We start from the raw sequence: 56,546 nt of genomic DNA on the forward strand, positions 1-56,546 counted from the left end.
TACCTTCGTGGCCCGTCCCAAGTACGAATCCACACTGGTGGCGATCCGCAGCATCTCCGACGAAATCGTCGCGCGCGGTCATCGTTATCAGGCGAACGTGCTGCACATCGGCGCGAGCATCGCCGACGAAGCGCTCGCCGAGGAAATGCAGGTGAGCGCGGGCAGTCCGGTGTTTCATTCGCGTGTGCTGCATTTCGAAAACGACGAGCCGGTGCAACTCGAAGAGCGCTGGGTCAATCCGGCAGTCGCGCCCGAGTACGCGCTGCAGGACTTCACGAACACCACGCCGAATCAGTATCTCGTGCGTGTCGCGCCGTTGCAGCGGGTCGAGTACCGCATCGAGGCGCTGGCCGCCGATGGCGATACCCGCGAGTTGCTGACCATGGACGAACTCGAACCCTGCCTCGTGCTCCATCGGCGCACGTGGTCGCAAAGCCAGGTCGCTTCGATCGCCAATCTGTGGCATCCCGGCAGCCGTTATCGCTTCACCGGACATTTCTGACAACGCCGTTTTTGCCGTACCCGAATCTTTTTCGACCATCTTCAAGCATTCCGAGGGCCATCATGAACAACCCGAAACACATCGACCCGCGTCTCGATCCCACCCGCACGATCCGCGCACCGCGCGGCGCGGAAAAGACCTGCAAGACATGGATCGCGGAAGCCGCGTACCGGATGATCCAGAACAATCTGGATCCGGAAGTCGCCGAGCATCCGCACGCGCTGGTCGTGTACGGCGGCATCGGCCGTGCCGCGCGCAACTGGGATTGCTTCGATCAGATTCTCAAGTCGCTGAAGGATCTTGAAGAAAACGAAACGCTGCTGATTCAATCGGGCAAGCCGGTCGGCGTGTTCCGCACGCATGCCGACGCGCCGCGCGTGCTGCTGGCGAATTCGAATCTGGTGCCGCATTGGGCGACGTGGGAACACTTCCACGAGCTCGATCGCAAGGGCCTGATGATGTACGGCCAGATGACGGCGGGCAGCTGGATCTACATCGGCAGCCAGGGCATCGTGCAGGGCACCTACGAGACGTTCTTCTCGGTGGCGAACCAGCATTTCAACGGCGATCCTTCGGGCCGCTGGATTCTGACGGGCGGCCTGGGCGGCATGGGCGGCGCCCAGCCGCTGGCGGCGACGATGGCCGGCTTCTCGATGATCGCGGTGGAATGCGACGAGACGCGTATCGATTTCCGTCTGAAGACGCGTTACGTCGACAAGAAAGCCGCGACGCTCGACGAGGCGCTCGCCATGCTCGAGGAAGCGAAGAAAGCAGGCAAGCCGGTGTCGATCGGCCTGCTCGGCAACGCAGCGGATGTGTTCGCCGAATGTGTGACGCGTGGCATCACGCCGGATTGCGTGACCGACCAGACCAGCGCGCACGATCCGATTCACGGCTACCTGCCGCAAGGCTGGAATGTCGAAGACTGGCGCGAGCGTCAGAAAACCGTGCCGGACAGCATCGTGCTGCCGGCCAAGCAGTCGATGGCCAAGCAGGTGCAAGCCATGCTGACGCTGCAGGAACGCGGCGCGGCCACGCTCGACTACGGCAACAACATCCGTCAGATGGCGCTGGAAATGGGCGTGGAAAACGCCTTCGATTTCCCTGGTTTCGTGCCGGCGTATATCCGTCCGCTCTTCTGCGAAGGCAAGGGCCCGTTCCGCTGGGTCGCGCTGTCGGGCGATCCGGAAGACATCTACAAGACCGATGCGAAGGTCAAGGAACTGATCCCCGACGATCCGCATCTGCACAACTGGCTCGACATGGCGCGCGAACGTATCGCGTTCCAGGGCTTGCCGGCGCGGATCTGCTGGGTCGGCGTGAAGGATCGCTATCGTCTGGGCCAGGCGTTCAACGAGATGGTCAGGAACGGCGAGCTGAAGGCGCCGATCGTGATTGGCCGCGATCACCTCGACACCGGTTCGGTGGCGAGCCCGAATCGCGAAACCGAATCGATGAAGGACGGCTCGGACGCGGTCAGCGACTGGCCGCTGCTCAACGCGCTGCTGAATACGGCGGGCGGTGCCTCGTGGGTCTCGCTGCATCACGGCGGTGGGGTCGGCATGGGCTTCAGCCAGCACTCGGGCGTCGTGATCGTCGCGGACGGCACGGACGCGGCGAAAGAACGCCTCGGCCGCGTGCTGTTCAACGATCCGGCTACCGGCGTGATGCGTCACGCGGATGCGGGTTATGAACTCGCGCAGGAAACGGCGCGCGAGGCAGGTCTCAATCTGCCGATGCTGGGCCGTTGAGCGTGACGCTTCACAGCACGCCTGTCGGCAGCGGGGCAAGCCTCACGCTGATTCGCGGCGCCGACCTCGTGGCGGCGCCGTGGAAGAACGGCGGCGGCGTCACGCGCGAAGTGGCGGCGTTTCCCGAAGGCGCGGGGCTCGATGCTTTCGTGTGGCGGGTGAGCGTTGCCGATGTTGCGCAAGCCGGGCCGTTCTCGCGCTTTGCGGGTATCGATCGCACGCTCGTGTTGTTGTCCGGCGCGGGCATGTTGCTCGATGAGGTGGACGGTGCGCGCGGTTTAACGACGCACGCGTTGACGCAAGCGCTCGACATGGCCCGTTTTACCGGTGAGGCGCAGATCGACGCGCGTCTGGTCGATGGCGCGACACGCGACTTCAACCTGATGGTGCGTCGTAACGCGGCGCAGGGTGAAGTGGAAGTATGGCGCGGCGTAACGCAACGCACGCTTTCGGCCGACGCGGTCCTGCTGTATTGCGCGGAAGGTTCGATGTCGGTTACAGCGGGCGATGCGCGAGCGCTGTCGCTCGCAACCGGCGACACGCTGCGCATCGACACGCCAAACGCGCTGTCATGCACGGTCGAAGGCGCGGGCGCCTTGCTCGCAATCAGCATCCGCTACACGCAACGATGACGACGATTCGCTTGCGTGCTCGCCGCTTATGTCACAGCAGTCACGGCACGCGCACGCGAACCACCACAGACACGCAACAAGCTGCAAAGAGCACGCGATGAAGCAAACCGTCTGGCATCACCTGAAACTTTGCCCGCAGGGCGATCCCCAACATACGCTGCCCGATGCCGCGATCGCCGTTGATAACGGCACGATCGTGTGGCTCGGCGCGGCTTCCGCATTACCTGCCGAATACGCCGCATGGCCGCGCGAAGATCTGCACGGCGCGTGGGTGACGCCGGGTCTCGTCGATTGCCATACGCATCTCGTGTACGGCGGTCAGCGCGCGGACGAATTCGCGCAGCGCCTCGCGGGCGTCAGCTACGAAGAAATCGCGCGGCAGGGCGGCGGTATCGTCTCCACGGTGCGCGCCACGCGTGCCGCGGACGAAGCCTCGCTGTTCCGTCAGTCGGCCGCGCGGCTCGAACCCTTGCTCGCCGAAGGCGTGACCACCGTCGAGATCAAATCCGGCTACGGCCTCGACCTCGCCAGCGAGCGCAAGATGTTGCGCGTGGCGCGTCAATTGGGCGAGCGCTATCCCGTCACCGTGTACACGACGTTTCTCGGCGCGCATGCGTTGCCGCCCGAGTTCGCCGGCCGCGCCGACGCGTACATCGACGAAGTCTGCAACACCATGCTGCCCGCGCTCGCCGGCGAAGGTCTCGTCGACGCGGTCGACGTGTTCTGCGAGCGCATCGGTTTTTCGCTGGAACAAAGCGAGCGCGTCTTCGAAGCGGCAGAGCGCTACAAGCTGCCGGTGAAAATGCACGCCGAGCAGTTGTCGAACGGCGGCGGCACGGCACTCGCGGCGCGCCATCATGCGCTGTCCGCCGACCACCTCGAATTTCTCGACGAAGCCGGCGTTGCCGCGATGAAGCAAGCCGGCACGGTGGCCGTGCTGTTGCCGGGCGCGTACTACTTCATCCGCGAGACGCAGTTGCCGCCTTTGGAATTGCTGCGGCGCTATCAGGTGCCGATCGCGATTTCGACCGACAGCAACCCCGGCACGTCGCCCGCCACCTCGCTGCTGCTGATGATGAACATGGCCACCACGCTGTTCCGCATGACCGTGCCCGAAGTGCTGCAAGGCGTGACGTCGCACGCGGCGCGCGCGCTCGGCAAGGCGGATCGGCACGGCTCGCTGGAAGCGGGACGCGCGGCCGATTTCGCGGTGTGGTCGGTCGACTCGCTGGCCGAGCTGGCTTACTGGATTGGACGTCCGCTGTGCGCGCGAGTCGTGCGCGCGGGCGAGACCGTTTATACGCGGCGTGACTTGAGCTAGGGCCTGAGATGACTGAACCGCACAAGCAATCGAATCAATCGCTGTTCGCCGAGCACGCATACCTGCCGGATGGCTGGCGCCGCAACGTGCTGCTGGAGTGGGACGCAAACGGCACGCTCACCGCCGTCACACCCGATACGTCGACGCCGCCCGCCGGCGTGCAGAAGGCTGCTGGTCCGGTACTGCCCGGCATGCCGAACCTGCATTCGCACGCGTTTCAGCGCGCGATGGCTGGGCTCACTGAATATCGCGCATCTGGCGCCGGCGCGACGGATAACTTCTGGAGCTGGCGCGATCTGATGTATCGCTTTGCCGCACGCATCACGCCGGAAGGCCTGGCGAGCGTCGCGCAATGGCTGTACATCGAAATGCTGAAGGCGGGCTATACGTCGGTGTGCGAGTTCCACTACGTGCATCACACGCCCACCGGCAGCCGGTACGCGAACCAGGCCGAACTCGCGCAACGCGTGGTGGATGCTGCGTCGGCGAGCGGCATCGGCATGACGATGCTACCGGTGCTGTATCAGTACAGCGGCTTCGGTGCGCGCGCGCCGCGTGAGGATCAGCAGCGTTTCATCAACACGCCGGACAGTCTGCTCGATCTGCTCGGCACGTTGCGCGCGGCGCGCCCCGAAACTGCCGCGTTGCGTTATGGCGTGGCGCCGCATTCGCTGCGCGCCGTATCCGCGGATTCGTTGCGTGCGTTACTCGGTGGAATCGAGGACACGGCGCCCGTTCATATCCATATCGCCGAGCAAACCGCTGAAGTCGACGCCTGCCTCGAAACCGAAGGCGCGCGTCCGGTGCAATGGCTGCTGGATCGTTTCGATGTCGACAGCCGCTGGTGCCTCGTGCACGCCACGCACGTCGATGCGAACGAAACGCTGGCGCTCGCGAAAAGCGGCGCGGTCGCCGGTTTGTGCCTGACTACTGAAGCCAATCTCGGCGACGGCATTTTTCCGGCGCAGGAGTATCTCGACGCGAACGGACGCATCGGCGTGGGCTCGGATAGCCATATCGGCGTCGACTGGCGTGCGGAGCTGCGTTTGCTCGAATACGGCCAGCGTCTCACGCGCCGGCAGCGCAACGTACTGGCGTCGGCGCAAGCCACGCACGTCGCCGATCGTCTCTTCGACGCCTCGCTCGAAGGCGGCGCGCGCGCGACGGGCAGAGCGGTCGGCGCGCTGCAAGCCGGCCGCCGCGCCGATTGGCTGGTGCTCGACGCGGATCATTCGAGCATCGCCGAGCATGCGCCGAACGCGTGGCTCTCGGGCGTTGTATTCTGCGAGCATGGCGAAACGCCGATTCGCGACGTTTACGCGGGCGGCGACAAGGTCGTCGACAACCGCAGGCATCGCGATGAAGAGGGCGCGTACGCGCGCTATCGCGTGGCGCTGGCGGACCTGCTCAAATGAATGACGCGCCAACTTGCCGGCGCGCCTCGCATGAGTTGCTGAACCGATCCTTCGATCCTATCGATTCCGGACTGACATGACTGCTTCGAACACTCCGCCGGTTTTCTCGCTGCATCGGGGAAGCCTGCCGTTCCTCATTTCGATTCCGCATCTGGGTACGCAAATCCCGGCCGATATCGCGGCGACGATGACACCCGTCGCGCAGCGCACCGACGATTGCGACTGGCATCTGGACCGTCTCTATGCGTTCGCGAAACGCATGGGCGCGTCGATTCTCGCGCCCACCTACGCGCGCTATGTGATCGACCTGAACCGTCCGCCCGACGGCGCGAATCTCTATCCGGGCCAGGACACGACCGGCCTGCTGCCAGTCGACACGTTCGACAAGGAGCCGTTGTACCTGGACGGCCATCTGCCGGACGAGGCGGAAGTCGCGCGCCGTCGCGAGGCTTACTGGAAGCCTTACCACGAGGCGCTGCAAGGCGAACTCGCGGCGCTGAAAGCGAAACACGGCAAGGTGCTGCTGTGGGAAGCGCATTCGATCCGCTCGCATGTGCCGCGTTTTTTCGAGGGACGTCTGCCCGATTTCAACTTCGGCACCTCGAATGGCGCGAGCGCGGTGGCCGGATTGGCCGAGGATATGGCTGCTATTGTCGAGCAACACGACGGCGGCTATACGGCGGTTGCCAACGGCCGCTTCAAGGGCGGCTATATCACGCGCGAGTATGGTCAGCCGTCGCAAGGCGTGCATGCCTTGCAACTCGAACTCTCGCAGATCACGTATATGGAAGAGCATATGCCATATGCGTATGACGAAACGCTGGCCGCGAAGGTCGAGCCTCTGCTGGAAGCGCTGGCCGTGAAGGCCTTGGAGCGCGTCAAGACGGCGTGACGCCGCGCGTCATCTTCTCTTCTTTGCCACGCGATTCACGGCGCCGCGCAAGTTGCTCGGCGCCGTGCGCGCCTCGGCCGACACCGCAAAGGTGTAACAGCATGTGTCCGTGATTGCATGCTGCCGTTTTCGCGCAGAACGTATATAGCGCGTTGAAGAAATCTGCCTGCTCCGCGCCGACTCGATGGCGAAAAAAAGCCCCGCCTGCAGCGGGGCTTTACGATGTGCCGTGCCGGTCAGAGCGTGGCACCGCCATTAATGGCAGCGTTTTTCCCAGTGATGATGAACGCGCACCTTGTGGCACTCGGGATGATGATGCTCATAAGCTTGTGCGGGAGCGATGGCGCTCAGGGCTGCAACGGCTGCGGCGATGGCGAGGACGATCTTCTTCATTACAAAATCCTTAAATCAGTGTTGGGGTACTAACGGTGCAGCACGGGGCGTGCCGCAACCGCCTGCAAGCATGCCACATCGCGAGGGCAGAGCGGAGGAACGCTGAACAAATGCAGATGTCAATTCACAACGTCGATCGTCGCGAGCCGCCACCGGCAATGGATAGCGGGCAATGGTGCGCAATGGCGCAGTGGCGTGTAATTACGACAGATCGACGCTCACGCAGTGGCATATCGGGATTGCGCGCCATGCGGTGATGCGTCTACCCTTTCAATACGATAACGCGCGAGTGGCGCGTGATCTCTACATCGGGCAAAAAGATGGAAGACCCAGCAATGGAAGATTCCGACGAATTGCTGCTCCCGGTCTGGCGAGCAAACCTGGTGCTGTTGACCCGCGAGGTCGGCGCGGCGACGCGACTCGCGCGCATGATGACCTTCTCCGCGAGCTATCTGAAACTGATGTTGTCCGGCCAGCGCGAATTCAGCGAGGAATTCGTGCGGGGCATCGAAGCGGTCACCGGCTTGCCGGGCGGCTGGATGAACGTGCCGCACACCGAGCACGACATTCCGCCCAACGCGCGTGAAGCGATCGACAACGAACAGCCGCTCGCGCGGTTTCGCGGTACGGCGCATCCGGTGCGAAAGAAGACGGTGCTGCGGCCACCCGAGCCGATTTTCGGCCAGCCGGGGCCGGCCAAGCGTGTCGAGGAAGAAATCCTCGACGCGGAGGCGCATCGGCGTCAGGCGCACTTCCGCAAAGTCCGCGACGTGGCGATTCAGGACGTGCGGCGTTTCGAGCGGCATCTGACTCACGCGCCGGTGGAGCTGGCGACGATGCGCGCCAAGGTGGAAGACGTGATCGCCGCCGCCGATCTCGACGACCCGATCCAGGCGGACCTCGCGGGACGGCTCGAACAGATCGAAAAGCACCGGCATCTGCTGCTCAGGCACGTGGAGCGATTGCAGGCTTTGCTCGGGCAACTCGGCGAAACGGAGTGATGCAGCGAGGCGCGAGCTGGCGCTCGCTTACGTGGGCTGAGAGGAGCTCCTGCGGCGAGCGTGAAACTCGGCCTCGAGCGTCCACGTCACGCCGTCCTGTGCGAGCGCCACGCCGGTCCAACGGAACGAATCCGGCGTGATGTCGGTGAAGTTCCATCGAATCGGCGTGCCGTCGGCGTGTGTGCCGATCTGCACGAGATGCTCGCCGATGCGGCGGCCCACCAACTCGTCACGCTGACCGGTCCGCGGATTGAGGTACGTGACCCGCCATGCCCGCAGCGCCGGGTCCCAGACACGCAAGGTCGTGCCGTACATCGCGTCGCCGGGCGTCGGCGCGTCGCGTTGTGCGGCGAGCGGCGGCATGATCCAGACGTCCTGCACGGCGCGGCCTTCCAGCACCCAGCCGAAATGAATTTCGCCGCGACGGCGCGCGCTGCCCAGGTCGACGCGGTAATGCACCACGTCCATGTCCCAACTGCCGATCAGCCAGCCGTAGAGGTCGTCGGCGGCGTCGATGTCCGCGGCGCGCGCGGGCGCGCTCAGGGCGGCGTGAAAGCCGCTATCCAGGTTGTACTCCAGCCGGTTCATCGTGTGCTCCTTCGGTGCATAGCGGGATCGGCATCGGCGGAGCCAACGGAAACGCGCCGGCCGCCGATGTGCTAAAACCACGATACGGACTCAGCCGAGGTGCATCTTGGGGAAAATTGCCGTCACGCTGCAACAGGCGCTGGCCCGCCGCGAACAGGAAGGCGCGCGCGGCGGCACGTCGGCGCGCGCGCTCGCCGGGGGCACAGGGTGGCGCGTCGAGGATGTGTTGTGCACCTTCGGCCCGCGCGACCAGCCGTTCGAAGAGCGGCACGACGGTGTGTGCATCGCGATGGTGGTGGCGGGCTCGTTCGCTTACCGCGCGGCGACCGGCCGCGAGTTGCTCACGCCCGGCGCGCTACTGCTCGGCAACACGGGTGATTGCTTCGAGTGCGGGCATCGGCATGGCGCCGGCGACCGTTGCATCGCGTTTCACTATGCGCCGGCGTACTTCGAACGGCTTGCCGCGGATGCGGGGCTGGCGCGCGGCAATCTGCAATTCAAACGCGCGCGTTTGCCGTCGCTGCGTGCGTTGTCGCCGTTGATCGCGCGTGCATGTGTCGGTGCTGGTGCTGCAACTGGGGGTGAAGTTGGAGCCGATCCAGGTGCAGGTTCTGCTGTCGGCGCTGGAGCGAATGCCGGTGCTAGTGCTGGTGCCGGCGTAAGCGGCTCTGCCGCAACAGCATGGGACGAACTCGCCGTCGAACTGGCCGCCACGACGCTGCAAGCGGCCAGCGCCTTGACGCGTCCCGCTGCGCCCGCTAGCGCCACGGCCTGTTCGCGCGTCGCGCAGACCGTGCGGCTGATCGACGACACGCCCGGCGCGCCGCATTCGCTCGCGAGCCTCGCGGCCGCCGCGGGCTTGAGCGAGTTCTACTTTCTGCGCACGTTCCAGCGCGTGACCGGCGTGACGCCGCATCAATACCTGTTGCGGGCGCGCTTGCGCGCCGCGGCGCTGCGTCTTCAGGACGGCGGCGCGAAGGTCGTCGATATCGCGTTCGATTGCGGCTTCAACGATCTGTCGAATTTCAATCACGCGTTTCGCGCAGAGTTCGCTTCGAGTCCGCGAGCCTGGCGCGCGCGGGGCAGGGCGCGGCGCACATGACGCGCTGCGTGGCGTTTTTTCTCAGGCTGGCCTGCGGGTCGGCACTGGGCGTATGCCTCGCCGCCAGCGCGTTCGCCGACGACAGCGCGTCCGCCACATCCGGCGACGATCGCGCGCCTTCCACGATCGAGCGCGACGTCCATCTCTTCACGATCCAGAAAGACGGCTCCGTCGAGGAACACGACGACACCGTCCTGCGCGCCAACACCACGAGCGGCGTCGACGATATCGCGCAACGCTACGTGTGGTTCAACAAGGACATCGAGCAGGTGCAGTTGCTGGCCGCCGAGACGATCGACCTGGACGGCGTCGCGCATCCGGTCGGTCCCGAGGCGATCCGCGACGTGCAGGAGCCGCGCTCGGCAGGCGCGCCGAGTTTCGAAGACGGCGTGTTGCGCACGGTCATTTTCCCTGGCGTGGAGCCGGGCTCGCGCGTGCATCTGGCGTTTCGCAAGACGCGCACGAAGCCCTTGCAGGCGGGCACCTTCGCGTATCTCGTCGAACCGACGCGCGACCCCGTCGAACTGCAGCGCCTGATTTTCGATCTGCCCGCCGACGTGCCGCTCTACGCCGACGCGCGCGGCTACGTCGCCGTGCCGCCGGTCACGGCAAACGGCCGTACCCGCTACGAGTTCGACTATCAGCACGGGCCGTATGCGCCGCTCGAAGCGGGCGCGGTCGGCTACGCGAACTGGGGCGACCGTCTGATGGTGTCGACGGTGCCGGACTTTGCGAGTTTTGCGGCGCGCTATCGCGGGCCCGCAGCCGACGCAACGGCCAGCGATCCGGCGATTGTCCGCTTCGCGCAAGCGCTGACCGCCGGCACCGACGACCCGCGCGTGAAAGCGCAACGGCTATACGACTGGATGCGTTTGAATATCCGCTACGTCGCCTTGTTTCTCGGCGAAACGGCGGCGATTCCACACAAGGCGACCGACATCCTGCGCAATCGTTACGGCGACTGCAAGGACCACGTCGCGCTCTACGGCGCGATGCTGGCCGCCGTCGGCATCCGTAGCGAGGCGGTGCTCCTCAATCTCGGCCCGTACTACAGTTTGCCGGACGTGCCCGGCTACGGCACAAGCGCGATCAATCACGCGATTATCTGGATTCCTGAGTTGTCGTTGTATGCGGATACGACGGCGGGCGGCACGGCTTTCGGTTATCTGCCGCCGAGCGTAATGGACAGGCCGGTGTTGCTGGTCGGCGAGGGCGTGCTGTCGCGCACGCCGGCCACGCAGTTGCGCGAACGCAGCGCGCGCGTGCAGATCGACATCGGCGAAAGCGGGGCGGCGAATTACGCTTACCGCGCCGAGGACGCGGGTTTTACCGCCGAGATCGAGCGCAACACGTTCCGGCGCGCGACGCGGCAACGTACGCAGCAGATCGCCGCGAACCGTCTTTTGCAGACGGGTTTGCACGGCACAACGCAATTGCGCACGGCGGAGCTCAGCGCCACGAATGGACCGTTCTCCACGTCGATGCAGGGAAAGGTGGAACACTTCGTGTGGACCGACGGCACCACGGCGATACCAGCCTTGACGAGTTTTTCCGGCGGCATGGGCTCGCAGGTGCAGGCGTGGCTCGCGGAGCCCGCAAGGACTCAGCCCTGGACGTGCATCGGCGGAGAGTTCGACGAGACCTTGGAAATGACGCTGCCGCGCTTCGTACGGGTGACGGATTTGCCGTCCGACACCGCGGTGCAAAACCGCTTTCTGACCTTTTCATCCAGCTACGTCTACGATCCGGCCGCGCGGGTCTTGCAGGTCAGGCGGCACCTGCGCGCCGCCTTTGGTCATCAGATGTGTTCAGCAAGTGAATTCGCCGAGCTGCACGACGATCTCGTGCGGATCGAGCGCGATCTCGAGGCCGAACTGGTGGTCAAGGTCGCCAATTCGAAGAACCCGTAGCGATTCCGCCGGCACGGGCGCAAGCATTAACACCCGTGCCGGGACCAGAAGTCGCCTAACTCCCGCTCTTGGTCACGATGGGCACCCACGCTCCATTCTTGACCTGATAGAGCGTCGACGCGCCGCTCTTCAACGCGCCGGTGTTGTCGAAGGAAATCTTGCCGGTCACGCCTTCGAAATCGATGGCCTTCAGCGTGGGCCGGTAGTCGTTCGGCGAGATGGACTTGGCCTTCTGCATCGCCTTGATCGCGGCCCATGCGCCGTCATAGCCGAACGGCGCATAGGACAGGATATCCACCCCGAAGCGCTTCTTGAACTTCGAGGAGAAATCCTTGCCGCCAGGCAGCTGCGCGAGTGGCCGTCCGTATTCCCAGGCCATCACGCCTTCAGCGGAATCGCCGGCGAGCTTGATGAAATCCTGATCCATCACGCCGCCGCCGCCCACCAGTTGCGCGTTCATGCTCAACTGCTTCATGCGCTTGGCAAAGCCCGCGGCCTGCGTGTCCAAGCCGCCGAAGAAGATCAGATCCGCATTGGTCGATTTGATCTTGGTGATCTGCGTGCTGAAGTCGACCGCCTTGTTGTCGGTGTACTCACGCGTCACGATGTTGCCGCCGTGCGCTTTCACCGCTTTCTCGAACTCGTCGGCCTCGCCCTGGCCGAACGCGGTCCGGTCGTCGATGATCGCGATGCGTTTGGCCTTGGTCACTTCCACGGCATACACGCCCGCGTTGCCGGCGTTCTGCGCGTCGGTGGAAATCACCATGAAGGTGTTCGCGAAGCCGCGTCCGGTGATGATCGGATTGGTGGCGGCCGGGTCGATCACCGGAATGCCGGCCTGCTCGTAGACCTGCGAAGCCGGAATCGTCGTGCCCGAATTGAAGTGGCCCACCACGGCCGACACACCCGCGTCGACCAGTTTCTGCGCGGCCTGCACGCCGATGCGCGGGTCGGCCTGGTCGTCTTCGGAGACGATCTGGAATTGGGCCACCTTGTCGCCGATCTTGATCTTTTGCGCGTTGGCCTCTTCGAGTGCGAGCCGGACGCCGTTCTCCAGGTCCTTGCCGTAGCCGGCGTTGGCGCCGGTCAGCGGCGCGGCGAAGCCGACCTTCACCGGCAGATCGTCGGCGTAGCTGGCCGGCGGCACGATGGCGAAGATAGCGCCAACGAACAGGGCAAGCGGTTTCAGCGTGTAGCGAAGACTCATGGTCTCTCCTTCCATCGACAGTTTCAGGTTGTGAAAGCGGCAAGGCAGTAACGCTGGATCGACGCGCAAGCATGGACTTCCCATGGCGCGCATCGAGAGACTACGGATGATCGGTCGCTTTGAACAATGCGGGAATGCGCGCACTTGTGCGCATTTGCGTTTAAGCGTCGGTCAATCTGGCGCGAATATAGAAAGCCAATTTGCCGTCGTCTTGGCAGTTCAAGGCACTTTGAATGAGCATTTCGGCATAGCCGGCGCAGCGCGTTCGCTGGCGGCGTGTCCGCGCCGGCGCGCGGGTGCGGATTGCGGCATATGCTTAAGAGACCGGCGCGAGCGCGCCGGCCATGTGACTGTGGCAAAGCGGCGGGAGTGAATCCGCGCGCGGTGCGCCGAGGTCAAGCCTCGTTGTGAGCTTAAAACCAGGCGCTCAATGCTCGCCTTGCTGGCGCAACAACTCTTCGCGCAGACGCAGCAGTGGCGCCTTGGTGTCGTCGTCGGCCCAGGTGTCGAGATCGTCGAGGGCGCGCTGGCAGCCGTCGAGCACCAGGTCGAGGTCAACCGGCACGCCGTTGTTGAGCGCGAACTCGATGGTCTCGGCGAACTGCTGGCACTCGTCCTCGCCGTACGAGATGTCGAGATTGTCGGCGATGACTTCGGCGATATTGCTGCGCGCCTTGTCGTCCGGCGTCACCATGTCGACGATGCCGCGCGCCACGGCCGGCGAGTAGTACAGCGCGATGTCGAGCCACTGCGCGGGATCGAAGTCGGCCTGATCGAACTGGCTCTCGAAGAACTCGATCGCTTCCTGTTCGTGCGCCTCGTCGGCATCGACGCTGATGCACAACTGCTCAAAAAATTCTTCCCGCTCGCTGCGGATATAACCGTCCATCGATGCCTCGTCTGCTGAATGCCGGATGCCTGAAAAATGCGGTGTGGGCTGGCAGGTGCCTCGTCCACGCGGCACGCATTATAGGACGGGCGGCTGACAGCAAGCATCTTGCATGGGACCGGAGTCGGCGCGCAAGCGCCGGACTCTGGTCGACAGCCGAGCGACGCGGCGCGAATCGGCTGGTCACGGGGCGCGCATTACGGATTGCTTGCGCTGCGCGAAACACGCCACCTACGCCGTATCCGCGACCCACGCATCGAACCACTCGCGCGGCTGCGCGATTTCATTCTGCGCGGCCACCAGTTCGAGCTCATAGCGGCCGGCCTGCCAGGTCGTCTTCACCACGGCATTCACGGCGGCCAGCGTGTGCTCGAAGGCCGCGCGAATCGAATCGCCTAGCAACGTGCGCGCGACGAACACCGCGCTCGTCAGATCGCCGACCCCCACCGGTTGCCGCGCGAACGGATAGAGCGGGCGCTGCCCCATCCACGATTCGCGTTCGGTGACGACCAGCATGTTGAAGCGGTCGGCGGGACTGTTACGATCGAGCAGATGTTTGACCAGCACCAGCTTCGGCCCGCGTGCGATGAGTTCGCGGCATGCCGTCACGGCTTCTTCCAGCGTCTCGATCTCGCGTCCCACGAGGCGCTGCAATTCGGTGTGATTCGGCGCCATCGCGTCGGCCATCTCGGGCATGGTGCGCACGAGAAATTCCTGGATGCCCGGCTCGACCTTGCAGCCGCTCGCGGCGCCCATCACCGGATCGCAAAAGTACCAGGCGCGCGGATTGGCGGCCTTCACGGCCTTGACGATTTCCAGCACCGACTGCGCCTGTTCGGGCGTGCCCAGATAGCCGGACAGCACGGCGTCGCAGCGCGGCAGCATGCCGATGGCGCCGATGCCGTCGACCAGATCTTCCATTTGCGAGCCGTCGATCGCGCTGCCGGTCCAATGGCCGTACTGCGTGTGGTTCGAGAACTGCACGGTATTGAGCGGCCAGACGTTGACGCCGAGCCGACGCATCGGAAACACGGCCGCGCTATTGCCGGCGTGACCGAAGACGACATGTGACTGGATGCTCAGAACGTTTTTCGTCATGGTGTGGCCCGCGCAAACGGGTATGCGCGATCAATGAAAACGGGAAGGGTGCACCGCGGCGGCGATCCGGCTAGCACCCGGACGCCTCATGCGGCAGGACTGCTTCAGATGGTGCAGGAAATCGGCACACTCTGCATCGTCAGGAAACAATACATGAGTTTGCCTTGCGCGAGTCGATCCGTCCCCGCGTTGTTGCGCCGAACCATCAGACGTGAGCATGGTGACGGACGGTTGCGAAGCCGTTCTTGGCTCGTAAAAAGCGGCGTGGCGGGGTTGCCCAACAGCCGTTCGAACTCAGGCCAGCTCGCGATACAACGCCAGATAACGCTCCGCCGAGGCGCCCCAGCCGAAGTCCTGGCGCATCGCGCGCCGCTGGGTTGCCTTCCATTCGGTGCGGCGTTCATACAGCGCGAAGGCGCGGCGGATCGCGGCGCCAATGCCTTTCGGTTCGAATCGCTCGAACACGAAACCGGTGGCGAGATCGTCGGCGAGATTTTCGAGCGAGGCGTCCACCACCGTATCCGCGAGGCCGCCCACGCTATGCACGAGCGGCAGCGATCCATACGCCAGCGCATACAGTTGCGTCAGCCCGCACGGCTCGAAACGCGAGGGCACCGCAATCACGTCGCTGCCCGCGACAATCGTATGCGCGAGCGTTTCATCGAATCCCAGTTCCACCGCCACGGATTCGGGATGCGTATGCGCGACGCGTTTCAAACCGTTCTCCAGCGCCGGGTCGCCGGTGCCGAAGACGATCAGCTGCCCGCCGTGCTTGACGATTTCGGGCACAGCCTCGAGCAGCAGGTCGAGGCCCTTCTGCTCGGTCAGGCGGCTCACCACGCCGAACAGCAGCGCATCGCTTTTCTGCGCGAGGCCGAAGCGTTTTTGCAGCGCTTCCTTGCACGCCAGTTTGCCGGCGAGCCGCGTCATGCTGTAGTGGTTCTCGAGCAGCGTATCGGTGGCGGGACACCAGACCGTGTAGTCGACGCCGTTCAGGATGCCGCTCAGATCGTGCGAGCGATGCCGCAACAGACCGTCTAGCCCGCCGCCTTGGGCGAGCGTCTGGATTTCGCGAGCATAGGTCGGGCTGACGGTGGTGATGCGGTCGCTGTAGTAGAGGCCCGCCTTGAGAAACGACAGTTGCCCGTAGAACTCGACGCCATGCACGCTGAAAAAATCGTCCGGCAGGCCGAGCTGACCGAACTGATGTGCGGGAAACACGCCTTGATACGCGAGGTTGTGCACCGTAAAGACGCTGCGCGCGAAGCGCTTGCCGTGCTGCCGTTCGGCCGCTTTCAGATAGGCCGGCGCGAGCCCCGCATGCCAGTCGTGCGCGTGGATGATCTGCGGCGACCATGCCGGGTCCAGTTGCTGGGCGAGTTGCGCGGCGACCCAGCCGAGCAGCGCGAAACGCTGCGCGTTGTCGCCGTAGGGCACGTGCTCGTCATTCAGATAGGGATTGCCGGGCCGGTCGTACAGCGTGGCCGCGCGGATCACATAGACGACCAGGCCGTTCGACGCCAGCGTGCCGCGCTCGAGCGTGACGCCCGGCGCGTCGAAGCGGCGGCCCAACTGCGCGACCGGCGCCAGATCGGTCAGGCCGGCGACCACCGCCGGAAAGCCGGGCAACAGCACCCGCACATCGGCGCCGCGCTCGATCAGCGCGGGCGGCAACGCGCCCGCGACGTCGGCGAGACCGCCCGTTTTGAGGAGGGGATACAGCTCGCTTGCGACGTGCAGGGCGCGAATCGTCATAGGCTCCGTCTCTGTCCTGTTAGTGCGGGTTGGATGGCCGGCGGCAACCGATCCGGTCCTGCTACGTCTTCTGCTGCAACGCCTCCGGCGTGACCAGCACGACGCCGTCGTCGGTACGGTAGAAGCGCTCGGCGTCGCTCACCGGATCTTCGCCGATCACCGTGCCGTCCGGTATCGCGCAACCGCGGTCTATCACCACTTTCTGCAGCCGGCAGCTCGCGCCGACGGTGACCTGCGGCAACAAGACTGCCTCATTGATGTTACAGAACGAACTCACCTTCACATTCGAGGACAGCACCGAGCGCGAAATCTGCGAGCCCGAGATCACGCAGCCGCCGCACACGATCAGATTATTGCCCGAGCCTTGCAGCCCCTTCATGTCGCGCACGAACTTGGCGGGCGGCAACTGTTCCTGGTACGTCCAGATCGGCCAGTTGCGATCGTAGAGATCGAGCGTCGGGATGGTGGAGGCGAGGTCGAGATTGGCGGCCCAATAGGCGTCGATCGTGCCGACGTCGCGCCAGTACGGCTCCACGTTCGGATCCGACGACACGCACGACATGCTGAACGGATGCGCGATCGCCGTGCCTTGCGTGACGACGCGCGGCAGGATGTCCTTGCCGAAGTCGTGATCGGTGTCGATGGTGGAGATGTTCTCTTCGAGCAGCGAATACAGGTAATCCGCGCTGAACACGTAGATGCCCATGCTGGCGAGCGCCGTATCCGGGCGGCCGGGAATGGCGGGCGGGTCGGCGGGCTTTTCCACGAAGCCGGTCACGCGGCGGTTTTCATCGACGTGCATCACGCCGAAGGCCACCGCCTCCATGCGCGGCACCTCGATACAGCCGACAGTGCAATCCGCGCCGCTCTCCGCGTGGTCGGCGATCATGCGCGTGTAGTCCATCTTGTAGATGTGGTCGCCCGCCAGCACCACCACATATTTCGGCCGGATCGAACGGATGATGTCGAGGTTCTGGAACACCGCATCCGCCGTGCCGCGATACCAGTGCGCACCTTCCACGCGCTGTTGCGCGGGCCACAAGTCGATGAATTCGCCCATCTCGCCGCGCAGGAAACTCCAGCCGCGCTGCAGATGGCGCAACAGCGAGTGCGCCTTGTACTGCGTGACGACCGCGATGCGGCGGATGCCGGAGTTCAGACAGTTGGAGAGCGCGAAGTCGATGATCCGGTATTTGCCGCCGAAGTGCACGGCCGGCTTGACGCGTTTGTTGGTAAGCGGCCCGAGCCGCGTGCCCCGTCCGCCCGCAAGGACGATGGCGAGGGTAGTGCGTTGCAGATCGTTCAGCCGTGCCGGAGTGTCCATGTCTGTCTCCTGATTAGTATGCCCCGGATGGTTTGGTCGCTTGCTCTCCACTGATGAATCGTGCTGCGAGGCGGCTCCGTCTTCGCGGGTCCGTCTGCTAGTTCTAGCACTGATTTGCCGCGGGGGAGTAGTCTGAATTGTGCGGATGCCGCGCGTGCGCCCACCTTGCGCACGATCACCCCTTGCATCGCGGCGATCCGTGCGCCACGACACATAGGGCGTGAGGTGAGCAGCCGCAATATGCGTGCCACGACCGCCATGCCGCTGTCAGCGGGCGCCGGCGGCAGCAGAGTCGGGCGGCGCGTCGTAGAATCGTGCGCTCCCGGCCGCGGGTTCGGGCGTTGGTTTCGCCGTGCGTTTGCCTCGCATGCCTGCCGTGTTTCCCCTTTAGAAAAAACTTCGATGAGTTTTCGCCGCCTGTCCTTGCTCGCCACGTTGAGCGTTTGCGCGCTAGCCGCCACCTCCGCGCCCGCCGTTTTAGCGGCTTCCGCCGCCACACCCGCGATCGCCGCCGTGCCCGCGAGTGCCGCCGCGCGGAGCGAGGCGAGCGTGGCTAGTCCGGCCAGCCAGGCCGTTTCCGCCGCCACGAGCGCCGCCGGCGATACCGGTACGGCTTACGGTCCCGAGTTGCAGGGTTTCAACTATCCGGCGCCGGTCGAGCAGTACGACTTCACCTCGCAAGGGGTGGCGCTGCATATGGCGTACATGGATATCAAGCCGGCGAAGGCGAACGGCCGCACAGCGGTGCTGCTGCATGGCAAGAACTTCTGCGCGGCGACGTGGGACGCGACCATTCATCGGCTGACCGACGCCGGTTATCGCGTGATCGCGCCGGACCAGATCGGCTTTTGCAAGTCGAGCAAGCCTGAGCACTATCAGTACAGTTTTCAACAGCTCGCGCGCAATACGCATGCGTTGCTGGAATCGCTCGGCGTGACCAATGCGACCATGATCGGCCATTCCACCGGCGGCATGCTGGCGATTCGCTACGCGCTGATGTATCCGCGCGAGACGCAGCAACTGGTGCTGGTCAACCCGATCGGTCTGGAGGACTGGAAGGCGAAGGGCGTGCCCTCGCTGTCCGTGGATCAGTGGTACGAGCGTGAGCTGAAGACGACCGCCGAGGGCATTCGCCGCTATGAGCAGGCCACCTATTACGCGGGGCAATGGCGCGCCAACTACGAACCGTGGGTGCAGATGCTGGCGGGCATGTATCGCGGTCCTGGCAAGCAGATCGTCGCGTGGAATTCCGCGCTGCTGTACGACATGATCTACACGCAGCCGGTGGTGTACGAACTGGGGCAGTTGAGCATGCCGACGCTGTTGCTGATCGGCCAGAAAGACACCACGGCGATCGGCAAGGACGCCGCGCCTGCCGAAGTGCGCGCGAAAATCGGCCATTACCCGGAACTCGGCAAGGCCGCCGCGAAGGCGATCCCGCATGCGACGCTCGTCGAATTCGCCGATCTGGGGCATGCGCCGCAGATGCAGGATCCGCAGGCGTTTCATAAGGCGTTGCTGGACGGTCTCGCGGCGGTGCCGGCGAACCGGTGAGTCAGGAGTCGGTTGACTCTCGCAGATCGAAAAAAGGGCAGCCGCGCGCTGCCCTTTCTACATTCGTTGACGTAATTACCTGTCTTACTTGCCGCCCGCCAACTCCTCACGCACTTGCGCGCCGATCTCGAACGAGCGCAGCCGTGCCTTGTGATCGTAGATCTGTGCGGTGAGCATCAACTCGTCGGCGCCGGTTTGATCGATGACCGACTTCAAGCCTTCGCGCACCGTCTCACGATCGCCCAGCACTGTGCAGGCAAGCGAGTGCGCCACGCCGTTCACTTCCATCTCCGACGCCTCGAGCCGTTCGACCGGCGGCTGCAACTGACCCGGCGTGCCACGTCGCAGGTTGATGAATTGCTGCTGCAGCGAGGTGAAAAGGCGCTGCGCTTCTTCGTTCGTATCGGCGGCGAACAGATTGACGCCGACCATCGCATACGGTTTGTCGAGCGCGGCCGACGGACGGAATTGCGAGCGATACACCTGCAACGCCGTGAGCATGTAATCCGGCGCGAAATGCGAAGCAAAGGCGAACGGCAGACCGAGCGCCGCCGCGAGTTGCGCGCTGAAAAGCGACGAGCCGAGCAGCCACAGCGGCACGTTCAGCCCCGCGCCCGGCACCGCGCGAATGCGCTGGCCCGGCACGGGGTCGGCGAAATAACGCTGCAATTCGACGACGTCGTCGGGAAACGACTCCGCGCTATTTTGCAGATCGCGGCGCAGCGCGCGGGCAGTGCTCTGATCGGTGCCGGGCGCGCGGCCGAGACCCAGGTCGATGCGGTCGGGATACAGCGAGGCGAGCGTGCCGAACTGTTCCGCGATAACGAGCGGCGCATGGTTCGGCAGCATGATGCCGCCCGAGCCGACGCGGATCGTTTTCGTGCCGCCCGCGACATAACCGATCACCACCGAGGTCGCCGCGCTGGCGATGCCCGTCATGTTGTGATGTTCCGCGAGCCAGAAGCGGCGGTAATTCCAGTTTTCCGCGTGCTGGGCGAGGTCGAGCGTATTCCTGAACGCGTCTGCCGGCGTGGCGCCCGCGGTGACCGGCGAGAGGTCGAGGACCGAGAAGGGGATCATTGTCTGTTCACTTGTTGTTTCCGGCGCTTTCGCGCGATGGGGCATTCTCGCAAAGGTTGTGCTTTTCTGCTGACGGTGCCGCGATGCCCACGTTCGTGAAAGGGGGTTTGCTCGCGCGCGGCGTTGGAAACACAAAACGCGTCGCTAGAGGGTCCGAGCGTTACATGCAAATCCGATATAGATATGGCCGATCAATATTTAACAAGTGCATGTCGCGCTGCTACCTTAACCCCTCGCACGAAAGCCATGCATCCAGCCAGTCACGTCACCGCCCCGCCGGGCAGAAACCATTCAGGGAGACACGCACGTGTCCATCGAATTCATCGGCATGATCCAGACCCGCAAGGTGTCCGAAACCCACGCGGCGCAAGGTCCCGTCATCGACATCGATTACGTCGAACAGTTTGCCCGCGCGCATGAAGCCGCGGGCTTCGACCGCATCCTCGTGCCGCATCATTCCACCAGCCCCGATGCGCTGTTGACGATCGCGCATGCGGCGAGCGTGACGAGCAAGGTGCACTTCATGCTCGCGCATCGGCCGGGTTTTGTCGCGCCGACGCTCGCCGCGCGTCAACTGGCGACGCTCGATCACTATTCGGGCGGCCGCCTCGCGGTGCACATCATCTCGGGCGGCGACGACACCGATCAGCGCCGCGACGGCGACTTCCTCTCGCACGACGAACGCTACGCCCGCACGGACGAGTACCTGCACATCCTGCGGCGCATCTGGACCGAAGCCAAACCCTTCGATCACAACGGCCAGTATTACCGCTTCGAACAGGGCTTCTCTGAAGTAAAGCCGGTGCAGCAGCCGCATATTCCGGTGTACTTCGGCGGCGCGTCGGCGCCCGCGCTCGAAATCGCCGGCCGTCACGCGGATGTCTACGCGCTGTGGGGCGAGTCGAAGGCGCAAGTGCGCGAGCAGGTCGCCCGCGTGCGCGCGGAAGCCGCGAAGCACGGCCGCACCGTGCGCTTCTCGGTGTCGTTCCGGCCGATTCTTGCGGCCACGGAAGCAGCGGCTTGGGAGCGCGCGGAACACATCCTCGAAGAAACGAAGCGGCTGCGCGCGGCGCAAGGGATGGGCGTGGGTGGACCCGCGCAAAGCGAAGGCGCACGGCGGCTGCTCGCGGCATCGGGCGATTCGGATCGCGTGGACGAGCGGTTGTGGACCGGTATCGCGAAAGAAATCGGCGGACGCTCGAATTCGACCGCGCTCGTCGGCACGCCTGAGCAAGTGGCCGATACACTCGCCGAATATCACGCACTTGGTGTCTCGACCTTCCTCGTGCGCGGCTTCGATCCGCTGGAAGACGCCATCGACTACGGCCGTGAACTGATTCCCGCCACCCGCGAACGTATCGCGCGCGTCGAGCGCGTGGCGGCGTGAACGGAGGCGCGATGACCGATCTGTCTCTCACCACGTTCGCCAAGGAACTACCGGCAATCCGGCGTCACGCGCCGCAACGCAAATTCTGGTTCGACGATGTACCGCCGCGCGAGAGCGTCGCCGCTGAACGCCGCTATCGGCAGGAGCGGCTCGCGGTGGCGTTTCGTCTCTTCGCGCGCTACGGTTTCGATCAAGGGCTCGCGGGCCACATCACCGCGCGCGATCCGGAATGGCCCGATCACTTCTGGGTGAATCCGTTCGGCAAGCATTTCAGCCGCATCCGCGTGTCCGATCTGCTGCTGGTGAATGCCGAGGGCGAGATCGTGGTCGGCGAGGGACCGGTCAATCAGGCGGCGTTCGCGATTCACGCGGCGATTCACGAAGCGCGTCCCGACGTGGTCGCGGCGGCCCACACGCATTCGCTGTACGGCAAGGCATGGTCGACGCTCGGCCGTACGCTCGATCCGCTGACTCAAGACTCGTGCGCCTTCTATCAGGATCACGCGTTGTTCGACGATTTTCGCGGCGTCGTGCTCGATACCGATGAAGGCGCGCGGATTGCCGCGGCGCTCGGCGAGCGCAAAGCGGTGATCCTGAAGAATCACGGCATTCTCACGGCCGGCCCGAGCGTGGAAGCGGCGGCGTGGTGGTACATCGCGCTCGACAACGCGTGCCAGGCGCAACTGCTCGCTGAAGCCGCCGGCACGCCGCAAGCGATTCCGCACGACATCGCCACGCTCACGCATGAACAGGTCGGCCGCGCGGGCGGCGCGCTGTTCGCGTTCCAGAGCCTGCTGGAAGGGCTGGTCGAAGCCGAGCCCGACGTCCTCACCTGAACGCTCCCACACGATGACTCAACGTACGAATTCGCCGGTTTCGCACCGGCGTCGCCGGCTCATGGCTGCGCTGTCAGCCGCGTTGCCGGCTGCGGCATGGCTCGGAGTGGGCAGCGGCCTGATCTCCCGCTCCGCCGTTGCTGCCACGCCCACGCCCAACACCGCAACCGATCCGCGTCTGGACCTGAGCAAAGTCCGCCTGCGCGTCGCCACTTACAAAGGTGGCGACGCCACGCTGCTGAAAACCGCGGGCCTGACCGATACGCCTTACACGATCGACTGGTCCGAATTTCAATCGGGCAACGCGATGGTCGAAGCGATGAACGGCGGCTCGCTCGACATCGCCTCGGGCAGCGAGATTCCACCGATCTTCGCGCGCCTGCAGAACGCGCAGATCCGCGTGATCGCCGTCTATAAGGACGACGTCAACAACCAGGTCGTGCTGGTGCCCAAAGGTTCGACGATCCGCTCGATCGCCGATCTCAAGGGCAAGCGCGTCGGCTATCTGCGCGCGACCACCACGCATTACTACTTGCTGCGCATGCTCGATGAAGCGGGACTCTCGTTCAACGACATCCAGGCGACCTCGCTCGCGCCGCGTGACGGCTTCGCCGCTTTCAACGCCGGCTCGCTCGATGCCTGGGCGATCTATGGCTACAACGTGCCGCTCGCGATCTCGCAGGCTGGCGCGCGCGTGCTGAAAAACGCCAACGGCTATCTGTCGGGCAATTACCTGTACTACGGGCATCCGGCGACGCTTGCCGATCCGCTGCGGCGCGCCGCGTCCGCGGATCTGCTGGTGCGCTTGCAACGCGCGTGCACGTGGTTCGCGCAACATCAGGACGCGTACGCGAAGGTGCTGTCCGCCGAGTTGCGCGTGCCGGAGGAGGCGATCCTCTCGCTCTATCGCAACCAGAGCCAGGCGCGCCGGGTCACCGGCATCACGGCGGCGGATATTGCGAGCGAGCAGCAGGTGGCCGATACCTTCGCGCGTGCCGCCGTGATCGAGCGGCGTGTCGACGTCGCACCGCTGTGGACCGACACCTTCAACACCGCGCTCGCCCACGGTGCGTGAGCGCGCCATTCGAACCTACCTTCTGAATACTCAATGACTCAAGCCCTGAGGCCGGACCGCCTGCGCGCGTTCGCCGGCCGGATTGCGTCGCTCGTCGACGAAGCGGCGCCCGAAGCGCATCTGCTGGAAACCGGCGGCGCCGCGCTGCGCGAACTGATCGCCCACGACGACTGGCTGCCCGACGCCTTCGCGCAACCCGATCCCGAGCGGTATCAGCAGTACCTGTTGTACGCGGATGCGCGGCAGCGTTTTTCAATCGTCAGTTTTGTGTGGGGACCGGGGCAGGCGACGCCGGTGCACGATCACACCGTATGGGGTTTGATCGGTGTGCTGCGTGGCGCGGAAATTGCGCAGGGTTACCGTATCGCCGCCGGCGGCGCGCTACAGGAAAACGGCGCGGCAAAACGACTGGATGCCGGCGCCGTGGATGCAGTGTCGCCGCGCATTGGCGATATTCATCGTGTGAGTAACGCTTTTAGTGACCGTACGTCGATCAGCATTCACGTGTACGGTGCAAATATCGGCGCGGTAAAACGGTCCGTCTATCCGGACGGCGCCGCCCGCAAGCCCTTTGTCTCCGGCTACGCGAACGACGTGTTGCCGAATATCTGGAATGTTGCGAAGGAGTCCCCGATCTCATGAGTTTCGTTCAGGCATTTCGTACCCGATCATTCGAAGACGTGCGCCGCGCACTGCTCGAACGCGAGGAAATCGCGCTCGTCGACGTGCGCGAGGAAGATCCGCACGCCCGCAGTCATCCGCTGTTTGCCGCCAATCTGCCGCTGTCGCGGCTCGAACTCGATGCGCCGGTGCGCTTGCCGCGCCAGGCGGTGCCCATCGTGGTGTTCGATTCCGGCGAAGGACTCGCCGAACGTGCCGCGCGCCGTCTGGGCGAGCTGGGCTATACCGACGTCGCTCTGCTTGAAGGCGGTTTGCAAGGTTGGCGCGCGGCCGGCGGCGAACTGTTCCAGGACGTCAATGTGCCGAGCAAGGCGTTCGGCGAACTGGTGGAAAGCGTTCGTCATACGCCGTCGCTGACCGCGCCGCAAGTGCAGGCGCTGCTCGATCACGAAGCCGACGCGGTGGTGCTCGACGCACGCCGTTTCGACGAATATCACACCATGAATATTCCCGGCAGCATCAGCGTGCCGGGCGCGGAACTGGTGCTGCGCGCGCGCCAGCTTGCGCCGAATCCGGCGACGCGGATCATCGTCAATTGCGCGGGGCGCACGCGCAGCATTATCGGTGCGCAGTCGCTGATCAACGCGGGTGTGCCGAACCCGGTTGCGGCGCTGCGCAATGGCACCATCGGCTGGACGCTGGCTGGCCAGGCGCTCGCGCACGGCAGTTCGCGCAGGTTCGAGCCGATTGTCGACGATCAGCTACGTCTGGCCGCCGCCGATTCGGCGCGCACGGTGGCGGATCGCGCGAAGGTGGGCCGCACTTCACGCGACGAAGCGCGCCGCTGGGCCGGCGAAGCGGTGCGCACCGTGTATCGCTTCGACGTGCGCACGCCGGAAGAATACGAAGCGGGCCACGTGCCCGGTTTTCGCAGCGCGCCGGGCGGCCAGCTCGTGCAGGAAACCGACATGTTCGCGCCGGTGCGCGGCGCGCGCGTGATCCTCGCGGATAACGACGGCGTGCGCGCGAACATGACCGCGTCATGGCTCGCGCAGATGAATATCGAGGTGTATGTCGTCGATGGTTTGATGGCGGCGGACTTCGGCGAGAAGGGCGCGGCGCCCGCGGTTCGCCATGCGCCCACGGCACCCGACGCCGACGAGATCACGCCGGCCGGACTGGTCACGCTGCTGCAATCGCGAGGCACCGCCGTGCTCGATTTCACCAGCAGCGCGAATTACGTGAAGCGGCATATTCCCGGCGCTTGGTTCGTGATTCGCGGCGAACTCGAGAAGGCACTGCACAAGCTGCCGGATGCGCAGCGTTTCGTCGTGACCTGTGGCAGCGGCGAGCTCGCGCGCTTCGCCGCTCCCGACGTCGCGGCATTGACCGGCAAGCCGGTGCAGGTGCTGAGCGGCGGCACGACGGCGTGGATCGAAGCGGGCTTGCCGCTCGAGAGTGGCGAGACGCGCATGGCGTCGGCGCGCATCGATCGTTACCGGCGGCCTTATGAGGGCACCGATAACGCGCGCGAAGCGATGAACGCGTATCTGGAATGGGAGTATGGGCTCGTCGCGCAACTCGGGCGCGACGGTACGCATGGGTTTCGCGTGATCTGAGCGGTTTGCTGCGACGAAACCGTCGAACAGGCGAAGCGAGCGAGGGCGGCGCGGCTTAGGCCGCGCGCTGCGCGCGCGCTTCCTTGAACTGCCGCTCGACAGCCGCGCCGAAACGTTCGACAGGCTGTTGCAGTTTGCCGAGCACGCGCGGCTGCACGAGCCAGATGTCGATCAGCGGCTTGAAGTCGCTGATCGGAATGATATCGAGCGTGTCTGCGTGGGCGCTCATCTGCAGTAACGGCAGCGGCACGAGACCCAGACCGTTGCCGTCCGCGACGAGCTGCAATTGCAATTCGGTGCCAAGCGTTTCCAGGTTCAGCTTGAGGGCGAGCCCGAGCCCGGTGAGCGCGCGTTGCAGGCCGTCGCGGAAACCGCAGCCGTCCGGGTTCAACACCCAACCGATCGACTGGCATTCCGCCAGCGTATGCGCGCGCTTTTTCAGCAGCCCTTTCCGCGCGACCACCGCCAGTTTGATGCGACCTAGCGAGCGGGCCGACAGCGCGTCGTCGAAGGTCTTGTTGCTGGGCAGCAGGATCGCCGCCGCGTCGAGTTCGCCCTGTTCGACGCGTTGCAGCAGTTGACTGCCCCAACCGGTCGACGCGCGCGCCTGCAAGTCGGGATAGTCCGTCTTCAGAACGCGCATCGCCTCGGTCAGCGCGATATCCGCAATCGTCTGCGCGACGCCGAGACGCAGCGTGCCGACTGGCGGCGTGTCGGTGGCGACGATCTCGCGCAGTACGTCGAGTTCGCGCTGGATCACGCGACATTGTTCGTAGACGATGCGTCCCGTGGCCGTCGCCTTCAGCGGACGCGTATTGCGGTCGAGCAGTTCGACGCCGAGCGCTTCCTCGAAATTCTGCAAGCGGCGCGTGATTGCCGGTTGCGTGAGGCCGAGCGAGAGCGCTGCCTGCTGCAGCGATTGACAGCGAATCACGGTGACGTAGGCGTCGATTTCGTCGATCTTCATGATGAGCGGTGAGCGGATAGAGGCGCAAAAGAATGCGCTCGATGATACCCGCGTCGGCGCGTACCCGCATCGGTCGCGTAAGAAAATTTCGCATATTTGCTTAGCAGAATAATGCGTTTGTCTTATACAAAGGCCTGCCTTATCGTCGATGGCAAATCAACTCGTTGCCACGACACACGCGCTGCCCATGACGACTTCCCGTTTTTCTTTCGCAATCCGATCTGTTGTGCGACGCGCGTGGTCTGTAACGCCCGGCGTTGCCGCGCTTGCTGCGTCAGCGTTGCTGTGCGCCGCGCCATCGTATGCCGCCGATCTGCCGGTGCTCAAGGTCGGCGATCAAGCCTTGCAAACGCGCGGCATTCTCGAAGCGTCCGGCCAGTTGAAAGACCTGCCGTACAAGATCGAATGGTTCAACTTCCCGGCAGCGCAGCCGCTCGGTGAAGCATTGAATGCGGGTGCGGTCGACGTCGGCGGTCTCGGTGACGCGCCGCTCGTCTTCGCGCTGGCCGCCGGCGCACGAGTGAGGGCGGTCGCGGCGACGCGCTCGAATCCGCTGGATCTGGCGATCGTGGTCGGCGCACAGTCGCCGCTCAACGACGCGGCGAGTCTGAAGGGCAAGCGCATTGCCACGACGCGCGGCTCGATCGGCCACTACCTCGCGCTGGCCGCATTGAAAAAGGCCAACGTGCCGCTCACCGACGTCACCTTCGTATTCCTCGCGCCCGCCGATGCGAAAGCGGCGCTCGCCTCGGGCAGTGTCGACGCATGGTCGGTGTGGGACCCGTACACGGCGCTCGGAGAAGCGCGCGATCACGACCGCATCATCGCCAACGGCGTCGGTCTGTCGGAAGGGCTGAGCTATCAGGTCGCCACTGAACGCGCGATCACCGACAAACGCGAACAACTCGCCGACTTCCTGCGGCGCGTGGCGGTCGGCCAGCGCTGGGCGCTCTCGCATCCCGACGAAGTCGCGGCGATGCAGTCGCGTGTCACGGGCCTGCCGACCGATGTGCTGAAGACCGTCTATCAGCGCGGCCAGGTGCATCCGGTAGCGATCGACGACAGCGTCGTGGCCGCACAGCAGCGCACGGCGGACACCTACGAAGCCGCCAATGTGATCCGCGCGCATCTGGACGTGCGCCCGAGCTTCGATCGCAGCTTCCCTTTGCCTTGACGCGGCCAGCCGGAGTGTCCGCATGAATGCCCCGATTGCCGACAGCGCCGTGACACGGCGTCATCCGCGGCTCGATAGCGATACATTCGACGCATTGCTGGCGCAACTCACGAATGAGTTCGCCGCGAGCGCCGCGCGCCATGACCGCACGGCTGAATTCCCGCATGCGAATCTCGCGCGCCTGCACGAGTTCGATCTGCTTTCGCTGACGGTGCCCGCAGCGCTCGGCGGCGCGGGCGCGAGCCTGCCGCAGGCCTTGAAGGTGGTGCGCGCGGTGGCGCACGGCGAGCCGTCCACGGCGCTGGTGCTGGTGATGCAGTACCTGTTTCATCATCGCTTGCAGGGCAACCCGCACTGGCCGGTCGAACTGCGCGAACGCGTGGCGCGCGATGCGGTGCGTGAGGGCGCGTTGATCAACTCGCTGCGTGTCGAACCCGAACTCGGCACGCCCGCGCGCGGCGGCTTGCCGTCGACGATCGCGAAGCGCCGCGCGGACGGCTGGGTGATCGACGGCAGCAAACTGTATTCGACCGGCAGTCCCGGTCTCACCTGGCTCGCGGTGTGGGCGCGCAGCGACGAGACGCCGCCGCGCGTCGGCGTGTGGCTGGTGCACCGCGACACGCCCGGCGTGCGAGTGGGCAACGAATGGAATCATCTTGGCATGCGCGCCACCGGCAGTCACGAACTGGTGTTCGACAACGTATTCGTGCCGGCCGCGCAGGCAGTGGATGTGCATCCGCCGGGCGCGCCGGGCGCCGGGCTCGATGCGCTCGGCGTGGCGTGGATGAGCGTGCTGTTGTCGGCGGTCTACGACGGCGTCGCGCGGGCCGCGCGCGACTGGTTCGCGCAATGGGCCGTGGACCGCGCGCCCGGCAATTTCGGCGCGCCGCTGTCGAGCCTGCCGGCCTTCCAGCAGACGCTCGGCCGCATCGACGCGCTGCTGTTCAGCAATCGCGTGCTGCTCGACGCGAGCGCGCGTGCCGAACACGTGACGCTCGACGAGGCGCCGCTCGTCAAATACACGGTGACGAACCAGGCGATCGAGGCCGTGCAACTGGCGATCGAAGCGAGCGGCAACCCCGGTCTTTCGCGCGACAATCCGCTCGAGCGTCACTATCGCGACATGCTGTGCGCGCGGATTCACACGCCGCAAAACGACTCGGTGCTGCAGGCGGCGGGACGCGCGGGTTTTGCATCGATTTCGCGCGGTTGAAATGCCTCGTCGAAAGCCGTTGAAGGCCTCGCCGCCCAACGCAAATCATCTGCCAATTCGGTGTAAACGCGCTCTCGTCTAAACCCGCCAATCCGTTTAGATTAACTGCACTTGGAAGGCTTATCGAGGGACCAGGGCGGCCAATCAAGCAGCGGTTTGCCATTCCGGCGATGGCGCAAGGTCAGCAGCCAAGGTTGCTCACCGCTTCGCCCGGGACCAGACCGCTGCGCGTCGTCCGCGGTGCTTCGTTTTCAGGCGGCCAGTCGGCCGCTTTCACTTTCCGGTTGACCGTATCGACCGACCCGGCGACGCTTTGCACAGCGTCGCCTTTTTGCTTGTGGCGCCGGTTTTTAACGTGCTTTGCCGTCTGCTTTGCCACTTTTCCTCCCGCCGTCCCAGCCTCTTGCCGCCACCACCGTGTACGACCGCGCACACCGCCGTGCCGCGTCCGCTCGCGGTTTTGCCCGTGCGCGGTTATCCTGTAGCAGACACTACACAACGGGATGCGGGCTTCGCAGCCTGCGTCCGTACAGGAAAACTCGCTGTGAGCCTCAAACTGCTGACTGTCGCCATGCTGGCCGCGTGCATCGCGCTGACCGGTTGCGACGACCAATCGAGCGACCGAGCCGTGCAAAAACTCAAGGAATTTTTCAACGCCGTCAAACCGGATGCGTTGTTGCTCAAGGACATGACGCCGGGCGTCACGACCGAAGCGCAGATCCGCGACCAGATGGGCAAGCCGGAAACCGAGCGCACGTTCACCGACGGTTCCAAACGCTTCGAATATCCGCGCGGCCCGCAAGGCCTGAATACGTACATGGTCGACATCGATCGTGACGGCAAATTGCAGGCGATCACCCAGGTGCTGACGGCTGCCAACTTCGCGAAGATCCGCATGGGCATGAGCGAGGACGAAGTGCGCCGACTGCTCGGCAAGCCCGGCCAGGTCGCGGTGTTTCCGCTCAAGCCGGAAACCGTGTGGAGCTGGAAGTGGCGTGAAGGCGGCGTGACCGAAGAAGGCATTTTCAACGTGCATTTCGACCAGTATCAGAAGGTGTACACGACATCGCGCTCGGACGTGATCCGAGGACGATAGAAGTTAGAAGAGAGAAGCGGGGAAGAAGATGATTCGTCGACGTCGATACAGCCGAATCGGGCTGGTGTTAGGGGGCGGCGCCGCGCGCGGCTGGGCGCATATCGGCGCGATTCGCGCGCTGCACGATGCGGGCATCAAGCCCGATGTGGTCTGCGGCACGTCGATCGGCGCGCTGGTGGGCGCGGTGTACGCGAACGGCGACCTCGACTGGCTCGAGGAGTGGGTCGCGCGGCTCACGTGGCAGACGGTGGTGCGCCTGCTCGATCTGCGTCTCTCGGGTGGGCTGCTCGGCGGGCGCAAGGTGATCCAGCTGTTCGCCGACAAATTCAATGGCCGTTCGATCGCGCAACTGAACATGCCGTTCGCGGCGGTCGCCACCGAACTCGATTCGGGCCGCGAAAGCTGGCTGCAGGACGGCAGCGTGGTCGACGCGGTGCGCGCGTCGATTGCGATTCCGGGCATTTTCACGCCGGTGTGGCACAACGGTGTCTGGCTGGTGGATGGCGGCTTGAGCAACCCGGTGCCTGTTTCGGTGGCGCGCGGCATGCGCGCCGACTGCGTGATCGCCGTCGATCTGAACAACGATATTCTGAACGGCCGCGATTTCGGCGGCGCGGTGGTCGACACACCCGCCATCGATCCGAGCGCGCCGCCGCCGCTCGCACTGCGCCGCAACGGCAAGCCGTGGCCGCGCTGGCTCGCGCCCGCGGAGGGGCGCGCCACGGACGACGTGCGCGTGCCGCCCGCGCCAAGCGCGCGCGTGCCGTCCATGCTCAGTTCGATCGCGCAAAGCATCGACATCATGCAAGTGCGGATTACGCGCAGCCGCCTCGCGGGTGAGCCGGCGGATATCCTGATCCAGCCGCGTTTGGGCGGCATGGGGATTTTCGACTTTCACCGCGCGGCGCCGGCCATCGAGGAAGGGCGCGCGGCGGTGGAACATATGCTGCCCGCGATTCGGGCAAGGTTGGGGATTGACTGACGTCTATCGAAAAAGCGACCCGAAACTTGCTAAATCGCGGCGGCGCTCGCCGCGCGTTCCCCGCCTTACAAATCCTAATTCCCCGCAAAACCAAGCCCTGCAAGCCGCACGGCACGCCAAAGCACGCTTTGCTGCGTCGCAACAAAGCGCCGGCGAGCCTTTGAGAAATTAATTTTCGCTTGCGAGACTCCGCGCCATGCTGGACGAGTGGGGCAGACACAAGCCGATACCGTCCGAGACATCCTCAAACAACCTGGATGGAGACACGCGTGTTCCTATACGGCTTTGGTCCGGTGTTGCTGGCCGGCACGATCCAGACAATCGAGCTGTCCGTCCTGTCGTTGGCGGCCGCCGTGCTGCTCGGCCTCGCGGGCGCGGCGGCGAAACTCTCGTTCAGCCGCCCGCTGCGGGCAATCGCGACCGGCTATACGACGCTGATCCGCTCGGTGCCCGACCTCGTGCTGATGCTGCTGCTGTTCTACAGCATCCAGATCGCGGTCAACAATCTCACTGATGCGCTGAGTCTCCCGCAATTCGATATCGATCCGTTCGTGGCCGGCGTGCTGACGCTCGGCTTCATCTACGGCGCGTACTTCACCGAGACCTTTCGCGGCGCCTTTCTGGCGGTGCCGCGCGGCCAGCTCGAAGCAGGCAGTGCGTACGGCATGAGCGGCGCGCGCGTGTTCACACGCATCCTGTTCCCGCAGATGATGCGTTTCGCGCTGCCGGGCATCGGCAACAACTGGCAGGTGCTGGTGAAGGCGACGGCGCTGGTGTCGATCATCGGTCTCGCCGACGTGGTCAAAGCCGCGCAGGACGCCGGTAAAAGCACCTTCAACATGTTTTTCTTCATCCTGGTCGCCGCGCTGATCTATCTGGCGATCACCACCGCCTCGAATCTCGTGCTGATCTGGCTGGAAAAGCGCTATTCGATCGGCGTGCGGCACGCGGAGCTCTAAGACCATGATCGACATCCTCAATCAATTCTGGCGCGCGTTCCTGTACTGGGACGGCCAGCGCATGTCCGGCCTCGCGGTCACGCTGTGGCTGCTGGTGGCGTCGATCGGCATCGGCTTCGTGCTTGCGATTCCGCTGGCGGTGGCGCGCGTGTCGAAGAAGCGCTGGCTCTCCACGCCGGTGCGTCTTTACACTTACGTGTTTCGCGGCACGCCGCTGTACGTGCAGCTGCTGCTGATCTATACCGGCATCTACAGCCTCGAATTCGTGCGCTCGCATCAAGTGCTGGACGCATTCTTCCGCAGCGGCTTTCACTGCGCGATTCTCGCCTTCGCACTGAACACCTGCGCGTACACCACGGAGATTTTCGCCGGCGCGATCCGTTCGACCTCGCACGGCGAAGTGGAAGCGGCCCGCGCCTACGGCATGAGCTGGTTCACGATGTACCGGCGCATTGTGATACCGTCCGCGCTGCGCCGGGCCTTGCCGTTGTACAGTAACGAGGTGATCCTGATGCTGCACGCCACCACGGTCGCCTTTACGGCCACGGTGCCGGACATCCTGAAGGTGGCGCGCGACGCGAACTCGGCCACTTACCAGTCGTTCGACGCGTTCGGCCTCGCGGCGCTGATTTACCTCGTGGTGTCGTTCGCGCTGGTGGCTTTGTTCCGCCGCGCCGAGCGTCATTGGCTGGGTTACCTGGCGGTGCGCACGCATTGAAGCGCGCCGTGTTTGCAGTGGATGGCGCGTTATCCTCGCGTCGTCACGAAGATTGATCCGTATTTTCAAAGGGAGAGCATCTTGCTCCACACGACTCAAACCGAAGCTTGCAAGCTCGCCGTACAGGACATCCACAAGCGCTACGGCGACAATGAAGTGCTCAAGGGCGTGTCGCTCAATGCGAATAAGGGCGACGTGATCAGCATCATCGGCGCGAGCGGGTCGGGCAAGAGTACCTTCTTGCGCTGCATCAATTTCCTCGAGCGGCCGAACGCCGGCCAGATCGTCGTCGACGGCGAGACCGTGAAGACCAAAACCGACCGTGCCGGCAATCTCGAAGTCGCCGATCACAAGCAGCTGCAGCGCATCCGCACGAAGCTCGCCATGGTGTTCCAGCATTTCAACCTGTGGGCGCACATGAATGTGATCGAGAACATCGTCGAAGCGCCGATTCATGTGCTGGGTCTGAAGCGCAAGGAAGCCGAAGACCGCGCGCGGGAATATCTCGAGAAGGTCGGTCTCGCGCCGCGCCTCGAAAAGCAGTATCCGTCGCATCTGTCGGGCGGTCAGCAGCAGCGTGTGGCGATTGCCCGCGCGCTGGCCATGAACCCCGACGTGATGCTGTTCGACGAGCCGACTTCCGCGCTCGACCCCGAACTGGTCGGCGAAGTGCTGAAGGTCATGCAGAAGCTCGCCGAAGAAGGCCGCACCATGATCGTCGTCACGCACGAAATGGGTTTCGCGCGCAACGTGTCGAACCATGTGATGTTCCTGCATCAAGGCCGCACCGAAGAAGAGGGCTTGCCCGCGGAAGTCCTGACCTCGCCGCGCAGCGAGCGGCTCAAGCAGTTCCTCTCCGGCAGCCTGAAGTAACGCGCGGCTCGCGCCGTAGCGTTTGACTCGCTCAGCGATGGCTCGCACGTCCAGCCCGGCTCGGACCACGCAGGTCGCAATCGTCGCCTTGCCGCCCGTGTCGATGTCGGGCGTCGGGCCGATTGTGGACGCGCTCAATCTCGCCAATGAAATCGACGGCCGCGCGCTGTACCGCGTGCAGGTGTGTTCGTGGGACGGCCGCGCGGTGCCGCTCGCGGGCGGCGCGCACTGGCCGGCCGACGCCGCCTTCGGCGATGCGATCTCGTGCGACTGGCTGATCATCGTCAGCGAGCGCTTTCAGCAATTCGCCGATTACCGCCTCTTTCTTGCCAGCCTCTCGCGCGTCGGTCAGCGCACGCCGCTCGTCACCGGCATTCATCACGGCGTATGGTGGCTCGCCATGGCAGGGCAGTTGTCCGGCTATCGCGTGAGCGTCAATTGGGAAACCTATCAGCAGTTCTCCGAGCAGTTCGAGCGCTCCATCGTCACGCAACAGATTTTCGAAATCGACCGCGATCGCGCGACCTGTGCGGGCGGCCAGGCGACCGTCGACTTCATGCTGGCGATGATCGGCCGCGAGCACGGTCCCGAACTCGCGGACCGGATTGCCGATACGCTCGGCGTCGGCGTGCTGCGCGCGGGTGAGGAACGTCAGCGCATTCCGTTCGTGACCGCGCCGGGCGAACGCCATCCGCGCCTGAACGACGCGTTGCTGCTGATGGAAGCGAATATCGAAGACCCGCTCACCACCGACGAGATCGCGGGTCTGGTCGGCGTATCGCGGCGGCAGTTGGAGCGCCTCTTTCGCCAGTATCTCGGCTCGATGCCGTCCAAATACTATCTGGGACTGCGGCTTTCGAAAGCGCGCACGCAATTGCAGCGCACCAGCAAGTCGGTGGTGCAGATCAGTCTTGCTTGCGGTTTTTCGTCGGCGGCGCACTTTTCGAATGCGTACCGCGAACGCTTTGGTGTCACACCGCGCGAGGATCGTCGGAACTGGATCGACAAGCAGACCGGCGCGAGCGGCGCCACGGCCAGCGAGCCGCGGCCGGGCGCGCTGATCGAACCGCCGGATCAGGCGGATTGAAGCTGACTGAGACGCGGACTGAATCGCGGACAGAAACGCGCTGGCCAGGCGCTAAACCCGCCCCGTTCGCGTGGAACCTCATAGAAAGCGTCGCGTATGCGCAAGACGGATCGCGTGCGGTTTCCTACACTACCTGTATTACCTCTCACCTGTAACGAGGATTTGCCATGAACGACCTGACAGTGACACGCCAGACCTTCGACGAAGTCATGGTGCCGGTGTTTTCGCCCGCCGCCTTCGTGCCGGATCGCGGTCTCGGCTCGCGCGTCTGGGATACGCAAGGCCGCGACTATATCGACTTCGCCGGCGGCATCGCCGTCACCGCTCTGGGTCATGCGCATCCCGAACTGCTGAACGTGCTGCACGAGCAGGGCGGCAAGCTGTGGCACATCGGCAATGGTTACACCAACGAGCCGGTGCTGCGCCTCGCCAAACGCCTCGAAGACCTGACGTTCGCCGACCGCGCGTTCTTCGCCAACTCGGGCGCGGAAGCGAACGAAGCCGCGTTGAAGCTGGCACGCCGCGTCGCGTTCGACCGCCACGGCGCGGACAAATTCGAAATCATCTCGTTCACCCAGTCGTTCCATGGCCGCACGTTCTTCACCGTCAGCGTCGGCGGCCAGCCGAAGTATTCGGAAGGCTTCGGCCCGGTGCCGGCCGGCATCACCCACTTGCCGTACAACGACATCGAAGCCGCGAAGAAAGCCATCGGCGCGCAAACCTGCGCTGTGATCGTCGAGCCGATTCAGGGAGAAGGCGGCGTGATCCCGGCGGATCCGGCGTTCCTGAAGGCGCTGCGCGAAGCCTGCGATCAGCACGGCGCACTGCTGATTTTTGACGAGGTACAAACGGGTGTGGGCCGCAGCGGCTATTTCTACGCGTACGAGGAAACCGGCGTGACGCCGGACATCCTGACTACCGCCAAGGCGCTCGGCAACGGTTTCCCGATCGGCGCGATGCTGACCACCAACGAACTGGCCGCGCATTTCAAGGTCGGCGTGCATGGCACGACGTACGGCGGCAATCCGCTCGGCGCGGCGATCGCCGAAAAGGTGGTCGAACTGGTCAGCGATCCGAAACTGCTCGAAGGTGTGCGTTCGCGCAGTGAAGCGTTGAAGGGCCACCTCGCCAAGCTGAACGAACGCTTCGGTCTGTTTACGGAAGTGCGCGGCCGGGGTCTTCTGATCGGTGCGCAATTGACCGACGCATTCAAGGGCCGCGCGAAAGACTTCGTCACGGCGGCAGGCCAGCATGGCGTGATCATGCTGATGGCCGGTCCTGACGTGCTGCGTTTCGTGCCGTCGCTGATCATGCCGCTCGACGACATGAACGAAGGCTTCGAGCGACTCGCGAAGGCCATCGAAACGATCGTCGGCGCGAAGGCTGAAGCGGCGTCGCATTGATTCACGGCATTGATCACGCGTCACATTCAACAGGAACGATGATGCTCTTCGTACGCCCAGGCCGCCTCGCCGATCTCGACGCGCTCGAACACATGGCGCGCACCGCGCAACCGGTGCTGCATTCCCTGCCGCACGACCGGCGTGCGCTCGAAGCGCGCGTCGCGTTGTCGGAAGACTCGTTTCGCGCGGAGGTCGATTTCCCGGGCGAGGAGTTCTATCTGTTCGTGCTCGAAGATGCGCTGAGCGGCAAGCTGATGGGCACGGCGAGCATCGTCGCCGCGGCCGGTTACTCGGACCCGTTCTACGCGTTTCGCAACGACGCGCTGATTCATGCGTCGCGCGAACTGCACGTGAACCGCAAGATTCACGCGCTGACCATGTCGCATGAGCTGACCGGCAAGAGCCGTCTCGCGGGCTACTACATCGATCCGTCGCTGCGTGGCGACGCCGCCGCGCATCTGATGTCGCGCGCGCGGATGATGTACATCGCCGCCAATCGCAAGCGCTTCACGCCCGAGGTGTTTTCGCTGCTGCTCGGCGTCACCGACGAGAACGGCGTGTCGCCGTTCTGGGAAGCGGTGGGGCGCAAGTTCTTCGGCCGCAACTTCGCCGACATCGAGATCGAATCGGGCGGCCGTAGCCGCACGTTCATCGCCGAAGTGATGCCGACGTATCCCGTGTATGTGCCGTTGCTGCCCGAGGCGGCGCAGCGCGTGCTCGGCGAGCCGGATTCGAAGGCTTTGCTCGCATACGACATTCATATCGAGGAAGGCTTCGAGACGGATCGGTATATCGACATATTCGACGCGGGTCCGGTGTTGACCGCGCAAGTAGATCGCAGCGCCTGCGTCACGCGCAACGAAACGCGTGTGGTGCACGAGAACCATGCGGCCGCTGACGGTTCGACGTATCTGATCGCGCATAACGGCGCCGATGGCGAATTCCGCTGCGTGCTCGGCGAATTGCCGGCAGGTAAAGAAGCGGGCGCGTCGTTGCCGCACGCGGCGCGTGCCGCGCTCGGCGTGGAAGAGGGCGACACGGTGCGCTGCGTGCCGCTGCACCAGCCGCATCAGGAAGAACAATCGGGAGAGGCACGATGATCGTCGTTCGCGTTGTGCAACGAGGCGATGTGGACGCGCTCATGCGGCTCGCGCAGGAAACCGGCCCGGGTCTCACCACCTTCAAGCCGGACCGCGAGGCACTCGCGGCACGCGTGGAACGCGCGCGCCGCACGATGGAAGACAAGGCCGAGCCGCATGAAGCCGGCTACTTCTTCGTGATGGAAGACACCGACACGGGCGACGTCGCCGGCGTGTGCGGAATCGAAACCTCGGTCGGCCTGCAGCAGCCGTTCTACAACTATCGCGTGAGCACGGTGGTGCACGCGAGCCAGGACCTCGGCATCTGGACGCGCATGCGCGCGCTGAACATCTCGCACGACCTGACGGGTTATGCCGAAGTGTGCTCGCTGTTCCTCAGCCCGCGTTATCGCACGAGCGGCGTGGGCGGCCTGCTGTCGCGTTCGCGCTTCATGTTTCTCGCGCAGTTTCGCGAGCGCTTTCCGCAACGTCTGTGCGCGGAATTGCGCGGCCATTTCGATGCCGAAGGCACCTCGCCGTTCTGGCGCGCGGTTGGTTCGCATTTCTACCAGATCGATTTCAACGCGGCGGACTACCTGAGTTCGCACGGCCGCAAGGCGTTTCTCGCCGAGCTGATGCCGCGCTATCCGGTGTATGTCGAGTTGTTGCCGGAAGAGGCGCAGCAATGCGTCGGCCTCACGCACAACGACACGATTCCGGCGCGCCGCATGCTCGAATCGGAAGGGCTGCGTTACGAGAACCACGTCGATATCTTCGACGCGGGGCCGGTGCTCGAATGCCATATCGCCGACTTGCGCACGGTGCGCGAGAGCGTGGTGGTGCCGGTCGAGATCGGCGCGTCGAGTGCGCCTCAGGACGGACCGAAATCGATGGTGTCGAATACGTCGTTGAGCGATTTTCGCGTCGGCGTCGTGGCGGGCGTGCCACAGGACGGCGTATTCCGCCTGAGCGCGCTCGAAGCCGCGGCACTCGACCTCAAGGCGGGCGACCTCGTGCGCGTGCTGCCGCAGAAACACAAACAGGGATGATCATGAGCGAGCTTTTCATCGACGGCGAATGGGCCGCCGGCACAGGACCCGCATTCGCGTCGCACAACCCGGGCACGGGCGCGACGGTGTGGGAAGGCAACAGCGCCTCGGCGGACGACGTCGATCGCGCGGTGTGCAGCGCACGCCGCGCGTTCGCCGCGTGGTCGGCGTTGAGCCTCGACGAGCGTTGCGGCGTGGTACGCCGCTTCGCCGCGCTCGTGACCGAGCGCAAGGAAGCGCTGGCTGAAGCGATCGGCCGCGAAACTGGCAAACCGCTGTGGGAAGCGCGCACCGAAGCGGCGTCGATGGCGGCCAAGGTCGAGATTTCGATTCAGGCCTATAACGAACGCACCGGCGAGAAGCGCTCCGCGATGGCGGACGGCACAGCGGTGCTTCGGCACCGTCCGCATGGTGTGGTGGCCGTGTTCGGGCCGTACAACTTTCCCGGTCATTTGCCGAACGGGCATATTGTGCCGGCGCTGATCGCGGGCAACGCGGTCGTGTTCAAGCCGTCGGAACTCGCGCCCGGCGTGGCCGCGCTCACCGTGCAGATCTGGCGCGATGCCGGTTTGCCGGCAGGCGTGCTGAATCTCGTGCAAGGCGAGAAGGACACCGGCATCGCGCTCGCGAACCATCGGCAGATCGACGGCCTGTTCTTCACGGGTAGTTCGGATACCGGAACATTGCTGCACAAGCAATTCGGCGGGCGGCCGGAGATCGTGCTGGCGCTGGAAATGGGCGGCAACAATCCGCTCGTGATCGGACCGGTGGCCGATGTCGACGCCGCCGTGCATCACACGATTCAATCGGCGTTTCTGTCGGCGGGTCAACGCTGCACCTGCGCGCGCCGCATTTTCGTGCCGAACGATGCATTCGGCGACCGCTTCATGGAACGCCTCACCGAGGTCACCTCGCGCATCACCGTTGGTGAATACAACGCCGATCCGCAGCCGTTCATGGGTGCTGTTATCTCGGCGCGTGCTGCGTCGCGCCTGGTCGCGGCGCAGGAACGTCTGCTGGCCGATGGCGCCAAGGCGCTGCTGAAGATGGAACAACGCGACCCGAAGCTCGGGTTCGTGACGCCCGCGATTCTGGATGTCACAAGCGTGAAGAACCTGTCGGACGAAGAACACTTCGGGCCTTTGGCGCAAATCATCCGCTACGGCAGCTTCAACGAGGCGCTGGAACAGGCCAACGACACCGAGTTCGGCCTCTCCGCCGGCCTGCTCGCCGACGACGAAGCGCTCTGGACGCACTTCCAGCGCACCATCCGCGCGGGCATCGTCAACTGGAACCGGCCGACCAACGGCGCATCGTCGGGCGCGCCGTTCGGCGGGCCGGGCCGCTCGGGCAATCACCGGCCGAGCGCTTACTATGCCGCCGACTACTGCGCGTTCCCGATGGCATCCGTCGAAAGCGCGCAACTGCAAATGCCCGCGAGCATCTCGCCGGGCCTTCAATTCTAAGGATCGACGATGCAAGCCACTGAAGCCAATTTCGACGGCCTGGTCGGCCCGACCCACAACTACGCGGGGCTCTCGTTCGGCAACGTCGCGTCGCAGAACAACGAGAAGTCGGTTGCGAATCCGAAGGCGGCCGCGCGGCAAGGCCTGCGCAAGATGAAGCAACTCGCCGATCTCGGCTTTCATCAAGGCGTGTTGCCACCGCAGGAGCGTCCTTCGATGCGTCTGTTGCGCGAGCTCGGTTTCTCCGGCGACGACGCGACCGTGATCGCGCGCGTGGCCAAGGACGCGCCCGAGTTGCTGGCCGCGGCGAGTTCGGCTTCGGCGATGTGGACCGCGAATGCGGCGACGGTGAGTCCGTCCGCGGATACGCACGACGGCCGCGTGCATTTCACGCCGGCCAATCTGTGCAGCAAGCTGCATCGCGCGATCGAACATGAATCGACGCGCCGCACGCTGCGCGCGATTTTCAACGACGCCGACCGTTTCGCGGTGCACGAGGCGCTGCCCGGCACACCGGCGCTCGGCGACGAAGGCGCGGCGAATCACACGCGCTTTTGCGCGGAATATGCGGCACGTGGCGTCGAATTCTTCGTGTATGGCCGCAGCGAGTATCGTCGCGGGCCGGAGCCGAAGCGCTTCCCGGCGCGTCAAACCTTCGAGGCGAGCCGCGCGGTCGCGCATCGTCACGGTCTCGCCGATGCGGCCACGGTGTACGCGCAGCAGAACCCCGACGTGATCGACGCGGGCGTGTTCCATAACGACGTGATCGCGGTTGGCAATCGCAATACGCTGTTCTGTCATCAATTGGCGTTCGTCGAACAGAACGCGGTGTACGACGAACTGCGCTCGAAGCTCTCCGGTCTGAAGGCGGACTTCAACGTGATCGAAGTGCCCGACGCGCAGGTGAGCGTGGCCGACGCCGTCACCTCGTATCTGTTCAACAGCCAGTTGCTGACGCGCCCGGATGGCCAGCAGGTGCTGGTGGTGCCGCAGGAATGCCGCGAAAACCCGCGCGTGGCTGCTTACCTCGACGAACTGACATCACGCTCGGGCCCGATCGACGACGTGCTGGTGTTCGATCTGCGCGAAAGCATGAAGAACGGTGGCGGGCCGGCTTGCCTGCGCCTGCGGGTCGTGCTCGACGACGCGGAGCGCGCGGCGGTCACGCAAGGCTTGTGGATCAACGACACGTTGTTCGGCCGTCTGGATGCGTGGATCGAAAAACACTATCGCGACCGTCTCGCACCGGCCGATCTGACCGATCCGCAATTGCTCGCCGAATCGCGCACCGCGCTCGACGAACTGACGCAGATTCTCGGTTTGGGTTCGCTGTATGACTTCCAGCGCTGAGCGCGATATGCCGGTTTCGATGCTCGACGATTTCCTCGCCTACACGCTGGCGGGCACGCGGCCGGCCGCTGGTGAAGCACAAGGTACGTGTGCCGGCGGCGTGCGCTGGTCGTGGCTGGACGACGGCGTGCTGTTGATGGAACCGGCAACGCAGGAAGAGGGCGTGCGCAGCGTGCTCGTCTCTGCAGGCGTGCATGGCGACGAGACCGCGCCGATCGAACTGCTGGGGTTTCTGGTGCGCGATATCGCGCAGGGCACCGCCGCGCTGACTTGCCGCCTGCTGGTGATTCTCGGCAACGTCGACGCAATGCGCGACGCCTGCCGTTATCGCGATGACGATCTGAACCGCCTCTTCAGCGGCCGTCATCTGCAGGTGCCGCAGAGCTACGAGGCGCCGCGTGCCGCCGCGCTGGAGCAGGCCGCGACGCAATTCTTCGCGGCAGCGCCGGATCAACCCGGCGCGCGCTGGCATATCGACATGCACACCGCGATCCGCGCGTCCGCCTTCGAGCAGTTCGCGTTGCTGCCGCACACGGGCAAGCCGTTTTCACGCGCGATGTTCGAGTGGCTCGGCGAGGCGCGTATCAGTGTGGTGCTGTTGCACACCACCAAGGGCAACACGTATTCGCATTTCACCGCGCAGGTATGCGGCGCCGAAGCGTGCACGCTGGAACTCGGCAAGGTGCGTCCGTTCGGCCAGAACGATCTGACGCGTTTCGCCGGTGCCGATCACGCGGTGCGTCATCTGCTGGCCGGCATGCGTGGTGAGGCGCAGGGGAATCTGCCGCGGGCGTTCACGGTCATCGATCAGATCACCAAGCGAAGCGATGCGTTCGAATTGCTGGTCGCCGCCGATGTGGCGAATTTCACGCCGTTCGCGAAAGACACCGTGCTCGCGCGCGATGGCGAGTATCGCTATGTCGTGCAGCACGACGAGGAGCGGCTCGTGTTTCCGAATGCGACGGTCAAGCCCGGTTTGCGCGCCGGCTTGATGGTCGTCGAGACGACGCAGGACACGCTGTCGAAACTCGTGTAGGCCACCACGCAAGACCCAAACGTTGCGCGCCGAGGCGCGCAACGTTTTCCCTCAGGCCGCCGCCTAGGCCGCGTTCGCGCGGATCAAGCCTTCGGCCACCATCGCTTCACGCACCTTCGGGCGCGCCGCTACGCGCTCCAGATACGCGCCCAGCTTCGGATAAGCACCGAGATCGATCGACAGCATGCGCGCCCAACTCAGCACCGTGAACGCATAGGCATCCGCGACCGAAAACTGTCCGGTCAGATAATCGCGTGTCGCCAGCACACGCTCCAGTTCGCCAAAACGCGTCGCGAGTTTCGCGCGGCATTCGGTCTTCGTCGATTCGGCGGTCTCCTGATGCCACAGCCAGGGACTGAACGTCTTGTGCAACTCGGTGCTGATATACGTGAGCCAGCCGAGCGCTTCGAGCCGTTGCGGCGAACCCGCGGGCGGCAGCAAGCCCGCCTCGGGCACGAGATCGGCGACGTATTGCAGCAACGCGGCGCCTTCCGTGTGGCGCGAGCCATCGGCGAATTCGAGCAGGGGCACATAGCCGCGCGGCGAGATTGCGTAATAGTCGTCGCCGTTGGCGAGCTTGTGCGTTTGCAGATTGACCTTGACGCCTTCAAAGTCGAGATCCGCCTCGCGCAGTGCAATGTGAACCGCCAGCGAACAGGCGCCCGGTGAATAATAGAGTTTCATGATGGTTTCGCTATGAACGGGAGTGAAGTGGCCGGCAGGTGCCGGTGGCGAGGCTCGTCGGCCGACAAGTCCATGTGGTAAAAGTAGCCCGGATCGGATTCCGAATAAACAGGCGGCTTGCCAAACCATGCGTGCAAAAACGCAATACGAACTGACTTCGGCGGATACGCAGACCATTCTCGCGCTGGTGCGCGCCGGCACGCTGGCGGAAGCCGCGCAGCGTTTGGGTATCGACGCGTCGACGATTTTTCGCTCGGTGCAGCGGATCGAGCGCGGGCTGGGACAGCGTCTGTTCGAGCGCTCGCGCAGCGGTTATCGCGCCACGCCGCTCGGCGCGCAACTGGCGCGACATGCCGAGCGTATCGAAAGCGAACTCGCGGCGGCGCGCTCCACGGTGCAGGCGAGCAGCGACCGCGTGTCCGGCAGCGTCCACGTGACGACCACCGATACCGTGCTCTACGGCCTCGTGCTGCCGGCGCTGCATGATTTCGCGGCGTTGCATCCGGCGTTGTCGTTCGAACTGACGGCAGCCAACAGTCTCGCTAGCCTCACCAAGCGCGATGCCGATATCGCCGTGCGCGCCACGCGCCGCGCGCCGGATCATCTGGTGGGCAAGCACGTGGGCCCGCTGCGTATCGCGGTGTTCGCCGCCAGGAGCAGCGGCATCCACGCGAGCGATGTGGATGCGCTGGCGCGCTGCGACTGGGCCGCTCCTGACGCCTCCCTCGGCGATCACCCCTCCGTGTTATGGCGCAAGCGTCATTGCCCGATTGTCGAGCCGCGCTACAAGACCAATAGCGTGATGGCCGTGTTCGAACTCGTGGCGCGCGGTTTCGGCGTGGGCATCTTCCCGACTTTTCTCGCGCGCGGCCGCGACGATCTCGTGCAATTGACGCCGCCGCTCGACGAAGCCGAGTCGCAAGTCTGGGTGCTCGCGCATCCGGAGTCGCGGCATTTGCCGCATGTGGCTGCCGTCTATACGCATCTGTCGCAACAACTCAGTGGCGATTTCGCAGCCGGCGACGGCGCGCGCTGACGTGTTTGTCTTTGCCTGCACGCGACGGCTATTTACACCTTTACGCGTAAGTCCAAAGCGCGTGCCCAGCAACGCGCCACGCGGCGCGCCCGCAGGCGCGGCAAACGAAGCCTGTACAATCGCGGCCTCGCGGCTGTTGCGCTGCACCACACCGGCCGCACGAGTTTGAATCGCATTTTTGGCGCGGCAATCATGCTTGCCCGGATTCGGCTCCGTCTTATTCAATACCGTAGAGGAACACCCGTAATGAAGATGAATTGGCGAAACATGGCTGCGCTCGCGCTGTTCGCGGCGGCAACGGTTACGGCCGGCACCGCATCGGCTGCCGATATCAAGGAAGTGCATTTCGGCGTCGAGGCATCGTATGCGCCGTTCGAATCGAAGTCGCCGGCGGGCGATCTGCAGGGTTTCGACATCGACGTCGGCAATGCCGTGTGCGCGAAGCTGAAGGCCAAATGCGTGTGGGTCGAGAACTCGTTCGACGGTCTGATCCCGGCCTTGCAGGCGCGCAAGTTCAACGCCATCAACTCGGACATGACGATCACGGATCAGCGCCGTCAGGCGATCGACTTCACCGATCCGATCTACACGATCCCGAATCAGATGATCGCGAAGAAGGGCAGCGGTCTCTTGCCGACGCCGGCTTCGCTCAAGGGTAAGCATGTCGGCGTGCTGCAGGGCACGATCCAGGAAACCTACGCGAAGGCGCGCTGGGCGCCGGCCGGTGTCGACGTCGTGCCGTATCAGACACAGGACCAGATTTACGCCGACCTCGCTTCGGGGCGTCTGGACGCCGCGTTCCAGGACGCGGAAGCCGCCTCGAAGGGCTTCCTGAAGAAGCCGCAAGGCGCGGGCTTCGAGTTCGCCGGTCCGGCCGTCAGCGACGAGAAGCTGCTCGGCGCGGGCGTCGGCTTCGGCATCCGCAAGGGCGACAAGGCCTTGAAGGACGCGCTGAACCAGGCGCTCAAGGAACTCAAGGCGGACGGCACGATCGACCGATTCGCGGCGAAGTACTTCGACGTGAAGGTGGTGGTGAAGTAACGCGCTACGCGTCTTCCGCGATTCGTTGTATGTGATGCAAACGGCCGCTATTGCGGCCGTTTGCATTTGCGCGGTGGCACGACATTGATGTCGAGAGAAGCCTCACCACGACGATCAACCGATCAACCGTTCAACGCACGTTCGCTTCCGGCTGATCGAGATAATCGAACACAACTTCGCCGAGACCGAGCGTCAGATCGGCAATCAGATGACGCGCCTCGACGATCTCCAGCACCGGCAACTCGGCAACCGGCGCGAGCGCGTGCGGCGCCAGTTCGAGCGCGGCCGGGCCGGTCCATGCGCCTTTCAGATCGATGTCCTGCAGGTAGTAGCGCACCAGTTCGCAGATGCGCGGGGTGCCGTCCACATGCGGAATCACCTTGAGCAGGAAGTTCGGCGTTTCTAGGCGTTTCTTCTGCTGCGCCAGATCGAGTTGACGATGCTTGTAGCCCATCGTGCCGGTGGCGATGCGCACCGGACCGTAGTCGAGCGTGCCGACGAGCGTGTCGGTATGAACGGCGAGCACCGGGTTCGCAAGCTTCTTCGGAAAGCCCCACAGCTCACGGCCGCCGGCGATCGGCGGATGGTCGTCCAGATACATGGCCAGCGTGTAGCCGCCCGCCACGCCTTTGTACGACACCGGAATCACCTGGCCGCTTTCCGTGTAATCGCCGAAGCCCGTCGAGTCCGGCATGCGGATGAACTCGTAATGCACCAGCGGCTCTCCGATTTCGAGCGGCTCGGGCACGACGGCGCGCAGTTTGTCCGGATCGGTGCGGTAGGTGATGATCAGGAATTCGCGGTCGATGAACCGGTACGGGCCCATGGGAAATGCCGGGCTCGTGATCGGCATGGCGAAGGCATTTGACAGCACGCTTTTGACGTCCATGTTTTTCCTTGGTGGTTAAACGCGGTTGGAACGCTTCTGCACTGCACAAGAGTATCGGCGATTTTGCGCCGGATCGCTTTCAGACTCATCTCCAATTATTTCGAGATATTGCTTCACGGACGTGTCCGCGCATGGCGGCCTGAGCTAAAATCGGCAGACGCACCGCGGGCCACGGGCTTCACACCTTGGGCCGTGCTGACGGTGCAGCGAAAATCAAAATACGGCAGTAAGCGCCGGGGCGGCGCTTAGCGGGGGAGTGCAATGACCACCATCGCAATCGAGAATCCGGGGCGCACGGGTGCAACGGACGATGCGCAATTGAATGCCAGCTTCGCGCGACAGCCGATTCTGAATCGGGACGGCATGCTGTGCGGCTACGAGATCAAGGTGCGCGCACCGGAATTGACCGCGGACATGCTGGAGGCCGCACGAGCCCCCGCGGACGCGAACAGTGGTGCCGACGCCTCGTCGTGCCGCGCGCCCGATCCGGCGCAACGCGTGGCGCGAGCCATCATTCACGGCCTGCTTCAGGGCAACGTGCGCGGCGCGCTGACCGGGCATCCGGCTTATGTCGACGTCAGCCGCGAGATGCTATTCGACGACGCGATCCTGCGGCTGCCCGCCGAGCGCTTCATGTTCGAACTGGCGCCGGCGATCGAGTTCGACGAAGCGCTGGTGGCGCGCATCGTCAAGTTGCACGGCCGCCGCTATCGCTTCGTGCTCGACGAGGTGACCCAGCCCAACGAAACCTTCGCCAAACTGCTGCCTTACGCGGAAGTCGTCAAGATCGATTTCACGGGCGTGCCGCGCGTGCTGCTGCCGAAACTGGCGAGCGTGCTCAAGTCGGCGGGCAAGCTGCTGGTCGCCTCGGGAATCGACGCGCAAGCCGATTTCGAAACGGCCCATGGACTCGGCTTCGATCGCTTCCAGGGTTACTTCTTCGCGCGCGCACAGACCTCGGCTTCGCGCCGCGTCAGCGCGCCGCGCCATGCGTTGCTGAACCTGCTGCAACTCCTCTCGGGCGATCCGACCGTCGCGCAACTCGAAGCCGAACTCAAGCTGAATCCGGTGCTGGTGATGCACCTGATGAAGCTCGCGAATTCCAGTGGCCTCGCCGTCGGCCACAAAGTCACGACGCTGCGCGAAGCGATCAACGCGACCGGCACCAACCGCATCGCACGCTGGACGCAACTGCTGCTCTATGCCGACGGCCGCAAAGTCGCCCTCGAGGACGATCCTTTGCTGCAACTCGCTGCGACCCGCGCGCGTTTCATGGAACTCGCGATCGAGCGCTTGCCCGAAGCCGGCCGCGACGAAGCCGATGCGGCGTTCCTGACCGGCGTGTTTTCATTCGTCGACGCGGTGTTCGGCGGCTCGCTCGAAAGCACCTTGAACGTGCTGACGTTGTCGCGTCCGATCCAGGCAGGCATCCTGCATCGACAGGGTGTGCTGGGGTTGCTGCTGAGCGCGGTCGAAGCGCTCGAACGCGGCGCATGGGATGAGATCGAAACGCTGTGCGCGCGCTTGCAGCCGTTGACGGTGGAAGAGGTCGCGGAACTGGGGCTAGCGGCGGGCGCGTGGGCCGGTGTCGCGGACCGCAGCGCGGAAGGGCTGGAACGAATCGAGGATTGAGGTCCGCGATTCAGCGGGAGGCCGCGGCATGCCATGCATGGCGGCCTCGGCGAGCCTGACTCGACTTCAACGTGGCGTCGGGCAAATACAGAACAGGTGAGAGTGAAGCGCCGTGATCAACGATCACGCCAGGTCTTCACATCGTCTCCATTTCCCGCATCTGCCCCAAGCCGAAAAAACGGCCTAACTCCTTGGCCAGTTCATTCAACACGCTCATCTCTTTCTGTGAGATGCGCCGTGGTTCCTGACTATGCGACCAGTCGCCGTAGAGCAGCGCCACGGTCGTGTCGCTTTCGTCGACGACCGGCAGCAGCACGAAGGCGCGGGCGTCGTCGAATGAGCGGCGGAACCATTCGGGCAGGCGCGCGACCATCTTCGGGTCGCGTGCGTTCTCGATGAAAATGCCCACCGAGTTCGCGATCGCCAGATGAAACACGTCGGGCTCGAAGGCGGTATTGAAGGTTAGCTTGGGCAACGCCGCGTCGATCTTCGGTCCGAGACCGAGGCGCGCCTTGAAGGTGCCGTTGCTGTGCTTGACGAACACCACGGTGCGCGCAAAGCCGAGGCCGGCGAGCAGCGTTTCCGCGGCCATCGCCAGCGCCGGCTGGAGTGGGCTGCCGTCGGGCAGGCCGCGCAGATCTTCGACGCCCACCGCGATGCGGGCCTCGGGATTGAGCGCCTCGCGCGCGATCGCATCCGCATTGGCGCGCAACTCGACGATTTCGCGCATCACGCCGTCGCCGCCTTCCTCGCGGGCGAGCGCCACGCTCATTTCGAGCAGCACTTCCGGGTCGGTGTTGAGCGCACCGCTATATTCCTGCGCCAGCTCGGCGATGCGTTGCTCGCGCTCCCAGTCCGGCATGTTCTGCTGGGTGAGCACGTCGGCGACCGCCGTCGAGTAATTGGTGATGGCGCGCAGCCACTGCACCTGGCGCGGCTGCGTGACGTCTTGCGGGTCGAACTCGCCCATGCCGGAGCGGATCATGTCGGGCAGACGCCAGCGCACGGCGGCTTCGGCGCCGATTTCGTCGAAGGTCACGCCGAGCACCAGCACACAGGCATCGGCTTCGAGCGTGCCGTCGTCCATATGGCGGCGAATCTGATCCCATTCGGCGTCGAGATAGAACACCACCAGCAGCTTGCCGATCTGCCGCATCAGCGTGCAGACCACGGCTTCTTCGCCCGCGCGCAGATCGCCGCGTTCGGTCAGCTTGCGCGCGACGCAGCCCGACAGCAGCGTGCGGTTCAGTTCGAGTTTTGCGTCGATGCGGCGCGGCGCGCTGTGATGGAAGTGATCGACGATCTTCAGGCCGACCACGAGATGGCCGACCGCGTCCATGCCGAGCACCATCAGCGCGCGCGACACGGTCGTGATGTTGCCGCCGAACGCCATGTACATGGCCGAGTTGGCGAGCCGCAGCACTTTTTGCGTCAGCGCGAAGTCGGACAGCACCACCTGCACGAGGCCGGTGAAGTCGAGGTCGTCATTGTTCATCGCCGCCATGGTGGAGCGCAGCGATTGCGACAGCATGGGGAAATCGCCGCGCTCGCTCATTCGCGTCCAGAGCCGGTCGAGCACCGCCGCCTTTACCATGTGAGTCCCGCCAAAGCCATACATGTTCCAATGAGTGCCACGCCGGCCAGAGGCCGGCTTGTTCCGCTGCATGAGCAGGCAGATGAGCCGCTACATGAGTGCTTTGCCTGCATTGCTATGCGCTGTGCAAGTGAAGCGTGCGCGCTTCGAAACGCTGCGCGAGTTCGTCGGAGGGCAGCGCCTTGCAGACGAGCCACCCCTGGATGTGGTCGCATCCCATCTCGGTGAGCAGGGTGCGCTGCGCTTCCGTTTCGACGCCCTCGGCCACCAGTTCGAGATCCAGTGTCTGAGCGAGGCCCACGACAGCGCTAACGATTGCCTGATCGTTCCGGGAGGTTAGCAGATTCTCGACGAAACTCCTGTCGATCTTGAGCTTGGCCAGCGGGAAGCGTTGCAGGTAAGCCAGGCTCGAATAGCCGGTGCCGAAGTCGTCGACCGCAAAGCGGATGCCCATTGCCGTCAGGTCTTCGAGCAGGCCCTTGGCATGCGCCGGGTCGTGCATCAGCAGGCTTTCGGTAATCTCGAACACGAGGCGGCGCGGATCGATGCCGGTCAACTCGATCGCCTCGCGCACGGAGTCCTTGAAGCGCGGATCGCGGAACTGCTGCGGCGACACGTTCACGGCCACGTATTGCAACGCGATGCCTTTCGCGTCCCACTGGATCAACTGCATGCAGGCCACCTTCAACACCCAGTTGCCGAGGAAGTTGATCAGGCCGATCGACTCAGCAAGTGGGATGAACATGGACGGCGGCACCAGTCCGTGCACCGGATGCAACCAGCGGATCAGCGCTTCCACGCCGACCACGCCGTGCGTGCGGCTGCTCGTGATCGGCTGGAAGTGTAGCGAGAACTCGCCGTTGCGCACACCGTCGTAGAGGTCGGCCTCCAGCTTAAGGCGTTCGGCGTCGGCGGGGTTGTCGTCGGGGACGTAGAAGGCGAGCGTGTTGCCGCCGGCTGCCTTGGCCTGCAAGAGGGCGTGGTCGGCCCAGCGCAGCAGGTGGGTGTCGTGGGCGGCGGTGTCGTTGGCGTGGCGCACGTCGGGATAGAGCGCGATGCCGATGCTCGCCGACAGATGCACCTGCTGGCCGTTGAATACATACGGCTGCTGGATCGCGGTCAAGAGGCGCCGCGCCAGCGTTTCGGCGGCGGCCGCCGCGTCGGTGCGGTTGGCGGCGGGCTTCACGAGGATCGCGAACTCGTCGCTGGCCACGCGCGCCACGGTCTCGCTCGGGCTCGTCATATTCAGTATGCGGCGCGAGGTGTCGCGCAGCATTTCGTCGCCGGCGTCGTAGCCGAGCGCGCGATTCACGCGCTGATAGTCGTCGAGGTCGAGCAGCAGCAGCGCGGCCGGCGTGCCGTGCGCGTCGGCTTGCTGCTGGGCGTCGAGCAGCGCCGGGATCAGCGCCGACTGGTTGGCCAGATTGGTCAGGCGGTCCAGATGCAGCGCCTGGGTCAGACGTTCCTCGGTGGCGCGCCAGGCCGACACGTCGAAACCGGCGATCGCATAGCCTTCGGTGCCGTCGTGGCTGCTGCGCACCACGCGCAGTTCGACGGTGATCGGGTAAGTGAGCGACTTGATGAGGCCGAGCGTGGCCTTCTCGACGTTGCCCGAGACGGCGGCGCGCGTCAGCAGGGTGTCCAGGCGTGGCACGTCGGCCGGCGCCACCAGGTCGTGCAGCGTGATGGTCTCGAGATACTCGCGGTGATAGCCGATGAAGCGCAGGCTGGCCTCGGACACATAGATGAAGCGCAGTTCGTCGTCGACGTGCGCCAACAGGTCGACGGCGCCGACCACCTGTTCCAGTTGCGCAGCGCGGCTTGCGGCCGTCTGCGGTTTGCCGTCCACGCGCCGGCCGAACGCACGAAGCCGGTCGATGACCGTGCGCAAGGAGCCCCGGCGGGGCGCGGTGATCCTGTTCGCTTCCATGTTTATCGCTGGCAACCTGTATTCGTCTGCAGGCGGGGCGGCTCACTGCCCGCCGTTTAAGGGCGGTTAAGAGGTATCAGGCCGCCCCATCAGAACGAGATAACGACCCCTGCGGGGAAATCTTTAGCGCCTGCTGTAAAAAACACGTGGTAAGGAAGCGCTTGCGCGGCCTGGCGGCGGCCCGGGACCGATTCAGTTAAAGTGCGGCTACTCGATGTCCGTTAATAGGACAAACCTCTGTTGTGCAGTGCCGGCTGAGACGTCGCTGCTGCGTAGCTTACCGAACACTTGCCCCGATGCTCCATGTCTGAACGCCATCAAGCCAAGGCCACTGCCCGGCACATCGAGGTGCTCGACGCAACCGCCGAAGGCGCTGAACCGCTGCCCGCCACCCAATTCGTCTATCTGGGCCGTCAGCCGATCCTCGATCGCGACGGCGCGCTCAATGCTTACGAATTGTTGTTTCGAGCCGGTGCGCATAACTACGCCGAAGTCACCGACGACGCCCAGGCGACGGCGCAGGTGGTGGCGCGCGCGATCGGCGGGATCGGCGTGCCGACGGTGCTTGGCCAGCATCGCGGCTTCGTCAATATCGACCGTGCGCTGCTCTTTAACGACATCGTCCATCTGATGCCGCCCGAGCGGTTCGTGCTCGAAATCCTCGAGACCGTGAAATTCGACGCGCAACTGGTCCGCCGTCTGGGCGAGCTGCGCCACGCCGGCTTTCAGGTGGCGCTCGACGACGTGAGCGAACTGTCCGACGAGCTGATCCGCGCGCTGCCGCACGCCGACATCGTCAAGATCGACTTTCTGCAGACCGACCGCGCCGTGCTGCCGGACCTGGCGGCGCTGGTGCGCGGGCAGGGCAAGACGCTGATCGCCGAAAAGGTCGAGACGCGCGAGGACTTCGCGCTCGCGCGTGAGCTTCGCTTCGATCTGTTCCAGGGCTACTTTTTCGCGCGGCCGCAGGTGCTGGCCGCGCCGCGCAACCGCTCGCCGCGGCCGGGCCTGCTGCGCCTGCTGGCGTTGCTGTCGCGCGATGCCGGCATCGTCGAGCTCGAAGCGGAGCTCAAGCTGAACCCGAGCGTGGTGGTGCAGCTGCTGCGCCTCGTCAATTCGAGCGCATTCGGGCTGGGGCGCAATATCGCGTCGTTGCGCGAGGCGATCATTGCCACTGGCACGCGGCAGATCGCGCGCTGGGCGCAACTGCTGCTCTACGCCGACACCGGTGACCTGCCGTGGCGCGCCGATCCGCTGGTGCAACTGGCGGGGACGCGCTCGCGCTTCATGGAGCTGGCCGCAGCCTGGCTGCGCCCCGCCGACGACGGATTCGCCGATGCCGCGTTCATGACCGGAATTTTTTCCCTGATTCACGTGGTGCTCGGCAGTTCGCCGGGCGCGGCGCTGGAGAAACTCGGCCTCGCGCCGCAGATTCGCGAAGCGATCGTGTCGCGGCGCGGCGAGCTGGGCACGTTGCTGCGCCTCGCCGAGGCAGCCGGCGAGGGCGTCGATGCGGCAGCGATCGCGCTGGGCCCCGACGCGCCGGGCGGTTTCGTGGCCTTTACCCCCGAGGTGCTGGCCGAGCTGAATCTGTCGGCCGCGGCCTGGTTCGGCGCGCATACCGAAGCGGCCGCCTGACGGGCGGACTGGCCGATCGCGCGCTTTCACTGCGTTCGCGGTGGCCGCGTTCACGGCAACGACTTCTGCATCCTTCAGGCTGGTTCTGACGTACCTTGTGAGTACGTGGTCCAATAGCGAAGTTGGCCGGCGTTCTCCTGAACGCATCGGCCTTGGGTTCATTGAACGAACCGCGTGCATCCACGCCTGGAGAAAGCAGATGAAGAAGAAATTCATATCGGCGGCACTGGTCGCCGCCGTGTCGGTCGGATTCGCCATGCATTCGCTGACGGCCTCGGCGACCCTCAAGCCGGGCGACGTGGCGCCGGCATTCACCGCGCAGGCTTCGCTGGGCGGCAAGACCTACACCTATTCGCTGGCCGACGAACTGAAGAAAGGGCCGGTGGTGGTGTATTTCTATCCGGCGGCCTTCACCAAGGGCTGCACCATCGAGGCCCACGAGTTTGCCGAAGCCGTCGATGAGTACAAGAAATATGGCGCGACGGTGATCGGCGTGTCGCACGACAACATCGACACCCTGACGAAGTTTTCGGTGAGCGAGTGCCGCAGCAAATTCCCGGTCGCGGCCGATGCCGATTCGAAGGTGATCGGCGAGTATGACGCGGGCCTGCCGATGCACGCGTCGATGGCCAATCGCGTGTCGTATGTGATCGCGCCGGATGGCAAGATCATCTATGAGTACACGAGCCTGTCGCCGGAGAAGCATGTCGAGAATACGCTGAAGGCGGTGAAGGATTGGGCAGCGACGCATAAGCAGCCTTAATGCTCAAGCTGGGCGCCGCGTGATTTTCGCAATGGTTTCTTGCTGTGCTCTTGCGGTGAGAGGTGGGCGTCGCTCGTGCTAGGCTGAGTTTTTTTGCCTTGTGAGCTTGCGATGCCGATTATCGTTGCATTGATTGCGCTTATCGCGCTGGTGTATGGCGCGGTGCGGGCGTTTTATGCCTTGCAGGCGGCTTTTGGGCTGGGTGTTGCTGTTGGCGTTGCGGTGCTGGCTGCCCTGCTCGTGGTAGCCGCCCTGGCTTATTGGTGGCGTCGTCGGAAAGAAGTCGCAGCGAATGTTCGGGATGGAGACTGGACTCACGAACTCAAGGGGAGTTGGGGGGCGGTGCGGCTCGCTGCCGACAAGCGGCTTTGTGAGATTCGTTTCGGCGAAGAGCAGGGTGCTTATATTTTTGCTGACTTGCTTGGGGCAGAGGTGCAGCGGCCTGGTGCCCAGTGGCAGGTTGTTTTGAAGGTCAAGGATCCTAAGCATCAGGTTTGGGTTTTGCCTATGTGGGATGAGCGGCAGGCTAAACAATGGGCGCGGATTTTGGTGCTTGCTATGGAGCAGAGGCTTTAGGGTTGCCCACGGCAGCGAGGCAGTAATGAGAACGCGAACGGTCTTCTGCGACAGTTATCGGTGATGGCAACCGGCGCATGGCTCGCCATTCATACCAGACTCGAAATCAGGCTGCATCCACACTTCGCGCGATGCCCCTGTCGCGCGACGGGAATACCGCGATCCGTGATCCTCCTGTCGCCTTCGATAATGATATTCGGCTGGACTTCAGGATGCAGCAGGCACTCGACGAGGTCACCCTCGCGGGCCACGCGCCGCCCGGCGTAGCGCATGGTTTGGGAGGCGGTGATGACGCTGCCGCCGTGGTCGGTGGTGTCGCCGAGTCGGATGAGGTCAATCATGGGTTTGCACCGTTAGGAGCAGAGGGAGCATCGACGAATTTGACGCTGTGAAGAACCCGAATAATCAAGGGTTAATCACGCAGTCATCGCCGCAATGTTAGCGACGAACAGGTGCGCGACGCCGCCAATGTCGCTCTGCCATCTTGCTGTATGACACAAACCGGGCTTTTTGCGCTTGCCTTAATCGTCGACCCAGCACACGGAAGATTCGTTTTCACGGTTCCACTGCGCTCTACACATACTGTTCCCGACTGCACAAGGAGCAACTCTTGAGCAACATTCAATTTGTGGTTCTTAAAAGCGTATGTGCGCTCCCACTCTCCATAGGCGTCGGCGCCGACAACCCGAAACTGGCCGGGCGTCAACGTATCAGCCGCCACTGGCAAATATCCAGAAAACTCAACGCCGTCTTTGTCAGCGTAGTACACCAGCATCTGTGCATTGAGGCCTAACTGTCCTGGGTTGGCCATGACGAGTTGGGCACCCGATTCACTGGCTGGCTGCGTTGTCCACGTTACTTGCGAACAATCGTCTGCGTCATCCAAACGCTGCGGCCCGACTAGCCGCTGATCACCCACGTGCGCCTCCAACAGTGACACTGCAATGGATTGAGCACCGGAGGCACCGTCGCAGGAGAAAACATACTTCGCGTTTTCAACGGCTACGGTTATAGAAGTTCCTTGAACATCCTGCGCAGATACCGGCAACAAGGGTCCGCAAGCAATCAAAATGCCAATCCATATCTTTTTCATAACAGAATCCCTTTGATTCTCAATGTTTCTGATTGACGCTGATCAAAATGCGCATCTGCCGGAAAGTCGGAAGGCGACTGCGCGTGGTCCCCGCGCACTTTGTTCGTTAGTTGGATTACGTTGTCGCTGTCCGCGATTGGTAAAAGTCGATTGTTGGCCCAGAAAAAACCAGCCGTATCAATTGACGTCAGGGGCTCGTCCGCTACGACCTCTGGGTCGTCAATAACTGGCAGCTTTAGAGATGCGACGAGCGACGCGATCGTGGTCGTGTCCTGAATTGGCAGCAGGTTTGCATGCTGCCCGGACGAGTACGGCGGATTGAATCCCCACCATCGAGGGTCGTGCCACCATCTAGCCCCGACGCTCTGCGGAGCGAGCCACCCGCGGTAAGAGAAGTACATCCCATAGTTCGCGCGACCGGTAAGTTGTTTGAATCCTCGCCCCCTGAATTTTCCGCCGTCGTTCCATTCGACGTTACCCAACCAGCCAACATAATTCTTCGCGCGTTCATACCGCCGAAAATACTCAAATGGACTCGCCAGGCTGCTGTCCGTATAGCGCCGACTGAGGGCGGTTGCCCGCGAGAACAGGTTGTATTCTGCCTCGCTTTCCGCAGGCATTGCGCCGCTAACGGACCAGCTCAGATCCATATTCTGCTGGTAGGACGTCAGCGTGCAGTCCTTCTCGTAATGCATACGGATAACCAGATCGCGACTGGTTCCAGCCGGAACGAGAGGCGCCTGAGGATGCAGCGTCGCAATAGCCGGAAAGCTATCGTCCTCACGATACGGGTGAGGCTCATTCGCAAAGAGCTTTGCGCCGCGAGGAACGAAGAACCACACGTCGCCGTAGACCGCGTCCGTGCGCGCGGGACTGTTGCCCAGCGATCCAGGGGCGCGCCCGATCATCTTCCTCGCCATCATCCGTAAAGGTCGATCATAAAGTTGATCCTTGCTTAAATATCGAATGCACGATACTTTGCGACTAGCGGTCGAGGGGCGGGAGAGGGTTTTTCAGATCGGCTGATCGTATCCATCCGGTAACAACAGGATCGCGGGTCGACGAAACGGTATTGGGGTTCGCAAACCGGACATAGGTATAGTCCCCGTGCTTGGAAATTATTAGCGCAATATCTCCTCTCAACAGAAATCGATTCTCTTTTCCTGCACCTGGCTTGCGATAGAAAAAGGTTTTTTTATTCGCAATTCCAATCCCGATAACGTCAATTTGCTTCTCGACTGAGAATTGCGTCACAGCGGGATCGTC

The 56,546-nt window shown here is 64.2% G+C and carries 53 protein-coding genes (2 of these 53 running past the window's edge); 35 read left to right on the forward strand and 18 right to left on the reverse strand.

Annotation, left to right across the window (positions count from 1 at the left end; all coding sequences use genetic code 11):
- The 6 genes from hutC to hutG form a co-directional block, all read left to right on the forward strand.
- On the forward strand, positions 1-502 hold the 3' portion of the coding sequence (gene hutC, locus ACQKRQ_RS37620) for a histidine utilization repressor (RefSeq protein ID WP_012432558.1). The gene continues 194 nt to the left of window position 1, outside the view; only the last 502 of its 696 coding nucleotides appear in the window; its start codon lies off the left edge, out of view; its stop codon occupies positions 500-502.
- Positions 503-564: 62 nt separating this feature from the next.
- On the forward strand, positions 565-2,253 hold the full coding sequence (gene hutU, locus ACQKRQ_RS37625) for a urocanate hydratase (protein ID WP_132375075.1): 1,689 nt from the start codon (positions 565-567) through the stop codon (positions 2,251-2,253).
- Positions 2,254-2,255: 2 nt separating this feature from the next.
- Positions 2,256-2,885: a HutD/Ves family protein gene (locus tag ACQKRQ_RS37630; RefSeq protein ID WP_427482709.1), complete on the forward strand. Its 630-nt coding sequence runs from the start codon at positions 2,256-2,258 to the stop codon at positions 2,883-2,885.
- Between the two features lie 97 nt (positions 2,886-2,982).
- On the forward strand, positions 2,983-4,206 hold the full coding sequence (gene hutI, locus ACQKRQ_RS37635) for an imidazolonepropionase (RefSeq protein ID WP_427482711.1): 1,224 nt from the start codon (positions 2,983-2,985) through the stop codon (positions 4,204-4,206).
- 8 nt (positions 4,207-4,214) lie between these two features.
- The gene (locus ACQKRQ_RS37640; RefSeq protein WP_427482713.1) at positions 4,215-5,621 is read left to right on the forward strand and encodes a formimidoylglutamate deiminase; all 1,407 of its coding nucleotides are present in this window, start codon (positions 4,215-4,217) and stop codon (positions 5,619-5,621) included.
- A gap of 76 nt (positions 5,622-5,697) precedes the next feature.
- Positions 5,698-6,513 (forward strand): N-formylglutamate deformylase, encoded by an 816-nt coding sequence (gene hutG, locus ACQKRQ_RS37645; RefSeq protein ID WP_427482714.1) that lies wholly within the window; start codon positions 5,698-5,700, stop codon positions 6,511-6,513.
- A 255-nt stretch (positions 6,514-6,768) separates the two neighbouring features.
- Here the strand turns inward: hutG and ACQKRQ_RS37650 are convergent, their stop codons facing one another.
- Complete coding sequence (locus ACQKRQ_RS37650) at positions 6,769-6,906, reverse strand: hypothetical protein (RefSeq protein WP_165923849.1); 138 nt, start codon at positions 6,904-6,906, stop codon at positions 6,769-6,771.
- A gap of 335 nt (positions 6,907-7,241) precedes the next feature.
- Between ACQKRQ_RS37650 and ACQKRQ_RS37655 the strand changes: the two genes are divergently transcribed.
- Entirely contained in the window at positions 7,242-7,907 is a 666-nt protein-coding gene (locus ACQKRQ_RS37655) for a hypothetical protein (protein WP_132375071.1), read from the forward strand.
- Between the two features lie 27 nt (positions 7,908-7,934).
- Here ACQKRQ_RS37655 and ACQKRQ_RS37660 read toward each other — a convergent pair whose 3' ends face one another.
- Entirely contained in the window at positions 7,935-8,495 is a 561-nt protein-coding gene (locus tag ACQKRQ_RS37660) for a hypothetical protein (protein ID WP_132375070.1), read from the reverse strand.
- A gap of 106 nt (positions 8,496-8,601) precedes the next feature.
- Between ACQKRQ_RS37660 and ACQKRQ_RS37665 the strand changes: the two genes are divergently transcribed.
- Positions 8,602-9,597 (forward strand): helix-turn-helix domain-containing protein, encoded by a 996-nt coding sequence (locus tag ACQKRQ_RS37665; RefSeq protein ID WP_427482716.1) that lies wholly within the window; start codon positions 8,602-8,604, stop codon positions 9,595-9,597.
- Complete coding sequence (locus ACQKRQ_RS37670; protein ID WP_427482717.1) at positions 9,594-11,507, forward strand: DUF3857 domain-containing transglutaminase family protein; 1,914 nt, start codon at positions 9,594-9,596, stop codon at positions 11,505-11,507. Before ACQKRQ_RS37665 ends, ACQKRQ_RS37670 begins: the two co-directional genes overlap by 4 nt.
- A gap of 55 nt (positions 11,508-11,562) precedes the next feature.
- Here the strand turns inward: ACQKRQ_RS37670 and ACQKRQ_RS37675 are convergent, their stop codons facing one another.
- The 5 genes from ACQKRQ_RS37675 to glgC form a co-directional block, all read right to left on the reverse strand.
- Positions 11,563-12,714, reverse strand: coding sequence for a branched-chain amino acid ABC transporter substrate-binding protein (locus ACQKRQ_RS37675; RefSeq protein ID WP_427482719.1), 1,152 nt, complete (start codon positions 12,712-12,714; stop codon positions 11,563-11,565).
- A gap of 427 nt (positions 12,715-13,141) precedes the next feature.
- Positions 13,142-13,603 (reverse strand): hypothetical protein, encoded by a 462-nt coding sequence (locus ACQKRQ_RS37680; protein ID WP_132375066.1) that lies wholly within the window; start codon positions 13,601-13,603, stop codon positions 13,142-13,144.
- Positions 13,604-13,834: 231 nt separating this feature from the next.
- The gene (pdxY, locus tag ACQKRQ_RS37685) at positions 13,835-14,701 is read right to left on the reverse strand and encodes a pyridoxal kinase PdxY (RefSeq protein WP_132375065.1); all 867 of its coding nucleotides are present in this window, start codon (positions 14,699-14,701) and stop codon (positions 13,835-13,837) included.
- Positions 14,702-14,995: 294 nt separating this feature from the next.
- On the reverse strand, positions 14,996-16,456 hold the full coding sequence (gene glgA / locus ACQKRQ_RS37690; protein WP_132375064.1) for a glycogen synthase GlgA: 1,461 nt from the start codon (positions 16,454-16,456) through the stop codon (positions 14,996-14,998).
- A gap of 61 nt (positions 16,457-16,517) precedes the next feature.
- Positions 16,518-17,780, reverse strand: coding sequence for a glucose-1-phosphate adenylyltransferase (gene glgC / locus ACQKRQ_RS37695; RefSeq protein ID WP_132375063.1), 1,263 nt, complete (start codon positions 17,778-17,780; stop codon positions 16,518-16,520).
- Positions 17,781-18,182: 402 nt separating this feature from the next.
- Between glgC and ACQKRQ_RS37700 the strand changes: the two genes are divergently transcribed.
- Positions 18,183-19,334, forward strand: coding sequence for an alpha/beta fold hydrolase (locus tag ACQKRQ_RS37700; RefSeq protein ID WP_427482720.1), 1,152 nt, complete (start codon positions 18,183-18,185; stop codon positions 19,332-19,334).
- A gap of 84 nt (positions 19,335-19,418) precedes the next feature.
- Here ACQKRQ_RS37700 and ACQKRQ_RS37705 read toward each other — a convergent pair whose 3' ends face one another.
- On the reverse strand, positions 19,419-20,414 hold the full coding sequence (locus tag ACQKRQ_RS37705) for an LLM class flavin-dependent oxidoreductase (protein ID WP_427482722.1): 996 nt from the start codon (positions 20,412-20,414) through the stop codon (positions 19,419-19,421).
- Positions 20,415-20,721: 307 nt separating this feature from the next.
- Between ACQKRQ_RS37705 and ACQKRQ_RS37710 the strand changes: the two genes are divergently transcribed.
- The 5 genes from ACQKRQ_RS37710 to ACQKRQ_RS37730 all read left to right on the forward strand — a co-directional run bounded on the left by ACQKRQ_RS37710 (position 20,722) and on the right by ACQKRQ_RS37730 (position 25,952).
- On the forward strand, positions 20,722-21,801 hold the full coding sequence (locus tag ACQKRQ_RS37710) for an LLM class flavin-dependent oxidoreductase (protein ID WP_427482724.1): 1,080 nt from the start codon (positions 20,722-20,724) through the stop codon (positions 21,799-21,801).
- Positions 21,802-21,812: 11 nt separating this feature from the next.
- On the forward strand, positions 21,813-22,637 hold the full coding sequence (locus ACQKRQ_RS37715) for a class II aldolase/adducin family protein (RefSeq protein WP_427482726.1): 825 nt from the start codon (positions 21,813-21,815) through the stop codon (positions 22,635-22,637).
- A 61-nt stretch (positions 22,638-22,698) separates the two neighbouring features.
- A complete protein-coding gene (locus ACQKRQ_RS37720) occupies positions 22,699-23,712 on the forward strand; it encodes an ABC transporter substrate-binding protein (protein WP_427482728.1) in 1,014 nt (337 codons plus the stop codon).
- 33 nt (positions 23,713-23,745) lie between these two features.
- Positions 23,746-24,354: a cysteine dioxygenase gene (locus tag ACQKRQ_RS37725; protein WP_427482729.1), complete on the forward strand. Its 609-nt coding sequence runs from the start codon at positions 23,746-23,748 to the stop codon at positions 24,352-24,354.
- The gene (locus ACQKRQ_RS37730; RefSeq protein WP_408318479.1) at positions 24,351-25,952 is read left to right on the forward strand and encodes a rhodanese-related sulfurtransferase; all 1,602 of its coding nucleotides are present in this window, start codon (positions 24,351-24,353) and stop codon (positions 25,950-25,952) included. Before ACQKRQ_RS37725 ends, ACQKRQ_RS37730 begins: the two co-directional genes overlap by 4 nt.
- Before the next feature lie 55 nt (positions 25,953-26,007).
- Here ACQKRQ_RS37730 and ACQKRQ_RS37735 read toward each other — a convergent pair whose 3' ends face one another.
- On the reverse strand, positions 26,008-26,919 hold the full coding sequence (locus tag ACQKRQ_RS37735) for a LysR family transcriptional regulator (RefSeq protein WP_427482731.1): 912 nt from the start codon (positions 26,917-26,919) through the stop codon (positions 26,008-26,010).
- Between the two features lie 187 nt (positions 26,920-27,106).
- On the opposite strand from ACQKRQ_RS37735, the gene ACQKRQ_RS37740 reads away from it, so the two are divergent.
- Entirely contained in the window at positions 27,107-28,093 is a 987-nt protein-coding gene (locus ACQKRQ_RS37740; protein WP_427482733.1) for an ABC transporter substrate-binding protein, read from the forward strand.
- Positions 28,094-28,115: 22 nt separating this feature from the next.
- Positions 28,116-29,306, forward strand: a complete 1,191-nt coding sequence (locus tag ACQKRQ_RS37745) for an acyl-CoA dehydrogenase family protein (RefSeq protein ID WP_427482735.1) — start codon at positions 28,116-28,118, stop codon at positions 29,304-29,306.
- A gap of 181 nt (positions 29,307-29,487) precedes the next feature.
- Here the strand turns inward: ACQKRQ_RS37745 and ACQKRQ_RS37750 are convergent, their stop codons facing one another.
- The gene (locus ACQKRQ_RS37750) at positions 29,488-29,685 is read right to left on the reverse strand and encodes a hypothetical protein (protein ID WP_427482737.1); all 198 of its coding nucleotides are present in this window, start codon (positions 29,683-29,685) and stop codon (positions 29,488-29,490) included.
- A 165-nt stretch (positions 29,686-29,850) separates the two neighbouring features.
- Here ACQKRQ_RS37750 and ACQKRQ_RS37755 point away from each other — a divergent pair, with 165 nt between their 5' ends.
- The 12 genes from ACQKRQ_RS37755 (at position 29,851) to astE (ending at position 42,404) form a co-directional block, all read left to right on the forward strand.
- A complete protein-coding gene (locus tag ACQKRQ_RS37755) occupies positions 29,851-30,402 on the forward strand; it encodes a hypothetical protein (RefSeq protein ID WP_132375052.1) in 552 nt (183 codons plus the stop codon).
- 28 nt (positions 30,403-30,430) lie between these two features.
- Entirely contained in the window at positions 30,431-31,384 is a 954-nt protein-coding gene (locus tag ACQKRQ_RS37760) for a patatin-like phospholipase family protein (RefSeq protein WP_132375051.1), read from the forward strand.
- A gap of 269 nt (positions 31,385-31,653) precedes the next feature.
- Positions 31,654-32,343 (forward strand): ABC transporter permease, encoded by a 690-nt coding sequence (locus ACQKRQ_RS37765; protein WP_427482739.1) that lies wholly within the window; start codon positions 31,654-31,656, stop codon positions 32,341-32,343.
- A gap of 4 nt (positions 32,344-32,347) precedes the next feature.
- The gene (locus ACQKRQ_RS37770; protein ID WP_427482741.1) at positions 32,348-33,061 is read left to right on the forward strand and encodes an ABC transporter permease; all 714 of its coding nucleotides are present in this window, start codon (positions 32,348-32,350) and stop codon (positions 33,059-33,061) included.
- An 81-nt stretch (positions 33,062-33,142) separates the two neighbouring features.
- Complete coding sequence (locus ACQKRQ_RS37775; protein ID WP_132375049.1) at positions 33,143-33,934, forward strand: ABC transporter ATP-binding protein; 792 nt, start codon at positions 33,143-33,145, stop codon at positions 33,932-33,934.
- A gap of 37 nt (positions 33,935-33,971) precedes the next feature.
- The gene (locus tag ACQKRQ_RS37780) at positions 33,972-35,021 is read left to right on the forward strand and encodes a GlxA family transcriptional regulator (RefSeq protein ID WP_427482743.1); all 1,050 of its coding nucleotides are present in this window, start codon (positions 33,972-33,974) and stop codon (positions 35,019-35,021) included.
- A gap of 167 nt (positions 35,022-35,188) precedes the next feature.
- On the forward strand, positions 35,189-36,424 hold the full coding sequence (locus ACQKRQ_RS37785; protein WP_427482745.1) for an aspartate aminotransferase family protein: 1,236 nt from the start codon (positions 35,189-35,191) through the stop codon (positions 36,422-36,424).
- Positions 36,425-36,465: 41 nt separating this feature from the next.
- On the forward strand, positions 36,466-37,524 hold the full coding sequence (gene aruF, locus ACQKRQ_RS37790) for an arginine/ornithine succinyltransferase subunit alpha (RefSeq protein WP_427482781.1): 1,059 nt from the start codon (positions 36,466-36,468) through the stop codon (positions 37,522-37,524).
- On the forward strand, positions 37,521-38,552 hold the full coding sequence (gene astA / locus ACQKRQ_RS37795; RefSeq protein ID WP_132375045.1) for an arginine N-succinyltransferase: 1,032 nt from the start codon (positions 37,521-37,523) through the stop codon (positions 38,550-38,552). Before aruF ends, astA begins: the two co-directional genes overlap by 4 nt.
- Before the next feature lie 2 nt (positions 38,553-38,554).
- The gene (gene astD / locus ACQKRQ_RS37800; protein WP_427482747.1) at positions 38,555-40,018 is read left to right on the forward strand and encodes a succinylglutamate-semialdehyde dehydrogenase; all 1,464 of its coding nucleotides are present in this window, start codon (positions 38,555-38,557) and stop codon (positions 40,016-40,018) included.
- Between the two features lie 9 nt (positions 40,019-40,027).
- The gene (gene astB / locus ACQKRQ_RS37805) at positions 40,028-41,368 is read left to right on the forward strand and encodes an N-succinylarginine dihydrolase (RefSeq protein ID WP_427482749.1); all 1,341 of its coding nucleotides are present in this window, start codon (positions 40,028-40,030) and stop codon (positions 41,366-41,368) included.
- Positions 41,352-42,404 (forward strand): succinylglutamate desuccinylase, encoded by a 1,053-nt coding sequence (astE, locus tag ACQKRQ_RS37810; RefSeq protein ID WP_427482751.1) that lies wholly within the window; start codon positions 41,352-41,354, stop codon positions 42,402-42,404. The genes astB and astE overlap by 17 nt, the downstream gene beginning before the upstream one ends.
- A 63-nt stretch (positions 42,405-42,467) precedes the next feature.
- Here the strand turns inward: astE and gstA are convergent, their stop codons facing one another.
- A complete protein-coding gene (gene gstA / locus ACQKRQ_RS37815) occupies positions 42,468-43,088 on the reverse strand; it encodes a glutathione transferase GstA (protein ID WP_427482753.1) in 621 nt (206 codons plus the stop codon).
- A 127-nt stretch (positions 43,089-43,215) separates the two neighbouring features.
- Here gstA and ACQKRQ_RS37820 point away from each other — a divergent pair, with 127 nt between their 5' ends.
- Positions 43,216-44,124: a LysR family transcriptional regulator gene (locus ACQKRQ_RS37820; protein WP_427482755.1), complete on the forward strand. Its 909-nt coding sequence runs from the start codon at positions 43,216-43,218 to the stop codon at positions 44,122-44,124.
- Positions 44,125-44,370: 246 nt separating this feature from the next.
- Positions 44,371-45,165, forward strand: a complete 795-nt coding sequence (locus ACQKRQ_RS37825) for an ABC transporter substrate-binding protein (RefSeq protein WP_427482756.1) — start codon at positions 44,371-44,373, stop codon at positions 45,163-45,165.
- A 130-nt stretch (positions 45,166-45,295) separates the two neighbouring features.
- Here ACQKRQ_RS37825 and ACQKRQ_RS37830 read toward each other — a convergent pair whose 3' ends face one another.
- Entirely contained in the window at positions 45,296-46,054 is a 759-nt protein-coding gene (locus tag ACQKRQ_RS37830; protein ID WP_132375039.1) for an acetoacetate decarboxylase, read from the reverse strand.
- Between the two features lie 261 nt (positions 46,055-46,315).
- Between ACQKRQ_RS37830 and ACQKRQ_RS37835 the strand changes: the two genes are divergently transcribed.
- A complete protein-coding gene (locus tag ACQKRQ_RS37835) occupies positions 46,316-47,686 on the forward strand; it encodes an EAL and HDOD domain-containing protein (RefSeq protein WP_427482758.1) in 1,371 nt (456 codons plus the stop codon).
- 136 nt (positions 47,687-47,822) lie between these two features.
- Here ACQKRQ_RS37835 and ACQKRQ_RS37840 read toward each other — a convergent pair whose 3' ends face one another.
- Together ACQKRQ_RS37840 and ACQKRQ_RS37845 are read right to left on the reverse strand one after the other, a co-directional pair.
- Positions 47,823-49,280: an HDOD domain-containing protein gene (locus ACQKRQ_RS37840; protein WP_132375037.1), complete on the reverse strand. Its 1,458-nt coding sequence runs from the start codon at positions 49,278-49,280 to the stop codon at positions 47,823-47,825.
- Positions 49,281-49,395: 115 nt separating this feature from the next.
- Entirely contained in the window at positions 49,396-51,210 is a 1,815-nt protein-coding gene (locus ACQKRQ_RS37845) for a putative bifunctional diguanylate cyclase/phosphodiesterase (protein ID WP_427482760.1), read from the reverse strand.
- A gap of 303 nt (positions 51,211-51,513) precedes the next feature.
- Between ACQKRQ_RS37845 and ACQKRQ_RS37850 the strand changes: the two genes are divergently transcribed.
- The 3 genes from ACQKRQ_RS37850 to ACQKRQ_RS37860 all read left to right on the forward strand — a co-directional run bounded on the left by ACQKRQ_RS37850 (position 51,514) and on the right by ACQKRQ_RS37860 (position 54,187).
- On the forward strand, positions 51,514-52,848 hold the full coding sequence (locus ACQKRQ_RS37850; RefSeq protein WP_427482762.1) for an EAL and HDOD domain-containing protein: 1,335 nt from the start codon (positions 51,514-51,516) through the stop codon (positions 52,846-52,848).
- A gap of 199 nt (positions 52,849-53,047) precedes the next feature.
- Entirely contained in the window at positions 53,048-53,611 is a 564-nt protein-coding gene (locus ACQKRQ_RS37855; RefSeq protein WP_132375034.1) for a peroxiredoxin, read from the forward strand.
- Between the two features lie 111 nt (positions 53,612-53,722).
- Positions 53,723-54,187 (forward strand): hypothetical protein, encoded by a 465-nt coding sequence (locus tag ACQKRQ_RS37860; protein ID WP_427482764.1) that lies wholly within the window; start codon positions 53,723-53,725, stop codon positions 54,185-54,187.
- An 89-nt stretch (positions 54,188-54,276) separates the two neighbouring features.
- Here ACQKRQ_RS37860 and ACQKRQ_RS37865 read toward each other — a convergent pair whose 3' ends face one another.
- The 4 genes from ACQKRQ_RS37865 to ACQKRQ_RS37880 form a co-directional block, all read right to left on the reverse strand.
- A complete protein-coding gene (locus tag ACQKRQ_RS37865; protein ID WP_427482766.1) occupies positions 54,277-54,528 on the reverse strand; it encodes a PAAR domain-containing protein in 252 nt (83 codons plus the stop codon).
- Positions 54,529-54,611: 83 nt separating this feature from the next.
- On the reverse strand, positions 54,612-55,280 hold the full coding sequence (locus tag ACQKRQ_RS37870; protein WP_427482768.1) for a hypothetical protein: 669 nt from the start codon (positions 55,278-55,280) through the stop codon (positions 54,612-54,614).
- On the reverse strand, positions 55,277-56,188 hold the full coding sequence (locus ACQKRQ_RS37875) for a hypothetical protein (RefSeq protein ID WP_427482769.1): 912 nt from the start codon (positions 56,186-56,188) through the stop codon (positions 55,277-55,279). The genes ACQKRQ_RS37870 and ACQKRQ_RS37875 overlap by 4 nt, the downstream gene beginning before the upstream one ends.
- 76 nt (positions 56,189-56,264) lie before the next feature.
- A protein-coding gene (locus ACQKRQ_RS37880) for a hypothetical protein (protein ID WP_427482771.1) crosses the window boundary here: on the reverse strand, positions 56,265-56,546 show its end. 411 nt of this gene lie beyond the right edge of the window; only the last 282 of its 693 coding nucleotides appear in the window; its start codon lies beyond the right edge, outside the window — the gene reads right to left on this strand; its stop codon occupies positions 56,265-56,267.

This window comes from Paraburkholderia sp. NPDC080076 (assembly GCF_050281145.1).
Classification (GTDB): Bacteria; Pseudomonadota; Gammaproteobacteria; order Burkholderiales; family Burkholderiaceae; genus Paraburkholderia.

Excerpts from the sequence above, each read along its gene's own strand:
- ACQKRQ_RS37705 (WP_427482722.1), bottom strand. The coding sequence starts at position 20,414 with ATGATCCCCTTCTCGGTCCTCGACCTCTCGCCGGTCACCGCGGGCGCC.
- ACQKRQ_RS37675 (WP_427482719.1), bottom strand. The coding sequence starts at position 12,714 with ATGAGTCTTCGCTACACGCTGAAACCGCTTGCCCTGTTCGTTGGCGCT.
- ACQKRQ_RS37770 (WP_427482741.1), top strand. The coding sequence starts at position 32,348 with ATGATCGACATCCTCAATCAATTCTGGCGCGCGTTCCTGTACTGGGAC.
- ACQKRQ_RS37835 (WP_427482758.1), top strand. The coding sequence starts at position 46,316 with ATGACCACCATCGCAATCGAGAATCCGGGGCGCACGGGTGCAACGGAC.
- ACQKRQ_RS37740 (WP_427482733.1), top strand. The coding sequence starts at position 27,107 with ATGACGACTTCCCGTTTTTCTTTCGCAATCCGATCTGTTGTGCGACGC.
- ACQKRQ_RS37760 (WP_132375051.1), top strand. The coding sequence starts at position 30,431 with ATGATTCGTCGACGTCGATACAGCCGAATCGGGCTGGTGTTAGGGGGC.
- ACQKRQ_RS37700 (WP_427482720.1), top strand. The coding sequence starts at position 18,183 with ATGAGTTTTCGCCGCCTGTCCTTGCTCGCCACGTTGAGCGTTTGCGCG.
- ACQKRQ_RS37650 (WP_165923849.1), bottom strand. The coding sequence starts at position 6,906 with ATGAAGAAGATCGTCCTCGCCATCGCCGCAGCCGTTGCAGCCCTGAGC.
- astB (WP_427482749.1), top strand. The coding sequence starts at position 40,028 with ATGCAAGCCACTGAAGCCAATTTCGACGGCCTGGTCGGCCCGACCCAC.
- aruF (WP_427482781.1), top strand. The coding sequence starts at position 36,466 with ATGCTCTTCGTACGCCCAGGCCGCCTCGCCGATCTCGACGCGCTCGAA.
- ACQKRQ_RS37780 (WP_427482743.1), top strand. The coding sequence starts at position 33,972 with ATGGCTCGCACGTCCAGCCCGGCTCGGACCACGCAGGTCGCAATCGTC.
- ACQKRQ_RS37875 (WP_427482769.1), bottom strand. The coding sequence starts at position 56,188 with ATGATCGGGCGCGCCCCTGGATCGCTGGGCAACAGTCCCGCGCGCACG.
- ACQKRQ_RS37855 (WP_132375034.1), top strand. The coding sequence starts at position 53,048 with ATGAAGAAGAAATTCATATCGGCGGCACTGGTCGCCGCCGTGTCGGTC.
- ACQKRQ_RS37860 (WP_427482764.1), top strand. The coding sequence starts at position 53,723 with ATGCCGATTATCGTTGCATTGATTGCGCTTATCGCGCTGGTGTATGGC.
- ACQKRQ_RS37840 (WP_132375037.1), bottom strand. The coding sequence starts at position 49,280 with ATGGTAAAGGCGGCGGTGCTCGACCGGCTCTGGACGCGAATGAGCGAG.
- gstA (WP_427482753.1), bottom strand. The coding sequence starts at position 43,088 with ATGAAACTCTATTATTCACCGGGCGCCTGTTCGCTGGCGGTTCACATT.
- ACQKRQ_RS37745 (WP_427482735.1), top strand. The coding sequence starts at position 28,116 with ATGAATGCCCCGATTGCCGACAGCGCCGTGACACGGCGTCATCCGCGG.
- ACQKRQ_RS37865 (WP_427482766.1), bottom strand. The coding sequence starts at position 54,528 with ATGATTGACCTCATCCGACTCGGCGACACCACCGACCACGGCGGCAGC.
- ACQKRQ_RS37670 (WP_427482717.1), top strand. The coding sequence starts at position 9,594 with ATGACGCGCTGCGTGGCGTTTTTTCTCAGGCTGGCCTGCGGGTCGGCA.
- glgC (WP_132375063.1), bottom strand. The coding sequence starts at position 17,780 with ATGGACACTCCGGCACGGCTGAACGATCTGCAACGCACTACCCTCGCC.
- ACQKRQ_RS37870 (WP_427482768.1), bottom strand. The coding sequence starts at position 55,280 with ATGAAAAAGATATGGATTGGCATTTTGATTGCTTGCGGACCCTTGTTG.
- ACQKRQ_RS37730 (WP_408318479.1), top strand. The coding sequence starts at position 24,351 with ATGAGTTTCGTTCAGGCATTTCGTACCCGATCATTCGAAGACGTGCGC.
- ACQKRQ_RS37785 (WP_427482745.1), top strand. The coding sequence starts at position 35,189 with ATGAACGACCTGACAGTGACACGCCAGACCTTCGACGAAGTCATGGTG.
- astA (WP_132375045.1), top strand. The coding sequence starts at position 37,521 with ATGATCGTCGTTCGCGTTGTGCAACGAGGCGATGTGGACGCGCTCATG.
- ACQKRQ_RS37735 (WP_427482731.1), bottom strand. The coding sequence starts at position 26,919 with ATGAAGATCGACGAAATCGACGCCTACGTCACCGTGATTCGCTGTCAA.
- ACQKRQ_RS37830 (WP_132375039.1), bottom strand. The coding sequence starts at position 46,054 with ATGGACGTCAAAAGCGTGCTGTCAAATGCCTTCGCCATGCCGATCACG.
- ACQKRQ_RS37640 (WP_427482713.1), top strand. The coding sequence starts at position 4,215 with ATGACTGAACCGCACAAGCAATCGAATCAATCGCTGTTCGCCGAGCAC.
- ACQKRQ_RS37820 (WP_427482755.1), top strand. The coding sequence starts at position 43,216 with ATGCGTGCAAAAACGCAATACGAACTGACTTCGGCGGATACGCAGACC.
- hutI (WP_427482711.1), top strand. The coding sequence starts at position 2,983 with ATGAAGCAAACCGTCTGGCATCACCTGAAACTTTGCCCGCAGGGCGAT.
- ACQKRQ_RS37825 (WP_427482756.1), top strand. The coding sequence starts at position 44,371 with ATGAAGATGAATTGGCGAAACATGGCTGCGCTCGCGCTGTTCGCGGCG.
- ACQKRQ_RS37715 (WP_427482726.1), top strand. The coding sequence starts at position 21,813 with ATGACCGATCTGTCTCTCACCACGTTCGCCAAGGAACTACCGGCAATC.
- astD (WP_427482747.1), top strand. The coding sequence starts at position 38,555 with ATGAGCGAGCTTTTCATCGACGGCGAATGGGCCGCCGGCACAGGACCC.
- ACQKRQ_RS37845 (WP_427482760.1), bottom strand. The coding sequence starts at position 51,210 with ATGGAAGCGAACAGGATCACCGCGCCCCGCCGGGGCTCCTTGCGCACG.
- glgA (WP_132375064.1), bottom strand. The coding sequence starts at position 16,456 with ATGACGATTCGCGCCCTGCACGTCGCAAGCGAGCTGTATCCCCTCCTC.
- ACQKRQ_RS37725 (WP_427482729.1), top strand. The coding sequence starts at position 23,746 with ATGACTCAAGCCCTGAGGCCGGACCGCCTGCGCGCGTTCGCCGGCCGG.
- pdxY (WP_132375065.1), bottom strand. The coding sequence starts at position 14,701 with ATGACGAAAAACGTTCTGAGCATCCAGTCACATGTCGTCTTCGGTCAC.
- astE (WP_427482751.1), top strand. The coding sequence starts at position 41,352 with ATGACTTCCAGCGCTGAGCGCGATATGCCGGTTTCGATGCTCGACGAT.
- ACQKRQ_RS37680 (WP_132375066.1), bottom strand. The coding sequence starts at position 13,603 with ATGGACGGTTATATCCGCAGCGAGCGGGAAGAATTTTTTGAGCAGTTG.
- ACQKRQ_RS37720 (WP_427482728.1), top strand. The coding sequence starts at position 22,699 with ATGGCTGCGCTGTCAGCCGCGTTGCCGGCTGCGGCATGGCTCGGAGTG.
- hutG (WP_427482714.1), top strand. The coding sequence starts at position 5,698 with ATGACTGCTTCGAACACTCCGCCGGTTTTCTCGCTGCATCGGGGAAGC.
- ACQKRQ_RS37850 (WP_427482762.1), top strand. The coding sequence starts at position 51,514 with ATGTCTGAACGCCATCAAGCCAAGGCCACTGCCCGGCACATCGAGGTG.
- hutU (WP_132375075.1), top strand. The coding sequence starts at position 565 with ATGAACAACCCGAAACACATCGACCCGCGTCTCGATCCCACCCGCACG.
- ACQKRQ_RS37660 (WP_132375070.1), bottom strand. The coding sequence starts at position 8,495 with ATGAACCGGCTGGAGTACAACCTGGATAGCGGCTTTCACGCCGCCCTG.
- ACQKRQ_RS37655 (WP_132375071.1), top strand. The coding sequence starts at position 7,242 with ATGGAAGATTCCGACGAATTGCTGCTCCCGGTCTGGCGAGCAAACCTG.